General features: G+C 63.5%; 51 protein-coding genes (1 of these 51 cut by a window edge). 23 read left to right on the top strand and 28 right to left on the bottom strand.

Features of this window, described 5'->3' with window-relative positions; genetic code table 11:
- Positions 1–671, top strand: partial view of a universal stress protein gene (locus PVE35_RS02330; protein WP_277373643.1) — the 3' portion only. It extends 127 nt beyond the left edge of the window; only the last 671 of its 798 coding nucleotides appear in the window; its start codon lies beyond the left edge, outside the window; the stop codon is at positions 669–671.
- A 65-nt stretch (positions 672–736) separates the two neighbouring features.
- Here the strand turns inward: PVE35_RS02330 and PVE35_RS02325 are convergent, their stop codons facing one another.
- Entirely contained in the window at positions 737–1,507 is a 771-nt protein-coding gene (locus tag PVE35_RS02325; RefSeq protein WP_277373642.1) for a ParA family protein, read from the bottom strand.
- Positions 1,508–1,670: 163 nt separating this feature from the next.
- Between PVE35_RS02325 and PVE35_RS02320 the strand changes: the two genes are divergently transcribed.
- Entirely contained in the window at positions 1,671–2,102 is a 432-nt protein-coding gene (locus tag PVE35_RS02320) for a hypothetical protein (protein WP_268180940.1), read from the top strand.
- 34 nt (positions 2,103–2,136) lie between these two features.
- On the opposite strand, the gene hemE is transcribed toward PVE35_RS02320, so the two are convergent.
- The 11 genes from hemE to PVE35_RS02265 all read right to left on the bottom strand — a co-directional run bounded on the left by hemE (position 2,137) and on the right by PVE35_RS02265 (position 17,927).
- Positions 2,137–3,201 (bottom strand): uroporphyrinogen decarboxylase, encoded by a 1,065-nt coding sequence (hemE, locus tag PVE35_RS02315; protein ID WP_277373641.1) that lies wholly within the window; start codon positions 3,199–3,201, stop codon positions 2,137–2,139.
- Positions 3,202–3,320: 119 nt separating this feature from the next.
- The gene (locus PVE35_RS02310; RefSeq protein ID WP_268180936.1) at positions 3,321–4,739 is read right to left on the bottom strand and encodes an FAD-dependent oxidoreductase; all 1,419 of its coding nucleotides are present in this window, start codon (positions 4,737–4,739) and stop codon (positions 3,321–3,323) included.
- Positions 4,740–4,857: 118 nt separating this feature from the next.
- Complete coding sequence (gene gltB, locus PVE35_RS02305; RefSeq protein WP_277373640.1) at positions 4,858–9,306, bottom strand: glutamate synthase large subunit; 4,449 nt, start codon at positions 9,304–9,306, stop codon at positions 4,858–4,860.
- Positions 9,307–9,665: 359 nt separating this feature from the next.
- Positions 9,666–11,258: an AAA family ATPase gene (locus PVE35_RS02300; RefSeq protein ID WP_277373639.1), complete on the bottom strand. Its 1,593-nt coding sequence runs from the start codon at positions 11,256–11,258 to the stop codon at positions 9,666–9,668.
- Positions 11,259–11,268: 10 nt separating this feature from the next.
- Positions 11,269–12,372: a 3-dehydroquinate synthase gene (gene aroB, locus PVE35_RS02295; RefSeq protein WP_268180930.1), complete on the bottom strand. Its 1,104-nt coding sequence runs from the start codon at positions 12,370–12,372 to the stop codon at positions 11,269–11,271.
- Between the two features lie 51 nt (positions 12,373–12,423).
- Positions 12,424–12,942, bottom strand: coding sequence for a shikimate kinase AroK (aroK, locus tag PVE35_RS02290; protein ID WP_277373638.1), 519 nt, complete (start codon positions 12,940–12,942; stop codon positions 12,424–12,426).
- A gap of 5 nt (positions 12,943–12,947) precedes the next feature.
- Positions 12,948–15,092 (bottom strand): type IV pilus secretin PilQ, encoded by a 2,145-nt coding sequence (pilQ, locus tag PVE35_RS02285; RefSeq protein ID WP_277373637.1) that lies wholly within the window; start codon positions 15,090–15,092, stop codon positions 12,948–12,950.
- Positions 15,093–15,149: 57 nt separating this feature from the next.
- Entirely contained in the window at positions 15,150–15,674 is a 525-nt protein-coding gene (gene pilP / locus PVE35_RS02280) for a type 4a pilus biogenesis lipoprotein PilP (protein WP_277373636.1), read from the bottom strand.
- Entirely contained in the window at positions 15,674–16,294 is a 621-nt protein-coding gene (gene pilO, locus PVE35_RS02275; protein WP_277373635.1) for a type 4a pilus biogenesis protein PilO, read from the bottom strand. Before pilO ends, pilP begins: the two co-directional genes overlap by 1 nt.
- Positions 16,291–16,863 carry a type 4a pilus biogenesis protein PilN gene (gene pilN / locus PVE35_RS02270; protein ID WP_268180921.1) on the bottom strand — a complete coding sequence of 191 codons (573 nt, stop codon included), beginning with the start codon at positions 16,861–16,863 and terminating at the stop codon, positions 16,291–16,293. Before pilN ends, pilO begins: the two co-directional genes overlap by 4 nt.
- Positions 16,863–17,927: a pilus assembly protein PilM gene (locus tag PVE35_RS02265; RefSeq protein WP_268180919.1), complete on the bottom strand. Its 1,065-nt coding sequence runs from the start codon at positions 17,925–17,927 to the stop codon at positions 16,863–16,865. Before PVE35_RS02265 ends, pilN begins: the two co-directional genes overlap by 1 nt.
- Before the next feature lie 181 nt (positions 17,928–18,108).
- On the opposite strand from PVE35_RS02265, the gene PVE35_RS02260 reads away from it, so the two are divergent.
- Positions 18,109–20,520 (top strand): penicillin-binding protein 1A, encoded by a 2,412-nt coding sequence (locus PVE35_RS02260; protein ID WP_268180917.1) that lies wholly within the window; start codon positions 18,109–18,111, stop codon positions 20,518–20,520.
- Positions 20,521–20,698: 178 nt separating this feature from the next.
- Here PVE35_RS02260 and PVE35_RS02255 read toward each other — a convergent pair whose 3' ends face one another.
- The 4 genes from PVE35_RS02255 to rpmE form a co-directional block, all read right to left on the bottom strand.
- On the bottom strand, positions 20,699–21,967 hold the full coding sequence (locus tag PVE35_RS02255; RefSeq protein WP_268180915.1) for a malic enzyme-like NAD(P)-binding protein: 1,269 nt from the start codon (positions 21,965–21,967) through the stop codon (positions 20,699–20,701).
- A gap of 102 nt (positions 21,968–22,069) precedes the next feature.
- Positions 22,070–23,506, bottom strand: a complete 1,437-nt coding sequence (locus tag PVE35_RS02250) for a M48 family metalloprotease (RefSeq protein WP_277373634.1) — start codon at positions 23,504–23,506, stop codon at positions 22,070–22,072.
- Positions 23,503–24,303: a thermonuclease family protein gene (locus tag PVE35_RS02245; RefSeq protein ID WP_277373633.1), complete on the bottom strand. Its 801-nt coding sequence runs from the start codon at positions 24,301–24,303 to the stop codon at positions 23,503–23,505. Before PVE35_RS02245 ends, PVE35_RS02250 begins: the two co-directional genes overlap by 4 nt.
- Positions 24,304–24,329: 26 nt before the next feature.
- A complete protein-coding gene (gene rpmE / locus PVE35_RS02240) occupies positions 24,330–24,542 on the bottom strand; it encodes a 50S ribosomal protein L31 (RefSeq protein ID WP_003459015.1) in 213 nt (70 codons plus the stop codon).
- Positions 24,543–24,702: 160 nt separating this feature from the next.
- On the opposite strand from rpmE, the gene PVE35_RS02235 reads away from it, so the two are divergent.
- The 10 genes from PVE35_RS02235 (at position 24,703) to PVE35_RS02190 (ending at position 37,804) form a co-directional block, all read left to right on the top strand.
- On the top strand, positions 24,703–26,922 hold the full coding sequence (locus PVE35_RS02235) for a primosomal protein N' (protein ID WP_277373632.1): 2,220 nt from the start codon (positions 24,703–24,705) through the stop codon (positions 26,920–26,922).
- Positions 26,923–27,040: 118 nt separating this feature from the next.
- Positions 27,041–28,780: an arginine--tRNA ligase gene (argS, locus tag PVE35_RS02230; protein ID WP_277373631.1), complete on the top strand. Its 1,740-nt coding sequence runs from the start codon at positions 27,041–27,043 to the stop codon at positions 28,778–28,780.
- Positions 28,781–28,786: 6 nt separating this feature from the next.
- A complete protein-coding gene (locus tag PVE35_RS02225) occupies positions 28,787–29,467 on the top strand; it encodes an SPOR domain-containing protein (RefSeq protein ID WP_268180903.1) in 681 nt (226 codons plus the stop codon).
- Between the two features lie 395 nt (positions 29,468–29,862).
- Complete coding sequence (hslV, locus tag PVE35_RS02220) at positions 29,863–30,393, top strand: ATP-dependent protease subunit HslV (protein WP_024306625.1); 531 nt, start codon at positions 29,863–29,865, stop codon at positions 30,391–30,393.
- A 48-nt stretch (positions 30,394–30,441) separates the two neighbouring features.
- A complete protein-coding gene (gene hslU, locus PVE35_RS02215) occupies positions 30,442–31,782 on the top strand; it encodes an HslU--HslV peptidase ATPase subunit (RefSeq protein WP_268180901.1) in 1,341 nt (446 codons plus the stop codon).
- Between the two features lie 83 nt (positions 31,783–31,865).
- Positions 31,866–32,237 carry a DUF971 domain-containing protein gene (locus tag PVE35_RS02210; RefSeq protein ID WP_277373630.1) on the top strand — a complete coding sequence of 124 codons (372 nt, stop codon included), beginning with the start codon at positions 31,866–31,868 and terminating at the stop codon, positions 32,235–32,237.
- A 292-nt stretch (positions 32,238–32,529) separates the two neighbouring features.
- A complete protein-coding gene (gene phaC / locus PVE35_RS02205) occupies positions 32,530–34,209 on the top strand; it encodes a class II poly(R)-hydroxyalkanoic acid synthase (protein WP_277373629.1) in 1,680 nt (559 codons plus the stop codon).
- 153 nt (positions 34,210–34,362) lie between these two features.
- Entirely contained in the window at positions 34,363–35,217 is an 855-nt protein-coding gene (gene phaZ / locus PVE35_RS02200) for a poly(3-hydroxyalkanoate) depolymerase (RefSeq protein ID WP_268180896.1), read from the top strand.
- 220 nt (positions 35,218–35,437) lie between these two features.
- Positions 35,438–37,120, top strand: coding sequence for a class II poly(R)-hydroxyalkanoic acid synthase (gene phaC / locus PVE35_RS02195; protein WP_277373628.1), 1,683 nt, complete (start codon positions 35,438–35,440; stop codon positions 37,118–37,120).
- A 69-nt stretch (positions 37,121–37,189) separates the two neighbouring features.
- Positions 37,190–37,804: a TetR/AcrR family transcriptional regulator gene (locus tag PVE35_RS02190; RefSeq protein ID WP_268180892.1), complete on the top strand. Its 615-nt coding sequence runs from the start codon at positions 37,190–37,192 to the stop codon at positions 37,802–37,804.
- 89 nt (positions 37,805–37,893) lie between these two features.
- Here the strand turns inward: PVE35_RS02190 and PVE35_RS02185 are convergent, their stop codons facing one another.
- The 3 genes from PVE35_RS02185 to PVE35_RS02175 all read right to left on the bottom strand — a co-directional run bounded on the left by PVE35_RS02185 (position 37,894) and on the right by PVE35_RS02175 (position 39,709).
- Positions 37,894–38,748 carry a phasin family protein gene (locus PVE35_RS02185; protein ID WP_277373627.1) on the bottom strand — a complete coding sequence of 285 codons (855 nt, stop codon included), beginning with the start codon at positions 38,746–38,748 and terminating at the stop codon, positions 37,894–37,896.
- Positions 38,749–38,758: 10 nt separating this feature from the next.
- Positions 38,759–39,205: a phasin family protein gene (locus PVE35_RS02180; protein WP_268180889.1), complete on the bottom strand. Its 447-nt coding sequence runs from the start codon at positions 39,203–39,205 to the stop codon at positions 38,759–38,761.
- A gap of 228 nt (positions 39,206–39,433) precedes the next feature.
- The gene (locus PVE35_RS02175; protein WP_268180888.1) at positions 39,434–39,709 is read right to left on the bottom strand and encodes a polyhydroxyalkanoic acid system family protein; all 276 of its coding nucleotides are present in this window, start codon (positions 39,707–39,709) and stop codon (positions 39,434–39,436) included.
- Between the two features lie 147 nt (positions 39,710–39,856).
- Between PVE35_RS02175 and ubiE the strand changes: the two genes are divergently transcribed.
- The 9 genes from ubiE (at position 39,857) to PVE35_RS02130 (ending at position 45,717) form a co-directional block, all read left to right on the top strand.
- Complete coding sequence (gene ubiE / locus PVE35_RS02170) at positions 39,857–40,627, top strand: bifunctional demethylmenaquinone methyltransferase/2-methoxy-6-polyprenyl-1,4-benzoquinol methylase UbiE (protein WP_268180887.1); 771 nt, start codon at positions 39,857–39,859, stop codon at positions 40,625–40,627.
- Positions 40,627–41,244 (top strand): SCP2 sterol-binding domain-containing protein, encoded by a 618-nt coding sequence (locus PVE35_RS02165; protein WP_277373626.1) that lies wholly within the window; start codon positions 40,627–40,629, stop codon positions 41,242–41,244. The genes ubiE and PVE35_RS02165 overlap by 1 nt, the downstream gene beginning before the upstream one ends.
- Positions 41,241–42,824 carry a ubiquinone biosynthesis regulatory protein kinase UbiB gene (gene ubiB, locus PVE35_RS02160; protein WP_277373625.1) on the top strand — a complete coding sequence of 528 codons (1,584 nt, stop codon included), beginning with the start codon at positions 41,241–41,243 and terminating at the stop codon, positions 42,822–42,824. The genes PVE35_RS02165 and ubiB overlap by 4 nt, the downstream gene beginning before the upstream one ends.
- A 70-nt stretch (positions 42,825–42,894) precedes the next feature.
- Positions 42,895–43,293, top strand: a complete 399-nt coding sequence (gene hisI / locus PVE35_RS02155; RefSeq protein WP_268180881.1) for a phosphoribosyl-AMP cyclohydrolase — start codon at positions 42,895–42,897, stop codon at positions 43,291–43,293.
- Positions 43,286–43,621: a phosphoribosyl-ATP diphosphatase gene (locus tag PVE35_RS02150; RefSeq protein WP_268180880.1), complete on the top strand. Its 336-nt coding sequence runs from the start codon at positions 43,286–43,288 to the stop codon at positions 43,619–43,621. Before hisI ends, PVE35_RS02150 begins: the two co-directional genes overlap by 8 nt.
- Positions 43,622–43,643: 22 nt before the next feature.
- The gene (gene tatA / locus PVE35_RS02145) at positions 43,644–43,877 is read left to right on the top strand and encodes a twin-arginine translocase TatA/TatE family subunit (protein WP_268180879.1); all 234 of its coding nucleotides are present in this window, start codon (positions 43,644–43,646) and stop codon (positions 43,875–43,877) included.
- 3 nt (positions 43,878–43,880) lie between these two features.
- The gene (gene tatB, locus PVE35_RS02140; protein WP_277373624.1) at positions 43,881–44,219 is read left to right on the top strand and encodes a Sec-independent protein translocase protein TatB; all 339 of its coding nucleotides are present in this window, start codon (positions 43,881–43,883) and stop codon (positions 44,217–44,219) included.
- Positions 44,216–45,010, top strand: coding sequence for a twin-arginine translocase subunit TatC (gene tatC / locus PVE35_RS02135; protein WP_268180877.1), 795 nt, complete (start codon positions 44,216–44,218; stop codon positions 45,008–45,010). Before tatB ends, tatC begins: the two co-directional genes overlap by 4 nt.
- Positions 45,007–45,717 (top strand): 16S rRNA (uracil(1498)-N(3))-methyltransferase, encoded by a 711-nt coding sequence (locus PVE35_RS02130; RefSeq protein WP_268180876.1) that lies wholly within the window; start codon positions 45,007–45,009, stop codon positions 45,715–45,717. The genes tatC and PVE35_RS02130 overlap by 4 nt, the downstream gene beginning before the upstream one ends.
- Before the next feature lie 6 nt (positions 45,718–45,723).
- Here the strand turns inward: PVE35_RS02130 and dtd are convergent, their stop codons facing one another.
- Both dtd and pip read right to left on the bottom strand, forming a co-directional pair.
- On the bottom strand, positions 45,724–46,161 hold the full coding sequence (gene dtd, locus PVE35_RS02125) for a D-aminoacyl-tRNA deacylase (RefSeq protein WP_277373623.1): 438 nt from the start codon (positions 46,159–46,161) through the stop codon (positions 45,724–45,726).
- Positions 46,158–47,129 (bottom strand): prolyl aminopeptidase, encoded by a 972-nt coding sequence (gene pip, locus PVE35_RS02120; RefSeq protein ID WP_277373622.1) that lies wholly within the window; start codon positions 47,127–47,129, stop codon positions 46,158–46,160. Before pip ends, dtd begins: the two co-directional genes overlap by 4 nt.
- 79 nt (positions 47,130–47,208) lie before the next feature.
- Between pip and PVE35_RS02115 the strand changes: the two genes are divergently transcribed.
- Positions 47,209–47,646, top strand: a complete 438-nt coding sequence (locus PVE35_RS02115; RefSeq protein WP_277373621.1) for a hypothetical protein — start codon at positions 47,209–47,211, stop codon at positions 47,644–47,646.
- Between the two features lie 60 nt (positions 47,647–47,706).
- On the opposite strand, the gene PVE35_RS02110 is transcribed toward PVE35_RS02115, so the two are convergent.
- From PVE35_RS02110 to PVE35_RS02080, 7 genes are all read right to left on the bottom strand, one after another.
- Positions 47,707–48,249: a lipocalin family protein gene (locus PVE35_RS02110; protein WP_277373620.1), complete on the bottom strand. Its 543-nt coding sequence runs from the start codon at positions 48,247–48,249 to the stop codon at positions 47,707–47,709.
- Positions 48,250–48,260: 11 nt separating this feature from the next.
- Positions 48,261–48,512: an outer membrane protein assembly factor BamE gene (gene bamE, locus PVE35_RS02105; protein WP_277373619.1), complete on the bottom strand. Its 252-nt coding sequence runs from the start codon at positions 48,510–48,512 to the stop codon at positions 48,261–48,263.
- 68 nt (positions 48,513–48,580) lie between these two features.
- Positions 48,581–49,183, bottom strand: coding sequence for a DUF924 family protein (locus PVE35_RS02100; RefSeq protein ID WP_277373618.1), 603 nt, complete (start codon positions 49,181–49,183; stop codon positions 48,581–48,583).
- On the bottom strand, positions 49,183–50,193 hold the full coding sequence (locus tag PVE35_RS02095; protein WP_268180869.1) for a class 1 fructose-bisphosphatase: 1,011 nt from the start codon (positions 50,191–50,193) through the stop codon (positions 49,183–49,185). Before PVE35_RS02095 ends, PVE35_RS02100 begins: the two co-directional genes overlap by 1 nt.
- Before the next feature lie 34 nt (positions 50,194–50,227).
- Positions 50,228–51,928, bottom strand: a complete 1,701-nt coding sequence (locus PVE35_RS02090) for a histidine kinase N-terminal 7TM domain-containing protein (protein ID WP_268180868.1) — start codon at positions 51,926–51,928, stop codon at positions 50,228–50,230.
- 217 nt (positions 51,929–52,145) lie between these two features.
- Complete coding sequence (locus PVE35_RS02085; protein ID WP_277373617.1) at positions 52,146–53,495, bottom strand: DUF3999 domain-containing protein; 1,350 nt, start codon at positions 53,493–53,495, stop codon at positions 52,146–52,148.
- Positions 53,492–57,100 (bottom strand): DUF2339 domain-containing protein, encoded by a 3,609-nt coding sequence (locus PVE35_RS02080; RefSeq protein WP_277373616.1) that lies wholly within the window; start codon positions 57,098–57,100, stop codon positions 53,492–53,494. Before PVE35_RS02080 ends, PVE35_RS02085 begins: the two co-directional genes overlap by 4 nt.
- Positions 57,101–57,237 lie beyond the last annotated feature (137 nt).

Genomic DNA, 57,237 nt, shown 5'->3' with positions numbered 1-57,237 from the left:
AGAACAGCGAACAGCACGAGAAAGCCCGCCTGGCATTGGATCGCAGCCTGACCCAATACGCACCGCCCGGTACCGAGCTGCGCATGCTCAGCGGCAAACCTTCGGAGGTGGTGCTGCAGCAAGTGCAGGAGACAGGTTGTGATCTGCTGGTGCTCGGCAGCCATCAACAGCGCCATGATTTTTTCTCCGGCACCAGCCTGGATCGTATCGCGCGGCGTTGCAGCGTGCCGCTGCTACTGGTGGCCCGCAACGACTCAGCCCCCTACCAACGCGCCGTGGCTGCCCTGGATTTTTCTCTGTGCGCCTGCAGCGCTCTGGGTCAGGCTTACCGGCTGCTGCCCGGCAGCGCCGAGCTGCATGCCCTGCATGTATTCGAGCCGGACAAGGGCACGCCCAAGCAGATCGCCGAGCAGCTCGAAACCCAGCGGGCGCTGATCAGCCAGTTGCTGCACGACGAAGCGCTGATGCTGCCCCCGGGCGGCCCAACGCTGAGCCATGAAGTGCTGCAAGGTGGCATCCTGCGCAGCCTGCAGGAACAGATCAAAGCTCGCCGTAGCGAATTGCTGGTGCTCGGCAGTCACGGTCGTAGCGCCTTTTCCCAGGCCTTGCTGGGCAGCCTGGCGCAACACTTCCTGCACAAGGCGCCGTGCGACGTGTTCGTGGTGCGCTGAACGCCTGAAATGCAAACGCCGTGGTACGCCTGAGGCAGCCACGGCGTTTTTGCAGGCTCAGCTGTTCAACCGGCGTTGAGCAGATCGTGCAGCTCGACGAACTGCTGGGTCAGCTTGTGCCGTGCATCCAGATGGATCAGCGGCGTGCACGCCTGGTGCGATTCGCGCATCCTCACCGAGCTCATCAGGTTCACCGGCAGCACCGGCAGCCCTTCTGCGATCAGCTCGTCGAGCAGTTGCTGAGGCAGCACGGCACGCGGCTGAAACTGGTTGACCACGATGCCTTCCACTTCCAGCTTCTCGTTGTGGTCTTCCTTGAGCTCTTCGAGCTCGGCCAGCAGCCCGTACAGGGCATTGCGCGAAAAGCTGTCGCAGTCGAAGGGAATCAGCACGCGGTCAGCCGCGATCAGCGCCGATACGGTGTAGAAATTCAGCGCCGGCGGCGTGTCCAGATAGATGTGGTCGTAGTCTTCGCTCAACTCGTCGAGCAGTTTGCGCAGCTTGTTGATCTTGTGCTTCTGTTCCAGCTTGGGCTGCAGCTCTGCCAGTTCGGCCGTGGCCGTGATCACGTGCAGGTTGTCGAAGGGCGTCTCGTAGATATCCACCTTGCCCTTCTTGGCGAAGGGGCCGGATGACAGCGTCTGCTTGAAGAAGTCGGCGATGCCCACCGGAATCTCGTCGCCGGTCAAACCAGTGAGGTAATGGGTCGAGTTGGCCTGGGCGTCCAGGTCGACCAGCAAGGTGCGATAGCCCTGCGCCGCACTCACCGCCGCGAGATTGCAGGCGATGCTGGACTTGCCCACGCCACCCTTCTGGTTGAATACCACACGTCGCATCACGAGCCTCCCCCGATATTGGTTTTCCAAATTCTATGCAAAGGCCATGACAATCAAAGCTTTCAAAAAGTCATGCCAAGCAATAGCTCAAAGCCATCATGCATGCTAGTTTGCGCCCGCGCCAAATGGCGCATCAGGACAACACGCAAAACAAGGAAATGCAATGCAGTACCTACGCACACTCCTGCTCGGTAGCCTTCTGGTCATTACCACTGGCTGCGCCAGCGGGCTCAACTCCGTACAGAAAGCTGAACTCGATGCCTATGAGGCCCGTGGTCTGGCCATTCAGGAAAAAAGCCCTGGTGCTGGCGCAGCACTGGGGCTCTTGCCTGGCGGCGGTTCCTTCTACGGACGTGAATACGGATTTGGAGTAGCCAATCTGCTGCTCTGGCCTTTGTCTATCCTATGGGACCCTATCAGCGGCTACGATGCAGCACGCGCCATCAACTACAACGTAACCAAGGCGCATGTTGCCAAGCTTCATGAACGCGACATGCAAGAGCTGGATGATCAGCTAGGCAGTGGTCAACTCGATATTGCTCAATACACGCTGGAAAAGCGCAAGGTCGATACCAAGTACCGAGCAGGCTTCTAACAAAAAGCCCGGCAGTGCCGGGCTTTTTGTTGCGTCAGTGATACTGTGCCGAAAGCTCATGCACCGCCTCGAAGAAAGCCCCTGCGTTGGCCGGGTCGACCTCCGGGGTGATGCCGTGGCCCAGATTGAACACATGGCCGCTGCCGGCACCGTAGGCCGCCAGGATACGCGCCACCTCAGCACGAATCGCTTCCGGCTTGGCGTAGAGCACCGCCGGATCCATGTTGCCCTGCAGGGCGACCTTGTCACCGACACGGGTGCGAGCGCTGCCGATGTCGCAGGTCCAGTCCAGGCCCAACGCTTCTGCGCCACTATCGGCCAGGGATTCCAGCCACAGACCGCCGCCCTTGGTGAACAGGATCACCGGAACGCGACGCCCGTCATGCTCGCGAATCAGGCCGTCGACGATCTGCTTCATGTAGCGCAGGGAGAACTCTTGGTAGGCCGCCGCCGACAGCGCGCCACCCCAGGAATCGAAGATCTGTACCGCCTGCGCCCCGGCCAGGATCTGCCCGTTCAGATACGCCGTGACCGACTGCGCCAGCTTGTCGAGCAGCGCGTGCAAGGCCTGGGGATTGTCGTAGAGCATCGCCTTGGTCTTGCGGAAGTCTTTCGACGAGCCGCCTTCGACCATGTAGGTGGCCAGTGTCCAGGGGCTGCCGGAGAAACCGATCAGCGGCACACAACCATTGAGCTCGCGGCGGATGGTGCGCACGGCGTCCATCACGTAGCCCAGATCCTTCTCGGCATCCGTCACCGGTAGCGCCTCGATATCGGCCAGGCTGCTGATCACCTTCTTGAAGCGCGGGCCCTCACCCGTCTCGAAGTACAGGCCCTGACCCATGGCATCGGGGATGGTGAGGATGTCGGAGAAGAGGATCGCGGCATCCAGTTGCGGGTAGCGATCCAGCGGCTGGATGGTGACCTCGCAGGCAAGCGCGGGATTCTTCATCAGGCTCACGAAGTCGCCGGCCTTGGCCCGGGTCGCGCGGTATTCCGGCAGATATCGGCCAGCCTGGCGCATCATCCAGACAGGCGTGACATCCACGGGTTGCTTGAGCAGGGCACGAAGGAAACGGTCGTTCTTCAGGGCGGTCATGGCAGCATCCAGCGAAAAAAGTGCGGGCATTTTCGCAGAGCACAAAACAAAAGGCACGGCGGGTGCCATGCCTTTTGTCCATCGCGACGATTTGTCTCGCCTTTACTTGCCCTGCGTCATCAAACGCCCAGGTAGTCGAGGATGCCTTCGGCGGCGTTCCTGCCCTCGAAGATCGCCGTCACCACCAGGTCGGAACCACGCACCATGTCGCCACCGGCGAAGATCTTCGGGTTGCTAGTCTGGTGCTTGAAGGTGTTTTTCTCCGGCGCCACGACGCGACCCTGGCTGTCGGTCTGGATCTCGAACTGCTCGAACCAGGGCGCCGGGCTCGGACGGAAACCGAAGGCGATCAGCACAGCTTCCGCCGGGATGACTTCCTCGGAGCCCGGAATCGGCTCGGGGCTGCGGCGGCCACGGGCATCCGGCTCGCCGAGACGGGTCTCGACCACCTTGATGCCTTCCACCTTGCCGTCGCCGACGATGGCGATGGGCTGGCGGTTGAAGAGGAACTTCACGCCCTCTTCCTTGGCGTTCTTCACTTCCTTGCGCGAGCCGGGCATGTTCTCTTCGTCACGGCGGTAGGCACAGGTCACGGCCTTGGCGCCCTGACGGATCGAGGTGCGGTTACAGTCCATCGCGGTGTCCCCACCGCCCAGCACCACGACGCGCTTGCCCTTCATGTCGATGAAGTCTTCCGGCGACTTCTCGAAACCGAGGTTGCGATTGACGTTGGCGATCAGGAAATCCAGCGCGTCGTACACGCCCGGCAGGTCCTCGCCCGGGAAACCACCCTTCATGTAGGTGTAGGTGCCCATGCCCATGAAGACGGCATCGTACTCATCCAGCAGTTGCTGCATGGTCACGTCCTTGCCGATCTCGGTATTCAGGCGGAACTCGATGCCCATGCCGGTGAAGACTTCACGGCGACGGCTGAGCACGGTTTTTTCCAGCTTGAACTCGGGAATGCCGAAGGTCAGCAGACCGCCGATTTCCGGGTTCTTGTCGAACACCACCGGGGTCACGCCGTTGCGCACCAGCACGTCGGCGCAGCCCAGGCCGGCCGGGCCGGCACCGATTACCGCAACGCGCTTGCCGGTCGGTTTGACCTTGGACATGTCCGGGCGCCAGCCCATGGCGAAGGCGGTGTCGGTGATGTACTTCTCCACCGAGCCGATGGTCACCGCGCCGAAGCCGTCATTGAGGGTGCAGGCACCCTCGCACAGACGATCCTGCGGGCACACGCGGCCGCAGACTTCCGGCAGGGTGTTGGTCTGGTGCGAGAGTTCGGCGGCGGCCAGGATGTTGCCTTCCGACACCAGCTTGAGCCAGTTCGGAATGAAGTTGTGCACCGGGCACTTCCACTCGCAATAAGGGTTGCCGCAGCCCAGGCAGCGGTGCGCCTGGTCTGCAGCTTGCGCCGGCTTGAAGTTGTCGTAGATCTCGACAAACTCCTTCTTGCGCTGACGCAGCAGTTTCTTCTTCGGGTCTTTGCGCCCGACTTCGATGAACTGGAAGTCGTTATTCAGACGTTCAGTCATTGCATTACCTCATAACAGCAGCGGCAAGCATCAAGCTGCAAGCTGCAAGACAATCACGTTGGATCGGCAAGCCCGGAGCTGCTTATGACTTGCAGCCTGGGGCTTGCCGCTTGCGGCTTTACTGTGGGTTGGCACGGGTGCTGGACAGCAGCGACTTCAGACTGGCCGCTTTCGGTTTCACCAGCCAGAACTTGCGCAGGTAATCGTCCAGGTTTTCCAGCAGATTCTGCCCCCACTCGCTGCCGGTCTCTTCGACGTATTCGGCGAGCACGCTTTCCAGGTGGCTGCGGTAGGCCTCCATCGCTTCATTGTTGATGCGTTGGATTTCCACCAGCTCGTGGTTGACGCGGTCGTAGAAGCCGTTGTCCAGGTCGAGCACGTAGGCGAAACCGCCAGTCATGCCCGAGCCGAAGTTGTAGCCGGTCTTGCCCAGCACACAGACGAAACCGCCGGTCATGTACTCGCAGCAGTGGTCGCCAGTGCCCTCCACCACGGCGTGGGCGCCGGAGTTGCGCACGGCGAAACGCTCACCCGCAGTGCCGGTGGCGAACAGCTTGCCGCCAGTGGCGCCGTACAGGCAGGTGTTGCCGATGATGGCACTGTCCTCGGTGGCGAACGGGCTGCCAGCAGGCGGAGTGATAACGATCTTGCCGCCAGTCATGCCCTTGCCCACGTAGTCGTTGGCATCGCCTTCCAGACGCAGGTGCAGACCACCGGCGTTCCACACGCCGAAGCTCTGCCCGGCAGTGCCCTTGAAGCGGAAGGTGATAGGCGCGTCGTTCATGCCCTGGTTGCCATGCACGCGGGCGATCTCACCGGAAATGCGCGCACCGATGGAACGGTCGCAGTTGCCGATGTTCAGCTCGAACTCACCACCGGTTTTGTTGGCGATGGCGTCCTTGGCCATGTCCACCATCTTCTCGGCCAGCAGACCTTCGTCGAACGGCGGGTTCTTCGGCACCTGGCAGAACTGCGGCTTGTCGGCCGGGATATGCGCGCTGGCCAGCAGTGGCGACAGATCCAGGTTGCCCTGCTTGGCAGTTTCGCCCGGCAGCACTTCGAGCAGGTCGGTGCGGCCGATCAGCTCTTCCAGGCTGCGCACGCCCAGCTTGGCCAGCCACTCGCGGGTTTCCTCGGCGACGTAGGTGAAGAAGTTCATCACCATCTCGACGGTGCCGATGAAGTGATCCTTGCGCAGCTTGTCGTTCTGCGTGGCCACCCCGGTGGCGCAGTTGTTCAGGTGGCAGATGCGCAGATATTTGCAGCCCAGGGCCACCATCGGCGCAGTACCGAAGCCGAAGCTCTCGGCGCCGAGGATGGCGGCCTTGATCACGTCCAGGCCGGTTTTCAGACCACCGTCGGTCTGTACCCGCACCTTGCCGCGCAGGTCGTTGCCGCGCAGGGTCTGGTGGGTTTCGGCCAGGCCCAGTTCCCAGGGCGCACCGGCGTAGCGGATGGAGGTCAGCGGCGATGCGCCGGTACCGCCGTCGTAGCCGGAAATGGTGATCAGGTCGGCATAGGCCTTGGCCACACCGGCAGCGATGGTACCGACGCCGGCCTCGGCCACCAGCTTGACCGACACCAGTGCCTTCGGGTTGACCTGCTTGAGGTCATAGATCAGCTGCGCCAGGTCTTCGATCGAGTAGATGTCGTGGTGCGGCGGCGGCGAGATCAGGGTCACGCCCGGCACCGCGTAGCGCAGCTTGGCGATAAGGCCGTTGACCTTGCCCCCCGGCAACTGGCCGCCCTCACCGGGCTTCGCGCCCTGGGCCACCTTGATCTGCAGCACTTCGGCGTTGACCAGGTATTCCGGGGTCACGCCAAAGCGGCCGGTGGCCACCTGCTTGATCTTCGAGCTCTTGATGGTGCCGTAACGGGCCGGGTCTTCGCCGCCCTCACCGGAGTTGGAGCGACCACCCAGGCGGTTCATCGCCTCGGCCAGCGCCTCGTGCGCCTCCGGCGACAACGCGCCGAGGGAGATACCGGCGGCGTCGAAGCGCTTGAAGATCGACTGCAGCGGCTCGACTTCGTCGAGGCTGATCGGCGTGGCGGACTCCTTGACCTTGAGCAGGTCACGGATCATCGACACCGGACGGGTGTCGACCAGCGTCGAGTATTCCTTGTACTTGGCGTAGTTGCCCTGCTGCACGGCTTCCTGCAGGGTGCGCACCACGTCCGGGTTGTAGGCGTGGTATTCGCCGCCGTAGACGAACTTGAGCAGGCCGCCCTGCTGGATCGACTTGCGGTTGTTCCAGGCCTCCTGGGACAGCAGCTTCTGCTCGCTTTCGATGTCGACGAAACGCGCACCCTGGATACGGCTGGCCACGCCACGGAAGCACAGCTCGGTGACTTCGTCGGCCAGGCCGACCGCCTCGAACAGTTGCGCACCGCGATAGGAGGCGATCGTGGAGATGCCCATCTTCGACAGGATCTTCAGCAGGCCCTTGGAGATGCCCTTGCGGTAGTACTTGAATACTTCGTACAGATCGCCCAGCACTTCGCCGGTGCGGATCAGGTCGCCCAGCACTTCGTAGGCCAGGAACGGATACACCGCCGAGGCGCCGAAGCCCAGCAGCACGGCATAGTGGTGCGGGTCACGCGCGGTGGCGGTTTCCACCAGGATGTTGCAGTCGCAGCGCAGGCCTTTCTCGGTCAGGCGGTGATGCACGGCGCCGGTGACCAGCGCGGCATGCGCCGGCAGCTTGCCCGGAGCGATGTGACGGTCGGTCAGTACCAGCAGCACCTTGCCGGCACGCACGGCTTCCTCGGCCTGGTCAGCCATGTTGCGCACGGCAGCTTCCAGACCCAGCGACTCGTCGTAGTTCATGTCGATGACATGACGGTCGAAGCCCGGGCGATCCAGATTCATCAGCGCACGCCACTTGGCTGGCGAAATCACCGGGCTGCTGAGGATCACGCGGGTAGCGTGCTCCGGCGACTCACTGAAGATGTTGCGTTCGGCGCCCAGGCAGATTTCCAGGGACATGACGATCGCTTCGCGCAGCGGGTCGATCGGCGGGTTGGTAACCTGCGCGAACTGCTGACGGAAATAATCGTACGGCGAACGCACGCGCTGGCTGAGCACGGCCATCGGCGTGTCGTCACCCATGGAGCCGACGGCTTCCTGGCCCTGCTCGCCGAGCGGACGCAGCACTTGGTCACGCTCCTCGAAGGTGACCTGGAACATCTTCATGTACTGCTTGAGCTGATCCGGGTCGTAGAAGGCCGAACCATGGTCGCGGTCTTCCAAAGTCGCTTTGATACGCTGGGCATGCTTGCGCAGCCACAGCTTGTAGGGGTGGCGTGACTTCAGGCGGCTGTCGATGGACTCGGTGTCCAATACCTGGCCGGTCTCGGTGTCGACGGCGAGGATCTGCCCCGGGCCGACACGGCCCTTGGCGATGACGTCTTCGGGCTGGTAGTCCCACACGCCGATTTCCGACGCCAGGGTGATGTAGCCGTTCTTGGTGGTGACCCAACGTGCCGGGCGCAGACCGTTACGGTCGAGCAGGCATACGGCATGGCGACCATCGGTCAGCACCACGCCGGCCGGGCCATCCCAGGGCTCCATGTGCATGGAGTTGTATTCGTAGAACGCGCGCAGGTCGGCGTCCATGGTCTCGACGTTCTGCCAGGCCGGCGGAATGATCATGCGCAGGCCGCGGAACAGGTCGATGCCGCCGGTGACCATCAGCTCGAGCATGTTGTCCATGCTCGAGGAGTCGGAGCCAACACGGTTGACCAGCGGGCCCAGCTCGTCGAGATCGGGGATCAGCTCGTTGGCGAACTTGGTGCGACGGGCCTGCGCCCAGTTGCGGTTGCCGGTGATGGTGTTGATCTCGCCGTTGTGCGCGAGGAAGCGGAAGGGCTGCGCCAGCGGCCACTTCGGCAGGGTGTTGGTGGAGAAACGCTGGTGGAAGACCGCGATGGCGGTCTGCAGGCGCTCGTCACCCAGATCCGGGTAGAACTGCTGCAGGTCCGCCGGCATCATCAGGCCTTTGTAGATGATGGTCTTGTGCGAGAAGCTGCAGATGTAGTGATCGCTGTCGTCGGCATTGGCCACCGACGAGCGCCGGCGGGCGCTGAACAGCTTGATGGCGAATTCCTGGTCGGACAGGCCATCACCGCCGATGAACACCTGCTCGATCTGCGGCAGGCGTTCCAGCGCCAGTTGGCCGAGCACGCTAGTGTCGATCGGCACCTTGCGCCAGCCCACCAGTTGCAGGCCTGCCGCAAGGATTTCGCGGTTCATGTTCTCGCGCGCGACCTCGGCCTTGGCCGGGTCCTGATTGAAGAACACCATGCCCACGGCATATTGCGCAGGCAGTTCGACGCCGAACTGCTCCTGGGCGATGGCGCGCAGGAATCGATCGGGCTTCTGGATCAGCAGGCCGCAGCCATCACCGGTCTTGCCGTCGGCGTTGATACCGCCGCGGTGAGTCATGCAGGTGAGGGCCTCAATGGCGGTCTTGAGCAGGTGATGGCTAGCCTCACCTTGCATATGGGCGATCAAGCCGAAGCCGCAGTTATCCTTGAACTCATCAGGACGGTACAAACCTGCTTTCATAGGGGAAACTCTCACCAGGCTGCCTGTATTCCAGGCAAATTACTTTCTAATTCAATGTCTTAAACCCGAAAAGCGGGCACGGGCCAGCTTTGCGCAGGCAAAAGGGAGGTCATTGTACATATCCACCCACCCCGTCACAAATTTTCGTGACGAAGGGGTGAAAAATTATGTCGCAAAAACGAAGGATATGAACATCCAGCCATGATAGCGACCAACGAGTCACGACATGGAACACGCTTGCACACAGCGACGCCACAGGTAGGCGCCCCCCCCTGTAGCCCATCAGATTGAAAGCGTTATGAAGACATCCTGCAAGCGGGACGCACAGGCACCCCGCCGAGCAGCTACCAGGTATTCACCTAGCGACTCATTTCCTGCTGAATACTGCCAATCGTGCGCGGCCAGGGCTTACCAGCCTGCAGCTTGGCCGGTAAGGTTTTCACTGCCGCCTGGGCGGCCGCCCGGCTGGCGAAGCTGCCATAGGTCAGCACGTACAGCGGCTGGCCCTGATGGATTTTCTTGAAGTAGCGGTACTCACTGCCCCCTTCGCGCACCATGGCCTGAATATTCGCCTCGGAACGCGACCCCACCACTTGCAGCGCATAGCGTGATGCCGGCTGCTGAGCATACCAATTACCACCTGCCGGGCTGGGTGTTGCCGGCTTGGCGGTTGCTGGCGAAGGAGCTGGAGCCGGCTTGGCTGCAACGGCGGGCTCCGCCTGTTTGGTCTCTGTCTGCTTCAGTTGCTGCTGCGTAGCAGGCTTTGGCGCTGCAGGTGCAGGTGCAGGTGCAGGTGCAGGTGCAGGTGCAGGTGCAGGTGCAGCAGCGATTGGCGCAGGCGGTACGGTGACGGTCGAGGGATCTGGCGCAGCAGGCGGCTCGAAGTTGTCCAGTTCCTCGCCCGCGGCTTCGGCCAGGGGCTGACGGATCACGGCTTGCGGTTGACCGACCAAGGGCAAGGGCAGCGGCTGGCTGCTGCCCGCGAACTCGATGGCAGGCGCGCCACTGGCAGCCTGCGGCTCTGGCGCCTTTCCGTCGGCAGGCGCTGCAGAAGGCTGCAGGGGCAGCGAGGCACTAAGCTCAGGCTCGCTGGCAGGCTGGCTGTCGCGACCCTGCATCACCCAGGCAGCCGCCACCCCCACCAGCACCACGGCCAGCGCCAACAGATGTTTCTTCGGCAGGGAGAAGGAGAAACCGCCTCGACGCGCGCCGGAACGCTGCGCCAGCATCTGCTCGATCAGCAACTCGCGCGCCTCGCCGTTAATTGCACCCGGCCAGCCGCCGGAGCGCTGGTGAATCTCCTCGACCTGCTCCTCGCTCAATACCTCGATACCCTGCCCCGCCCCTTCCAGGCGCTGAGCGAGGTAGTCACGAGTCTCCTCCTCGGTATAAGGCTGCAGCTCGATGGCGTGATAGCACTCCTCACCGTTGGCCAATGCTTCGAGGCGCTCCAGCAGTGCCTGCTCGGCGAACAGGAAGACATGCGGGCGCCCCTCGCCATCGCCGGCCGCCAGGGTCAGCACCACCTGCAACGCCGCATCGTCAAGCTGATCGGCATCGTCGATCAACAGGTAGACTTCCTGTCCGGTCAAGGCCAGTTGCGAAACCTGGTTGAGAATCGAGCGGGTATCGGCCGTCGCCAGCGACAGCCCCTGGGCCACCTGGCGCAGCAGTGCCTCACCCCCGGTGATGCCCTGGGCAATGACCACGCTCTGCACAGCCTGTTTGTTGGTGCTGGCAACCAGCGCCTGGCGCAGCAGCGTTTTGCCACTACCCTCAGGCCCGGTTACCACCAGCAACAATTGGCTGTATCGCGCCAGATGATGCAATTGCCCCAGCACGGGCTTGCGCTGTGCAGGGAAGAACTTGAAGCCCGGCACCCTGGGCGCGAAGGGGTCGTGACTGAACTGGTAGTGCGCCAGAAACGCTTCGTCAGCATGCAAACTGGTCATGAATCACTCTTCAAGCGTTGATCGAGCGAGCCAGCGCTGCATAGTCGCAACGCAGCGTGGCCTCGAGAATTTCACGCGGATAGTCGGCCGTCACAACGGCCTCGCCCAGGCGCTTGAGCAGCACCAGGCGCAACTGACCATCCAGCACCTTCTTGTCTACCGCCATGTGCTGCAGGAACTGCTCCGGAGTCATGTTCTGCGGCGGTACTACCGGCAACCCGGCAGCCTGCAGCAGGCGCACGCCTCGATCACGATCGGCCGCCGACAGCCAGCCAAGGCGATGGGACATTTCCAGCGCCATCACCGTGCCAGCCGCGACCGCCTCGCCATGCAGCCAGACGCCATAGCCCTGCTCGGTCTCGATGGCATGGCCGAAGGTATGACCGAGATTCAGGGTGGCGCGCACCCCCGACTCACGCTCATCGGCACCGACCACGCGCGCCTTGGCTGCACAGGAGCGCTCGATAGCCTCGGTCAGCACCTGCTGATCGAGCGCACGCAAGGCCGGCATGTTCTGCTCCAGCCAGGCCAGGAAGGGCTCATCGCAGATCAGGCCATACTTGATCACCTCGGCCAGCCCCGCCGACAACTCGCGCACGGGCAGGGTATTCAGGCTGCAGGTATCGATCACCACGGCCTTGGGCTGGTAGAACGCCCCGACCATGTTCTTGCCCAACGGGTGATTGATGCCGGTCTTGCCGCCCACCGAGGAATCCACCTGGGAGAGCAAGGTCGTCGGCACCTGGATGAAATCGACGCCACGCTGATAGCAAGCGGCGGCGAAGCCTGCCATGTCGCCGATCACGCCGCCGCCCAAGGCCACGACCGTGGTGCGACGATCATGCCGAGCGCTCAACAACCCATCGAAGATCAGTTGCAGGGTTTCCCAGTTCTTGAAGGCTTCGCCGTCCGGCAATACCACCGAGGCAACACTGTAACCCTCGAGCACCTGCAGCAGCGCTTGCAGGTACAAGGGTGCGACGGTCTCGTTGGTGACCACCGCCACCTGCCGCCCGGCGATATGCTGAGCCAGCAATTCGGGGCGAGACAGCAGCCCCTGACCGATGTAGATGGGATAGCTGCGCTCGCCGAGATCAACGTGAAGTGTCTGCATGACGCCCCCAGGATAAAAAGGCGACTAGGATAGCGCAGTTCGCCCTGGGCTTTAACGGGGCGGTAGCATATCCAGCCGAGCCAGAATCTCCTGCACAACCATCCGCGGTGGGCGCTCGTCCGTCTCGATGACGATATCGGCGAGTTCACGGTACAGCGGGTCACGCACCGCCATCAGATCACGCAGCACCTGTGCCGGATTAGCATTGCGCAACAGGGGGCGATTGCGGTCACGCGCCGTGCGCTCGATCTGCTGTTCAACCGAGGCATGCAGATAGACCACACGCCCCCCCGCATGCAACGCCTGGCGGTTCTCGGCACGCATCACCGCACCACCACCAGTGGCCAGCACCAGACCATCCTGCCGGGACAACTCGGCGATGACCGATTGCTCGCGCTCACGAAAACCCTGCTCGCCTTCCACATCGAAGATCCAGGGGATATTGGCACCGGTGCGCTGCTCGATCTCCTTGTCGGAGTCCTTGAAGGGCAAACGCAGTTCTTTGGCGAGCAAACGCCCGATGGTGCTCTTTCCAGCGCCCATCGGGCCAACAAGGATTACATTCCGCACTTAGGTCATCGATTCACGGCAATGGCTTGGTTGTTCATGATGCGCGGGGTAAGGAAGACAAGCAATTCCGATTTGGTATCGCGCACCACGTCGCGGCGGAAGACACGCCCCACGAAAGGCAGATCGCCCAGAAAAGGAACCTTATCCACAGCAGAGCTTCGGGTGTTGGAGAACACACCACCGATTACGATTGTTTCCCCATCATTGATAAGCACCTTCGCGTTAACTTCATTCTTCTTGATTGGCGGAACGCCCAAGACTGCATTGGGATAGTCTGGCTCATCCTTGTTCACTTTAACTTCCATGATAATACGGTTATCAGGAGTGATCTGCGGCGTGACCTCCAGAGCAAGAGCAGCTTCCTTGAAGGCGACAGTGGTCGCGCCACTGGAACTCGACTCCTGATAGGGCACCTCAGTACCCTTGAGTATCTTGGCGGTTTCCTTATCGGAGGTTACTACCTTTGGCTGGGAAACGATTTCACCGTTACCACTCTTCTCCATCGCAGAAAGTTGCAAATCCAGAATAGCGTTATCGGTAATGAAACCAATACCGATACCAGAGGAACTATTCACCACCCCCATATCCACGAAAGGTACAGGCACGTTAGTGGTACCCACTGTAGGACGAGTACAGTTTCCTCCGAAAGGACCGCAGGTTCCGGCACCTTGAGGATTAACACCAGTCGCACCATCCTTACCGTATGAGCGCCACTTGGAACCTGCACCGCCCAAGGTTCCTCCCCAGCGAACTCCGAGGCTCTTGTCATAATCAACATTGGCCTCAACGATTCTCGCCTCGATCATGACCTGACGCACTGCGATATCCAACTGCGCAACGATACGGCGCAACTCATCGAGGCGCTCCTGGGTCTGGTAGGCGATAATACTATTGGTACGCTCATCGACAGCCAGCGAACCACGCTCTTCAGACGCAGCCCCACTACCCCCTGCGTCCGCATTAGTACCAGTAACCGACTGGAACAACTTGGCTATATCAGCCGCCTTGGCATAGTTCACCTGAATCAACTCACGACGCAGCGGTGCCAGCTCGGCGATCTGCTTCTGCGATTCCAACTCCTGGCGCTCGCGCGCGGCGATTTCATCCGCCGGTGCAACCAACAACACGTTGCCGACCTGACGCTTGTCCAGTCCCTTGGTCTTGAGCACCAGATCCAGAGCCTGATCCCAGGGCACGTTCTGCAGACGCAGAGTGATATTGCCGGAAACGGTATCACTGGCAACCAGGTTCAAGTTGGTGAAGTCCGCGATCAACTGCAGCACGGAGCGCACGTCGATGTCCTGGAAGTTCAGCGACAGCTTCTCGCCCTTGTAGACGAAGCGCTCGGCACTGCGACGCTCGGCATCTTCCTGGGTCAGCGGCTTGACGCTCAGGGTGAGCTTGTCGTCCGTCTGATAGGCGAGATAATCGTACTGCCCCACCGGCTCGATCAGGATGCTGGTCTTGTCGGCCGCGCCGCTCGCACTGACGAACTGCACCGGCGTAGCGAAGTCCTTCACATCGAGCTTTACGCGCAGGGACTCGGGCAGTTCGGTCTTGGCGAAGTCCAGACGAATCTTGCCACCCTGCTCCTGAATATCAGGGCTGACGGAGGGATCGGAAAGCGTGATGACGACATTTCCCTCACCTTGCTCACCACGCTGGAAATCGATGTTCTTCACGGCCCTGGTCGGTGCGCCATAGACCTTCTTGCTCGGAGCTGGAGCGACCGGGGTGGCCGCCACGGCCGGTCGGCTGGCCGGCGCAGCAGTGGATTCACCGACCAGCACGTAGAGATCGTTACCCTCCACACGCGTGCTGTAGGGCGCCAGGGTGCCGAGATTGACGATCAATCGCGTGCGATCCTTGGCCTCAACTATGGTCACGCTACGGGCATTGCCAGCGCCAAGCTCCCGGTTCTTCGCGCCGAGCTTGTTGGCAACGCCTGGCAGATCCAGGGCGATACGCGCTGGCTGCTCGATGGTATAGCCACGCGGCACTGCCACAGGCTCGTCGAAGGACAATTTCAGCTCGACCCGATCACCCGGCAAGCTCGCGACATCCATACCTTGAAGATTAGCCGCCAAAGCCGAGGACGATAAGAACGCCATCAATAAGGCGGCACTCAAGCAAGAAAGAGAGCCATTCATGTTAGTACCCTGTTTGGCAGACCGATTAGTTATATTCATCTCTTCACTTCGCCCCTATCAGGAGCGCTCCTTCAAGGGAAGGCTGCGCGGCCGCTCAAGCCAGCCACCTTCGCCATCCGGAACAATTTCCATCACCTCGATCTTGGAATCGTCGATCGAGATTATCTTGCCGTTATTACGCCCCAGATAATCACCCACCTTCACCCGGTGAACGCCGCCCGCCCCACTGACCAGTGCGAAGAGCTCATGGTCATTACGCAGGGTTCCCACCATCTCGAAGGTTTCGATATTGAAACCTTCGAGGAACTGCTTGACCCGGCTCTCATCAGGTTTGATTTCCTTGGAGCCCTTCTGCCGGGCCACCACATCGATCTTGACCGGCGGCTGGAACGGGCTGCGCAGCGAAGCGGCTCGATAGGTGAAGCTTTCATAGGGCTGAAAGGTCGGCAACGGCTCAATGGAACCCTTGGGTCTGGCACGCACCTCATCCATATAGGCGCGTAGATCGGAGAAGTCGCTACTGGCACCGCAACCTGCGAGCACGGAGAAAACCACTAACAAAGCCAGGCGAGAGAATTTCATCACTGCGCCCCCTTGTCGTTGTAGCGATAGGTCTTGGCCATGATCTGCATGCTCAAGCGACTGGAGTTTCCAGCACTCGCTGGCGCTAGCTGAAAGTCATGCAAGGTGACAATGCGTGGCAAGCTCGCCACGCCACTGACGAAGGTGGCCAGATCGTGATAGCCACCGGTGACTTTTATCTGAATCGGCAACTCGACATAGAACTGCTGAGTCACCTCCGGCAGGAGCTTGATTTCCTCGAACTCCAGGCCACTGCCCAGGCCAGTGCGGGTGATATCCTCGAGCAATCCAGGCACCTCGGTATCACTGGGCAATTGCCGGAGCAGTTCGCCGAAGGAAACTTCCATCTCCTTCATCTGCTCCTTGTAGGCCTCCAGGTTCGCGGCCTGGAAGGCCTTGCTGGAGAACTGCTCCTTGAGCGTCACCTCCTCACCCTGCTTGCGCTCCAGTTCCGACTGCAGATCCTTCAGATGGAAGTTGTATCCCAGGGCCAGGACAGCGATAAGCAGCAACAGCCCCGCGATGAACTTGACGGGTGCCGGCCAGGACCCCAGGTTGTTAAGGTCGAGATCATTGAGGTCGACACTACGTAGACTTTCCAAAGATTCACGCAAACTCATTTCGCAGCCTCCACTTGATCCGCTTGAGGCTGGGTCTGCTGCACCGTCAACTGAAACACATTAGCCTGATCGACGGCACCTGCGGTAACCGCCTTGACCTCGGTCAGATTGGGTGCGGTCAGCCATTCAGAGGCGTCGAGATTACGCATCAGATTGGAGACGCGGTTGTTCGATTCGGCAGCACCGACTATGGCGATCTCCTTGCCCGTCATCTTAACGCTGGTGTAATACACGCCGTCGGGCAAGGTTCTCACTAGCTGATCGAAGATACGCCCGATGATCGGACGATTGCCCTGCAGATCCTGAATGATCTTCATCCGCTCCAACAATTGCTGGCGGCGAGTCTTCAACTCACTGATTTCCTTGATACGCGAATCGAGCACGGCAATTTCGCTCTTGATGAAATTGTTGCGCGCATTCTGAGTATCGATAGCCGCCGTCAGCATCTGATCGCCCAAGAAGACACAACCCGCGCCGATGACCAGAACACCAAGCAGGCTGACCAGAAAGCGCTGCTTGCGCTCTTCGCGCAATTGCTCGCGCCAGGGTAATAGGTTGATACGCGCCATCAGTCGAAACTCCTCAACGCCAGACCGCAGGCAATCATCAGTGCCGGCGCATCACTGGCCAACGCACCTGCGTTGACCTTGCTACCCAGAGCCATATCGGCAAAAGGGTTGGCCACTAGAGTTTGCGTACCGATTTTCTGCTGGATGAGACGGTCAAGGTCGGGAATGGAAGCCGTTCCGCCTGCCAGCAGGACGTAATCGACATCACTGAACTGACCAGCAGCGAAGAAGAACTGCAGCGAGCGCGACACCTGCTGCACCACGGCTTCCTTGAATGGCTGCAGGACTTCGGCATCGTAGTCGTCCGGCAGGCCACCCTGCTTCTTGGCCAGCCCGGCTTCCTCGACGGACAGCCCGTAGCGTCGCTGAATTTCTTCGGTGAGCTGCTTGCCACCGAACAACTGCTCGCGGGTATAGATGGTGCGACCGTTGTGCAGCACGCTCAGCGTAGTCATGGTGGCACCGATATCGACGATGGCCACGGTGAGCTCGTCATGACCGGCGCCCAACTGACTCTCCAGCAGCGCGTAAGCACGCTCGAGGGCATAGGCTTCGACATCCACTACCTTGGCGGTCAGTCCTGCCAGGGCGAGGGCGGCCTCACGCACTTCGACGTTCTCCTTGCGGCAGGCGGCCAGCAGCACTTCGACCCGTTCGGGATTACGTGCAGCCGGCCCCTGAACCTCGAAATCGATCGCCACTTCCTCGAGCGGATAAGGAATGTACTGGTCGGCTTCGATCTTGAGCTGGTTCTCCAGCTCGTCGTCCGACAGCCCGGCCTCCATCTCGATGCTCTTGGTGATCACGGCGGAGCCGGCAACGGCCACTGCGGCTGATTTGACGCTCGTCTTGGCCTTGCTCAACACTCGAGACAGCGCCTGCCCCACCCCCTCCAGCTCGGCGATGTTCTTTTCCACGACAGCATTTGGCGGGAGCGGCTCGACTGCGTAAGCCTCTACCTTGTAGCGGCTTCCCGAGCGACTCAGTTCGAGGAGCTTGACCGAGGTCGAGCTGATATCGATCCCCAGCAGCGTATTCGCTTTCTTAGTGAAGAGCCCTAGCACGACCGTTTTCCTATTGGCATCCGCGACTTACGGACTATTTATGTTTTTCCACATTAAATATCAGTCTTGACAGAAGCGCAAATGGCTACCCCGAGGAAAAAACGCTTATAATGTGATCGATTTTTCCCTTTTAGCCTCGGCTACTGCTTAACTCATTCTTTTACTTGGAATTCCGAACATTTTGATGCGCCTGCTGAAGTTCTTGTGCTGGTCTTGCCTTGCCGTATTTTGTGGACTGTTGCTCAGTTTCAGCGGCGCATACCTTTATCTTAGCCCGACCCTTCCCTCCGTCGAATCATTGCGCCAGGTGCAGCTACAGATCCCGCTGCGGGTCTATAGCAGCGACGCCAAGCTGATCGCCGAATTCGGCGAAATGCGCCGCTCCCCCATTCGCTTCGACGAAATCCCCAAGGATTTCATCAGCGCCCTCCTGGCGGCGGAAGACGATAATTTCGCGAACCATTATGGCGTCGATGTGACGAGCCTGATGCGCGCTGCCACGCAATTATTGAAAACCGGTCAGATTCAGAGTGGCGGCAGCACCATTACCATGCAGGTGGCGAAGAACTTCTTCCTCACCAACGAGCGCAGTTTTTCGCGCAAGGCCACCGAAATTCTCTTGGCCTTGCAGATCGAACGCGAGCTGAGCAAGGACGAGATCCTCGAGCTCTACGTGAACAAGATCTATCTGGGCAACCGCGCCTATGGCATCGAAGCGGCAGCCCAGGTCTACTACGGCAAATCCATCCGCGACCTGACCCTGGCACAGATGGCCATGATCGCCGGCTTGCCGAAAGCGCCTTCGCGCTACAACCCCCTGGTCAATCCAACCCGCGCCAAGGAACGCCGCGACTGGATCCTTGGTCGCCTCTACCGCCTCGGGCGTATCGACCAGGCGCGCTACGAAGCGGCCCTGGCCGAAGAAGTGGACGCGCGCTACCACGTACCCACTCCCGAACTGAACGCCCCTTACATCGCCGAAATGGCCCGTGCCGAAATGGTCGGGCGCTATGGTAGCGAGGCCTACACCGAGGGCTACAACGTCACCACCACCGTGCCCAGCCATCTGCAGGAAATCGCCAACGACGCATTGCGCCAGGGCCTGATCAGCTATGACCAGCGCCATGGCTACCGAGGCCCGGAAAGCCGCCTGCCCGGCATGACGCGTGAAGCCTGGCAGGCCGAGTTGAGCAAGTACCGCAGCATCGGCGGCCTGGAGCCGGCGATCGTCACCCAAGTGGAAAAGAGCGGCATTCTGGTGCTCAGACGCAACGGCGAGGAACAAGCCGTGCCCTGGGACAGCATGAAATGGGCGCGCCCCTTCCTCAATACCAACAGCCTCGGCCCACGCCCACAGCAACCAGCGGATGTCACAGCGGTTGGCGACGTGGTGCGCGTGCAGCAACAGCAAGATGGCAGCCTGAGCTTCGTGCAGATCCCGGCCGCCCAGAGCGCGCTGGTATCCCTCGACCCCAACAGCGGCGCCATCGAGGCATTGGTGGGCGGCTTCTCCTTCGAGCAGAGCAATTACAACCGCGCCGTGCAAGCCAAGCGCCAGCCCGGCTCTAGCTTCAAACCCTTCATCTATAGCGCGGCCCTGGATAGTGGCTACACCGCCGCCACCCTGGTTAACGACGCACCGATCATCCTCTCGGACGACTACCTCTCGCAGAAATGGCGACCGAAGAACGACAACAACACCTTCCTCGGCCCGATTCGCCTGCGCGAAGCGCTGTATAGGTCGCGCAACCTGGTGTCGATCCGCCTGCTGCAGGACATGGGCGTGCCGCGAACCCTGGACTACATCCAACGCTTCGGTTTCGATGAACAGGACCTGCCGCGCAACCTGTCCCTGGCGCTGGGCACCGCCAGCCTGACCCCCATGGAAATCGCCGAAGGCTGGGCAACCTTCGCCAACGGCGGCTACAAGATCGAGCCCTACCTGATCCAGCGCGTCGAGGATCGCAACGGCAAGACCCTGTTCCGCGCCAATCCGGCGCGGGTGCCGGGCAGCGAGCCGAACCAGGAAAATGCGAATCTGGCCGTGAACGCGACGGACGACCTGCCGCCACAGGAGCCCAAGGTCGCGGAACGGATCATCGACGAACGCACCGCCTACATCATGACCAGCATGCTGCAGGACGTGATCAAGCGCGGTACTGGCCGCCGCGCTCTGGCCCTTGGCCGCAACGACCTGGCAGGCAAGACCGGTACCACCAACGAGTCCAAGGACAGTTGGTTCTCCGGCTACAACGCCGACTACGTGACCACCGTATGGGCTGGTTTCGACCAGCCGGAAAGCCTCGGTCGCAACGAATACGGCGGCACCGTCGCCCTGCCGATATGGATGAACTACATGGGCCCCGCCCTCAAGGATCGTCCGAGCCACGCCCCCAAGGAACCCAAGGGCATCCTCACCCTGCGCGTCGACCCGGTCAGCGGCCGCGCCGCCTCGCCCGGCACGCCGGATGCCTACTTCGAGGTATTCAAGAGCGAAGACTCGCCGCCGCCGATGAACGAGTTCGAGCCGGGCATGGGCGCCCCTGGCAGCCCGCTGCCGGCCGACGAGATGGCACCGATCGATCTGTTCTAGAGGAGCAGCTACAAGCTGCAAGCCTCAAGCGGTAAGTAGAAGCGGCGCGGGGAGCATTTGATATACCGGAGCTACGATCATGCTCCGGGAGCGGTTTTTCTCTTACTTGCAGCTTGTGGCTTGCAGCTTGAGGCTCAATAAAAAACCCGCCGAAGCGGGTTTTTTATTGAGCGGCAGCTTAGCCGTTGAACACTTCGTCCACCGACTTCAGCGGATAGTGCTTCGGATAGGGCAAGGTCGCCACGCCGGTCTCGATGGCGGCTTTGGCCACGGCATCGGAGACCATGGTGATCAGGCGCTTGTCCATCGGCTTCGGAATGATGTACTCACGGCCGAACTCGAGCGACTGCACACCATAGGCATCACAGACGTCCTGCGGCACTGGCTGCTTGGCCAGGTCGCGCAGGGCGAGGGCGGCAGCGATCTTCATCTCTTCGTTGATGCGAGTGGCACGCACGTCCAGAGCACCACGGAAGATGAAGGGGAAGCCCAGCACATTGTTCACCTGGTTCGGGTAATCGGAACGGCCGGTGGCCATGATCACGTCGTTACGGGTGGCGTGCGCCAGTTCAGGCTTGATTTCCGGGTCCGGGTTGGAGCAGGCGAACACGATGGGGTTGGGTGCCATGCGGGCCAGATCCTCTGCGCTGAGCAGGTTGGCACCGGACAGGCCGACGAACACATCCGCGCCATCGAGTGCCTCGGACAGGGTGCGCTTGGCGGTTTCGGTGGCGAACACGGCCTTGTACTGGTTCAGGTCGTCACGACCGGCGTGGATCACGCCTTTGCGGTCGATCATGAAGATGTTCTCGACCTTGGCGCCCATGCTCACCAGCAGCTTCATGCAGGAGATGGCCGCAGCACCGGCGCCCAGGCAGACGATCTTCGCTTCGGGCAGAGTCTTGCCGGCGATTTCCAGGGCGTTGAGCATGCCGGCGGCGGTGACGATGGCGGTGCCATGCTGGTCATCATGGAATACGGGGATGTCGCACTGTTCGATCAGCGCGCGCTCGATCTCGAAGCATTCGGGGGCCTTGATATCTTCCAAGTTGATGCCGCCGAAGGTGATGGAGATGCGCTTCACGGTGTCGATGAAAGCCTGCGGGCTCTCGGCATCGACTTCGATGTCGAACACATCGACGCCGGCGAAACGCTTGAACAGCACGCCCTTGCCTTCCATGACCGGCTTGGAGGCCAGCGGGCCGAGATCACCCAGACCGAGGATCGCGGTGCCATCGGAAATGACTGCTACCAGGTTGCCTTTACCGGTGTAGCGGTAGGCAAGCTCCGGATCGCGCGCGATCTCGCGCACCGGCTCGGCGACACCCGGGCTGTAGGCCAGCGACAGGTCACGGGCAGTGGCAGTGGGCTTGGTGAGCTCGACGCTCAGCTTACCCGGACGGGGCTTCTCATGGTATTCGAGAGCGGCAGTTTTCAGATCAGACATAGTGGCGTTCCGCTTTTGTTGCTGTTGAATGGGCAGGCGGCCGAGGATACGCAAGTTGTATACAGCTCGACAAGACTGTTCGGTCGCACTGCAACCGCCGCTTCACCGAAGCGTCTTCACCCAGTCACCAGCACGCGGCTCGCCGCTTGGATAAAGGTTGTTGAGCAGGCGCAGACGCGCCTCGCCTCCTTCACCCGCTGGCCCCTGCCTGGCCAGCGCGGCCATGCTCTGCCCCGCCTTGATGCGCACCAGCTTGAGCCGTACCGGCTCGGCCAACTTGCGCTCCTTGGCCGTCAGGGCACGGAAACTGCGGATGACGCCGAGAAAGCGCGCATCCTCGGTTTCCAGCGATGCCCGCCCCTTGACTGCCGCCACGAACAGAAAGGCATTGGCACCGCGATAGAGCACAGCGACGCGGCGCGCCGACTGCCCGGGCAGCACGGCGGTATAACCTTGCAGCGACCCGACTCGTAGCTCTTCGCCGGCCAAAAGGCGCTGGCCGCCCACCCGCTGACGCAGGAACTCGGCGGGCGTCAGGCGTTTGTCCGCCGGCTCGAGGGTCATGGCGATGAATGCCTGCTCGTCCGGGGCATGCCCGATCAACACGTCCGGGCGATTGACCAGTTGCCAGCCCTGCGGATAGCTCAGGGTGAAGTCGAGTTCACCATGATAGAACTGCTGGCCGCGACGAATGCCATTGGCCGCCGAGTCGCCGAATACCAGACCGTCGAGCATCTGCAGGAAGGTATCGCGACCGACTTCCTGATTGCTGCCAGCCAGGGCACGGGCCGGGCCGAGCACTTGCTGCAGGCGGCGGTCGTTGTCGGGATGGGTGTCGAACAGGCCGTGGTAGCCACCGACAGCAGGTGCCTCACCACGCTTGGCGGCCTCATCGCGGGCGAAGGTTTCCTGGTTCTTCAGCACCTTGACCACCTCGATCATGGCCTGCGGATCGTAGCCACTGCGCGCCAGGTACTGCGCACCGAGGCCATCGGCCTCCAGCTCCATGTCACGGCCGTAGCCCCGCACGAAGGCATTGCCCATGACATTGGTCAGATCCCCCACCGCACCGATGCCCGTACCGATGGCCGCCGCCTGACCGAGCAGCCCCCAGGCTGTGGACTGGCTCTGCTGGCGCACGCTGTGGCGCGCCGTCACGTGCCCGACCTCATGCCCCAGTACGGCCGCCAGCTCCGCCTCGGAATTGAGGTAGGCGAGCAAACCACGGTGGATATAGATGTAGCCCCCCGGCAGGGCGAAGGCGTTGACGTCCGGGCTGTCGACCAGGGTGAACACGTACTTGAGCTGGCTGCGGTGGCTGTTGCGTGCCACCCGCTCGCCGACGCGCTGGATATAGGACTGCAGTTTGGCGTCGTCGTAGCGCGGGTATTGCTTGAGGATTTCCTGGTTGTAGCGCGCACCCATGTCCAGCTCCTGGCGCTCGCTCATCATCACGAAATCGTTGCGTCCGGTGGCCGGGTTCACCGCACAGCCGGCGAGCCAGACACACAGCAGGCACACCCCCAGAGTACGCATCATGGCAACACCTCCAACATCGCCGGGTGGGTCAGTGGCAACATCCAGCGCGCCTGCCCGGATTTCAAACCACCGCGGCTCTGCCGGTCGATCACCCAGCCACGAGCCTCGACATTTCGCCCTTGCAGACGCATCAGGGCGCGATCGTCGAACGCAGCGAGCAACTCGGGGGCCACGCGCAATACACGGTTGCCGTCCAGCTCCAGCCATAGACCACCACGATTGCGCTGCACATCGGCGACGCGCCCGGTTATCAGGGCAAAACCGCCGCTACGCAACTGGCCGGCCTGCTTCGCCTGCACCTGCCGCCACAACCCCAGACGCTGCTGGCGCGCTTCGCGCTCGGCCTCGCCCTGGCAACGCACCAGTTGCGTATTGGGCGCGACGGCGACCATGAAACCCAACCCCTCGCTGAGCAGTTGCGCCTCGATATTGCGCCCGTCACGCCCATACAGGTGCGCCAGGGTGCGCCCATAATGATCCTTGCCCTGCTTGCCGATCTGCACACCCAGCTTGCCGCCACTAGCCTCGACCAGTGCCTGCAGACGGCGCCTGGCCTGCACGGCATAGGGCTCGTCACTGCGGCCCTTGCGCCCCAGCTCCGGGGTATTGATGCCGATAAGACGCACGCTGCGCCCGTCGACCAGGCGCAGGGTATCGCCATCCACCACCTGGCGCACGGCCACCTGCTGCAGGTCGGCGCGCAACGGGCAGAAGGCCTGGGCGAACTCCAGCCACAACAGAGAAACGAAAAAGGCGCCCACCAGGGACGCCTTTTTCAGATTCACGGAGAGGTGCATGGCACGTTCCGTTACCGCTCGGCCGCTTACTTGGCGCCGAACACGCCGAAGCGCTGCTTGAAGCGGTCGATACGACCACCGGTATCCAGCACCTTCTGCTTGCCGGTGTAGAACGGGTGGCACTCGGAGCAAACGTCGAGGCTCAGGTTCTTGCCCAGGGTGGAGCGAGTCTTGATCACGTTGCCGCAGGAGCAGGTAGCGTCGATCTCGACGTAGTTCGGATGGATATCGGCTTTCATGGTGCTTTCCTCGGGGTAGTCGTGCCGCCACCCGACCCAACGTCAGGCACCGCACGGAAATAGGCCGCGCATCTTACCAGACGCGCTGAGCGATGCAAGCGCGCGCAGCGCGCCGGCCGTCGCGTGCTAAGATCGCCGGCCTGTCCATGGAGCTTATGGCTTGCCCGACCTGATCCTGCGCCTCGCCCTACCCTCGCCGCTGCGCCGCCTGTTCGACTACCTTGCCCCCGCTGGCGTGTCGCGCAGCGCCTTGCAGCCAGGTGTACGCCTGCGCGTGCCGTTCGGCCGACGCGAACTGGTCGGCATCCTGGTGGAAGTCGACAGCCAGAGCGAGGTACCCGCCGACAAGCTCAAGCCCGCGCTGGAGCTGCTCGATGCGCGCCCACCGCTGCCCGCATCACTGTTCAAGCTGTGCCTGTGGACGGCGCAGTATTACCAGCACAGCCTTGGCGACACCCTGAGCTGGGCGCTGCCGGTGCTGCTGCGCCAGGGTGAGCCGGCGCAGGTGCGCCAGGAACGCTACTGGCTGGCCAAAACGGGCGCCAGCGTCGACGACCCGCGTCTGGCCCGTGCGCCGCGCCAGCAGGAGGCACTCAAGGCCCTGGCGCAGCACCCGCATGGCGTCGCTCACAGCCTGCTCAGCCAGTTGCAGCTCAACCGCGACAGCCTGCAACTGCTGCATGAGAAGGGCCTGGCCACGGTCGAACTGCGGCGCAACCTGCCGCATGCCAAGCCCGGACATTGGCTGGCGCAACCGGAACTGCCGCTCAATGCCGAGCAGCGCGCCGCCGTCAATGCCGTGGCCTCGGGCTGGAACCAGTTCAACGCCTATCTGCTGGCTGGCGTGACCGGCAGCGGCAAGACCGAGGTCTATCTGCAACTGATCCACCAGTGCCTGCAAGCCGGCAAACAGGCCCTGGTGCTGATCCCGGAGATCAACCTCGGCCCGCAGACCTTCGACCGCTTCGCCCGGCGCTTCAACGCGCGCATCGCCCTGTTGCACTCGGCGGTGAACGACCGTGACCGCCTCGATGCCTGGTTGGCGGCGCGCGATGGCGAGGCCGACATCATCATCGGCACCCGCTCGGCGCTGTTCACGCCGATGAAGCACCCAGGGCTGATCATCGTCGACGAAGAACACGACGCCTCCTATAAACAGCAGGAAGGCCTGCGCTACCACGCTCGCGACCTGGCGCTGGTGCGCGCCCATCAGGAAGAGGTGCCCATCGTCCTCGGCTCGGCCACACCTTCGCTGGAAAGCCTGCACAACGCCCATAGCGGCCGCTACGCCCTGCTCAAGCTGACCCAGCGCGCCGGCGGCGCCAGCCAGCCACGTTTCCTGCGCCTGGACGTGAAGAGCCGGCCGCTGGACTCGGGCATCTCCGGGCCGATGCAGCAGGCCATCGCCCAGACCCTGGCGGCTGGCCAACAGGTGCTGGTGTTCCTCAACCGCCGCGGCTTCGCCCCGACCCTGCTCTGTCACGACTGCGGCTGGCTGTCGGAATGCCCTCGCTGCGATGCGCGCATGACCGTGCATCAGCGCTACCAGGAACTGCGGTGCCATCACTGCGGCCATGTCGAGCGCCAGCCGAGCCACTGCCCCAAGTGCCAGCACGTCGACCTGCGCCCGGTAGGAGCCGGCACCGAGCGAGCCGAAGAGCGCCTGGCCGTGCTGTTCCCCGATCATCCGGTGCTGCGCATCGACCGCGACAGCACCTCGCGAAAAGGCGCGATGGATCGCCTGTTCAGCACCATCAACAAGGGCGAACCGTGCATCCTGGTCGGCACCCAGATGCTCGCCAAGGGCCACCACTTCCCGCGCGTCACCCTGGTGGCCATTCTCGATGCCGACGGAGGCTTGTTCTCCGCCGACTTCCGCGCCAGCGAGCGCATGGCCCAGTTGATCGTGCAGGTGGCTGGCCGCGCCGGGCGCGCCGAAGAGCCCGGCAAGGTGATCATCCAGAGCCACCTGGCCGACCATCCGCTGCTGGTGCAGCTCACCGAACAGGGCTACTTCGCCTTCGCCGAACAGGCCCTGAGCGAGCGCCGCGCGGCCGGCCTGCCACCCTTCTGCCACCTGGCGCTGCTGCGCGCAGAAGCGCATAAACCCGGCCAGGCCGAGAGCTTTCTCGATGAAGCCTGCTGCGAAGCCGAACACCTGCTGGGCGAGCTGGGCCTGACCGGCATCGAACTGCTCGGCCCGGTGCCTGCGCCGATGGAGCGCCGCGCCGGGCGCTTCCGCGCGCAACTGCTGCTGCAAGGCAATGCCCGCGCGCCCCTGCACCGCCTGCTCACCCCCTGGTCTCTGGCACTGGAGCAGATGCCCAGCGGCCGCGCGGTGCGCTGGTCGCTGGACGTCGACCCGATCGATCTTTTCTAAGCTGCAAGCTTCAAGCAAGAGCGGCGGCGTGCTTTTCCTTGTCGCTTGTGGCTTGCAGCTTGTCGCTGCTCTTATAATGCGCAGTTTTCGACCAAACCCAAGGCAACCCGAGCCGACCATGAAAGACAGCATTCGCCACCTGATCCAGCAAGCCCTTGACCGCCTCACCGCCGATGGCGTGCTGCCAGCGGGCCTGACGCCGGCCATCCAGGTGGAGAACACCAAGGACAAGAGCCACGGCGACTTCGCCAGCAATATCGCCATGATGCTGGCCAAACCGGCCGGCATGAAACCGCGTGACCTGGCCGAAAAGCTGATCGCAGCGCTGCCGGCCGATGAACAGATCGCCAAGGTGGAAATCGCCGGCCCGGGCTTCCTCAACTTCTTCCAGAACAGCGATGCCCTGGCGCAGCGCCTGGAAGCGGCGCTGGCCGATGCCAAGCTCGGCGTGCGCAAGAACGGCCCGACGCAGCGCGTGGTGGTCGACCTGTCGGCCCCCAACCTGGCCAAGGAAATGCACGTAGGCCACCTGCGCTCGACCATCATCGGCGACGGCGTGGCCCGTGTGCTGGAGTTCCTCGGTGACAGCGTGATCCGCCAGAACCACGTTGGCGACTGGGGCACCCAGTTCGGCATGCTGCTGGCCTACATGCAGGAAAACCCGGCGGCGGCCGAGAGTGAGCTGGCCGACCTGGAAGGCTTCTACCGTGCCGCCAAGAAGCGCTTCGACGAATCCCCCGAGTTCGCCGACCGCGCCCGCGAGCTGGTGGTCAAGCTGCAGGCCGGTGACGCCGAATGCCTGCGCCTGTGGAATCGGTTCAACGACATCTCCCTGAGCCACTGCCAGGCGCTGTACGACCGCCTCGGCGTCAAGCTGAGCATGGCAGACGTCAAGGGCGAGAGCGCCTACAACGACGACCTGCCGCAGGTGGTCGCCGACCTCGCCGCCAAGGGCCTGCTCACCGAAGACAACGGCGCGAAGTGCGTGTTCATGGAGGAATTCAAGAACGCCGAAGGCAACCCGCTGCCGCTGATCGTACAGAAGGCCGGCGGCGGCTACCTGTACGCCACCACCGACCTGGCCGCCACCCGCTACCGCTCGGGCACGCTCAAGGCCGACCGCGTGCTGTACTTCGTCGACCAGCGCCAGGCCCTGCACTTCCAGATGGTCTTCGCCTGCGCGCGCCTGGCCGACTTCGTGCCGGCCAGCATGGAAATGGAGCACATGGGCTTCGGCACCATGAACGGCCCGGATGGTCGCCCATTCAAGACCCGCGACGGCGGCACCGTGAAACTGGTGCACCTGCTCGATGAGGCCGAGCAGCGGGCCTATGAACTGGTCAAGAGCAAGAACCCGGAGCTGGGCGACGACGAGTTGCGCCAGATTGCCCGCGTGGTGGGCATCGCCTCGGTGAAATACGCCGACCTGTCCAAGCATCGCACCAGCGACTACAGCTTCAACTTCGACCTGATGCTCAGCTTCGAGGGCAACACTGCGCCCTACCTGCTGTATGCCTACACCCGCGTGGCCGGCGTTTTCCGTAAGCTGGGCAAGGGTGCGGACGAGATCGGCGGGCAGATCACCCTGGTCGCCGAGCAGGAGCAGGCCCTGGCCGCCAAGCTGGCGCAGTTCAATGAGTTGCTGGGCAGCGTCGCCGAAAAGGGTACGCCGCACATGCTCTGCGCCTACCTGTATGACCTTGCCGGCCTGTTCTCCAGCTTCTACGAGAACTGCCCGATACTGAATGCCGAAGACGAGGCCACTCGCAACAGCCGCCTGCGCCTGACCGCCCTCACCGGACGCACCCTCAAGCAGGGCCTGGAACTGCTCGGCCTGGAAACCCTGGAGCGCATGTAACCCGCCATGGCGAAGAAGAAACCCGCACCCAAGCGCGGCGCGAGCCGCTACCAGGCACCCGCCAAGAAGCCGGTACCTGGCTGGATCTGGCTGGCCTGCGGCCTGGTGGTCGGCGGCTTCTTCATGTTCCTGTTCAGCCTCGAACCGGGGCGTGACGAAGTGCGCCGCGACAAGGGCGAGCAGACTGCCAAGAGCAACAAGCCCGAGCCCAGGCCGCAGGCGAGCGAACCTGCCAGGCCCAAGTACGACTTCTATACCCTGTTGCCGGAATCCGAGGTGATCCTGCCGCAGGCGCTGGAGGAGACCCCACCGCCCACGCCGACACCAGAGCAAAAGCCGGTAACCCCGGAAGAAGCGGCGAAGATCGACACCGCCCGCGCCGAAGCCGCGCTCAAGGGCGAAGTACCGCCACCGCCGCCGCAGGTGATCGCCAGCGCCCCCGTCACCACCCAGTTCTTCCTCCAGGCTGGCTCCTTCCGCCGTCGCGAGGACGCCGACGCCCTGCGCGCGCAGATCATCCTCCTCGGGCAGAACGTCAAGGTGGAAACCGGCAAGGTACGCGAGGAAACCTGGCATCGCGTACTGGTCGGCCCCTACGCCACCCGCGAACAACTGGCCGGTGCGCAGAAATCTCTCGCCGCCAGCGGTTTCAGCAACCTGCTGTTACAACAACGCCAAGTCCGTTGAAGCGGCTGCAAGCTGCAAAAGGATGGATCGGTACGCTGATCGCCCAACAGGCCGTTGAAAAACGTAGGCGACGACTGCATGGATGCAGGAGATAGAGCGAAGCAGGAAGCCCGAGCCGAGGCAGGCTGGCCGAGGCGAAAACAGCCGAAAAAAGCACTGGGCCCGCACTCGGGGTTACGTGCTGTAAATGAGCATTTGATTCGCTTCGCTCACCCCTGCGGGGCCGCGCTAAAGCGCGTTCAATCTTCGATTGTGAGGCTGTTTTTAACAACGGCCAGACAACGCAGGTAGTTTTTCAACAGCCTGTTAAGCCCGTCGCTGGTTGAAAAGCCGCGACTAGCACCCCATCTGATTCTTCATCCGGGCAATTGGCCCCGCAGCGTGGAGATTCACCCTTGACCACCATCGTTTCAGTACGCCGCCACGGCAAGGTCGTGATGGCTGGCGACGGCCAGGTATCCCTGGGCAACACCGTGATGAAAGGCAACGCCAAGAAGGTGCGTCGCCTCTACCACGGTCAGGTGCTGGCCGGCTTCGCCGGAGCCACCGCCGATGCCTTCACCCTGTTCGAGCGTTTCGAGGGCCAGTTGGAAAAGCACCAGGGTCACCTGGTACGCGCCGCCGTCGAACTGGCCAAGGACTGGCGTACCGACCGCAGCCTGAGCCGCCTGGAAGCCATGCTGGCGGTGGCCAACAAGGACGCCTCCCTGATCATCACCGGCAACGGCGACGTGGTCGAGCCCGAGGAAGGTCTGATCGCCATGGGTTCCGGCGGCAACTTCGCCCAGGCCGCCGCGCGCGCCCTGCTGATGAAGACCGATCTGTCCGCCCGCGAGGTGGCCGAGACTGCGCTAGGTATCGCCGGCGACATCTGTGTCTTCACCAATCATCACCAGACCATCGAGGAACTGGACGCGCCCGAGTGAGGCCCAAGCGTCCAATTCTTTCATAGATTCGATAGCGAGCCCGATTCCATGTCCATGACGCCCCGCGAGATCGTCCACGAACTCAACCGCCACATCATCGGCCAGGACGACGCCAAGCGCGCCGTGGCCATTGCCCTGCGCAACCGCTGGCGGCGCATGCAACTGCCGGCCGACCTGCGCCAGGAGGTCACGCCGAAGAACATCCTGATGATCGGCCCCACTGGCGTGGGCAAGACCGAAATCGCCCGGCGCCTGGCCAAGCTGGCAGGGGCACCCTTCATCAAGGTCGAGGCGACCAAGTTCACCGAGGTCGGCTATGTCGGCCGCGATGTCGAATCGATCATCCGCGACCTGGCCGATGCCGCCGTGAAGATGCTGCGCGAGCAGGAAATCACCAAGGTGCGCCACCGCGCCGAGGACGCCGCCGAGGAACGCATCCTCGACGCTTTGCTGCCGCCCGCGCGCCAGGGTTTCGGTGACGAGCCGGCGCGCAACGAGGATTCCAATACCCGTCAGCTATTCCGCAAGCGCCTGCGCGAAGGCCAGCTCGACGACAAGGAAATCGACATCGAGGTGGCCGAGTCCCCCATGGGCGTGGAGATCATGACCCCACCGGGCATGGAGGAAATGACCAGCCAGTTGCAGAACCTCTTCTCCGGCCTCGGCAAGGGCAAGAAGAAGAACCGCAAGCTCAAGGTCGCCGACGCCCTCAAGCTGGTACGTGACGAAGAAGCCGCGCGCCTGGTCAACGAGGAAGAACTCAAGGCCCGCGCCCTAGAAGCCGTCGAACAACACGGCATCGTCTTCATCGACGAGATCGACAAGGTGGCCAAGCGCGCCAATGCCGGCGGTGCCGACGTCTCCCGTGAAGGCGTACAGCGCGACCTGCTGCCGCTGATCGAGGGCTGCACGGTCAACACCAAGCTGGGCATGGTCAAGACTGACCATATCCTGTTCATCGCCAGTGGCGCGTTTCACCTGAGCAAGCCGAGTGATCTGGTGCCGGAACTGCAAGGCCGCCTGCCGATCCGCGTCGAGCTCAAGGCGCTGAGCCCGCAGGATTTCGAGCGCATCCTCAGCGAACCGCACGCCTCGCTCACCGAGCAGTACAGCGCGCTGCTGAAGACCGAGGGGCTGGACATCGAGTTCGCCGAGGACGGCATCAAGCGCTTGGCCGAGATCGCCTGGCAGGTCAACGAAAAGACCGAGAACATCGGCGCGCGGCGCCTGCACACCCTGCTCGAACGCCTGCTCGAAGAGGTATCCTTCACCGCCTCCGACCTGGCCGCGCAGCACGATGGTCAAGCCATTCGCATCGACGCCGCCTACGTCAACGGCCATCTCGGCGAGCTGGCGCAGGACGAAGACCTGTCGCGTTATATCCTCTGAAAACAGCCGCAAGCTGCAAGCTACAAGCCGCAAGCCCATCCGCTTGAACTTGTAGCTTGAGGCTTGCAGCTTGGAGCTGCCCCATGCCCATCCCCAGCGCAATCAAACTGCACAAGGCATCGAAGACCCTGGAGCTGCGTTACGGCGAGCAGAGCTATTCGCTCAGCGCCGAGTTCCTCCGCGTGCACTCCCCCTCGGCCGAGGTGCAGGGGCATGGCAAGCCGATCCTGCAGACCGGCAAGCTCAAGGTCGGCCTCGAGCGTATCGAGCCGGCCGGCAACTATGCACTGAAACTGTGCTTCGACGATGGCCATGACAGCGGCCTGTTCACCTGGGACTACCTCTACGAGCTGGCCACCCGCCAGGATCAGCTCTGGGCCGACTACCTGGCGCAACTGGCCGCCACCGGCCAGTCGCGCGACCCTGACGAATCCGTCGTCCGCCTGATGCTTTGAACGCCCACCGCAAAGCCCCGCCACAGAGCCTTCGCGCCCGCAGGCGACGAACTGATCGTGCGAGTTAGGGCGCATTTTCTAATCCATCGCGGCACACTTCCGCTCCATTGACCGGCTTGCCTAACGGCACAAACTCGGGTAACCAAGGAACTGGCAGGTTCCCTGCATTTGGCCCAACCAGATGCAACGAATGACGCGGACTCGATCCGCCCCCGGCAACCCGAGCAGTACCTGGCCATTGCTTCGCCGAGCGCACGGCCAGTACGCGCCTCAGGACATTGGAGCGTCGTAGATGAGTGAGAAGAACAACGAAGACCTGAAGCGCCAGGCTTCGGAAAACACACTGGGACTCAACCCGGTGATCGGTATTCGCGGTAAGGATCTTCTGACCTCTGCCCGCATGGTACTCGCCCAAGCACTCAAGCAACCCTTCCACAGCGTCAAGCATGTCGCCCATTTCGGCCTCGAACTGAAGAACGTGCTGCTCGGCCAGTCCGAACTCACACCCGAGGAAGGCGACCGCCGTTTCAGTGATCCGGCCTGGAGCCAGAACCCCCTGTACCGCCGCTACCTGCAGACCTACCTGGCCTGGCGCAAGGAGCTGCACGACTGGATCGAGCACAGCTCGCTGTCGGAGCAGGACGCCAGCCGCGGCCACTTCGTCATCAACCTGATGACCGAAGCCATGGCGCCCTCCAACAGCATGGCCAACCCGGCGGCGGTCAAGCGCTTCTTCGAGACCGGCGGCAAGAGCCTACTCGACGGCCTCTCGCACCTGGCCAAGGATCTGGTGCACAACGGCGGCATGCCCAGCCAGGTGAACATGGCGGCCTTCGAGGTCGGCAAGAACCTGGCCACCACCGACGGCGCAGTGGTGTTTCGCAACGACGTGCTGGAACTGATCCAGTACCAGCCAATCACCGAGAGCGTGCATGAACGCCCGTTGCTGGTGGTACCACCGCAGATCAACAAGTTCTATGTCTTCGACCTGTCGCCGGAGAAGAGCCTGGCGCGCTTTCTCCTGCGCAGCCAGGTGCAGACCTTCATCGTCAGTTGGCGCAACCCGACCAAGGCGCAGCGCGAATGGGGCCTGTCCACCTACATCGAGGCCCTCAAGGAGGTCATCGACGTGGTCTGCGCCATCACCGGCAGCAAGGACGTCAACATGCTCGGTGCCTGCTCCGGTGGCCTGACCACCGCCTCCCTGCTCGGCCATTACGCCGCCCTCGGCGAGCAGAAGGTCAATGCTCTGACCCTGCTGGTCAGCGTGCTCGACACCCAACTCGACACTCAGGTCGCGCTGTTCGCCGACGAGAAGACCCTGGAAGTCGCCAAGCGCCGCTCCTATCAAAGCGGCGTGCTGGAAGGCAGCGACATGGCCAAGGTGTTCGCCTGGATGCGCCCCAACGACCTGATCTGGAACTACTGGGTCAACAACTACCTGCTCGGCAACGAACCGCCGGTGTTCGATATCCTCTACTGGAACAACGACACCACGCGCCTGCCCGCCGCCCTGCACGGCGAATTCATCGAGATGTTCCAGACCAACCCGTTGACCCGCAGCGGCGCCCTGGAGGTCTGCGGCACGCCCATCGACCTCAAGCAGGTCACCTGCGATTTCTTCTGCGTAGCCGGCACCAGCGACCACATCACGCCGTGGAAGTCCTGCTACAAGTCGGCACTGCTGTTCGGTGGCAAGTGCGAGTTCGTCCTGTCCAACAGCGGCCATATCCAGAGCATCCTCAACCCGCCCGGCAACCCCAAGGCGCGCTACCTGACCAACAGTGAAATGCCTTACGACCCGGCAGCCTGGCAGGAGAACGCGACCAAGAATGCCGACTCCTGGTGGCTGCATTGGCAGAAGTGGCTGGCCGAGCGCTCGGGCAAGATCAAGGGCAGCCCCACCAGCCTGGGCAACAAGAAATACCCGGCCGGCGAAGCCTCGCCGGGTACCTACGTGCACGAGCGCTGATCGCTCGCGCCCGGTGCAACCTTGCACGCAGCACAGGGGAGTGCTGCACGCCACGACGGCCTGGCCGGGCGCGGCGAACCAGGCCTGGCCTGGTCATTCTGGAAGCGGCCAGGACGGTCGGCTCCAGCGCTCAACTCGATAGGGGCTGCGCCCATGCCGCAACCATTCGTCTTCCGCACCATCGACCTCGATGGGCAGACCATCCGCACCGCGGTACGCCCCGGTAACGGGCAACTGGTGCCGCTGCTGATCTTCAACGGCATCGGCGCCAACCTGGAGCTGGTCATGCCCTTCGTCCGGGCACTCGACCCGGACATGGAAGTGATTGCCTTCGATGTGCCCGGTGTCGGTGGCTCCTCTACGCCGGCCACACCCTATCGCTTCCCGGGGCTGGCCAAGCTGGCGGCGCGCATGCTCGATTACCTCGACTATGGCCAGGTCAACGCCATCGGCGTGTCCTGGGGCGGAGCCCTGGCACAGCAGTTCGCTCACGACTACCCGGAGCGTTGCAAGAAGCTGATCCTCGCGGCCACTTCGGCCGGCGCGGTGATGGTGCCGGGCAAACCCAAGGTGCTCTGGCGCATGGCCAGTCCACGGCGCTACGTACAGCCCTCTTACGGTGTGCGCATCGCCCCGGACATCTACGGCGGTGCCTTCCGTCGTGACCCCAAGCTGGCCATGGCGCATGCCAGCAAGGTGCGCTCGGGCGGCAAGATGGGCTACTACTGGCAACTGTTCGCCGGCCTCGGCTGGACCAGCATCCACTGGCTGCACAAGATTCGCCAACCCACCCTGGTGATGGCCGGCGACGACGACCCCTTGATCCCGCTGATCAACATGCGCCTGCTGGCCTGGCGCATCCCCAACGCCGAGCTGCACATCATTGACGACGGCCACCTGTTCCTGGTGACGCGCGCCGAAGCCGTGGCACCGATCATCATGAAATTCCTCGAGGAGGAACGGCATCGCGCGGTGATGCACCCGCAGCCAACGCCCATCCGCCATTGAGCGCTGGGCGCAGCGGGATGACTTGACCGCACCACGGGAGTGCGCGATGGTCTGACAGCTCGACGCAAAGGCCGCCAGCGGCCTTTTGCATTTTCGACGCGGCCGTCTGGAATGCACTTCCTGCGCGTCTGGTACAAGGCTTGCTGGGCAAGCTGGTGAGCGTTCGGCGCCCCCGGCACCCTGAAGGTCTCTAGACGGTTTGACGACGGAGTGTTGCCCCATGCGAGACAAAAACAATACTGGTGGTCTGCCCGCCCCCGCCAGTTTCATCAACGCCCAGAGTGCAGTGGTCGGCATCCGCGGCCGCGACCTGCTCTCCACCGTGCGCCTGCTGGCCGGCCACAGCCTGCGCAACCCGTTGCACAACGCCCGCCACCTACTGGCCTTCGGCAGTCAACTGGGTCGTGTTCTACTCGGCGATACCCTGCACAAGCCCAATCCGCACGATGCCCGTTTCGCCGACCCCACCTGGCACCTCAACCCCTTCTACAAGCGCGGCCTACAGGCCTACCTGGCCTGGCAGAAGCAGCTCAATGCCTGGATCGAGGAGAGCGACCTACCCGCCGATGACCGCGCCCGTGCGCGCTTTCTCGCCGCTCTGCTCAGCGACGCCCTGTCACCGTCCAATAGCCTGCTCAACCCGCTGGCACTCAAGGAGTTGTTCAACACTGGCGGTAGCAGCCTGTTCAGCGGCCTGCGCCACCTGGTCGAGGATCTGCTGCACAACGACGGCCTGCCCAGCCAGGTCAGCAAGCATGCCTTCGAGGTGGGCCGCAACCTGGCCGCCACGCCGGGCGCCGTGGTATTTCGCAACGAACTGCTGGAGCTGATCCAGTACAAGCCGATGAGCGAGAAGCAGTACCTGCGCCCGCTGCTGATCGTGCCGCCACAGATCAACAAGTACTACATATTCGACCTTTCCAGCGACAAGAGCTTCGTCCAGTACGCCCTGAAGAACGGCCTGCAAACCTTCATGATCAGTTGGCGCAACCCCGACCCGCGCCACCGCGAGTGGGGGCTGTCGAGTTACGTGCAGGCCGTCGAGGAGGCCATCGACGCCTGCCGCGCCATCACCGGCAGCAAGGACGTCAACCTGCTCGGCGCCTGTGCCGGCGGCCTGACCATCGCCGCCCTGCAAGGGCATCTGCAGGCACGCCGGCAACTGCGCAAGGTCAGCAGCGCCACCTACATGGTCAGCCTGATGGACAGCCAGATCGACAGCCCGGCCATGCTCTTCGCTGACGAGGAAACCCTGGAATCGGCCAAGCGCCGCTCCTACCAGAACGGCGTGCTAGACGGCCGCGACATGGCCCGCGTGTTCGCCTGGATGCGCCCCAACGACCTGATCTGGAACTACTGGATCAACAACTACCTGCTCGGCAAGCAGCCGCCGGCCTTCGACATCCTCTACTGGAACAACGACAGCACCCGCCTGCCGGCGGCCCTGCACGGCGACCTGATCGACTTCTTCAAGCACAACCCGCTGACCCGCGCCGGTGCCCTGGAGGTGTGCGGCACGCCGGTAGATCTGAGCAAGGTCAACCTCGACAGCTTCAGCGTGGCCGGCATCAACGATCACATCACGCCCTGGGACGCCGTGTACCGCTCCACCCTGCTACTGGGTGGCAATCGCCGCTTCATCCTCTCCAACAGCGGCCATATCCAGAGCATTCTCAACCCGCCGGGCAATCCCAAGGCCAATTACTACGAAAACCCCAAGCTCAGTTCGGATCCGCGTGCCTGGCTCCATGAGGCCCTGCACCAGCAAGGCAGTTGGTGGCCGCAGTGGCTGGAATGGATCCAGGCGCGCTCCGGCGAACAGCGCGATACCCTGCTGATACTGGGCGGCGCCAAGCACCCCCCCATGGAAGCGGCCCCTGGCAACTACGTGCATATCCGCTGAAACTCAGGGTCGGCCTCAGGCCGACCAGGCTAGCGTCAGCCCCCAGACGTACAGAACAAGAAGAGACGGATGAAAACCCGCGAGCGCATCCTGCACACCGCCCTGCAGTTGTTCAACGAGCAGGGCGAGCCCAATGTCTCCACGCTGGAAATCGCCAACGAACTGGAGATCAGCCCCGGTAACCTCTACTACCACTTCCATGGCAAGGAGCCGCTGGTGCTGGAGCTGTTCGAGCGCTTCCAAGCCGAGATGGCGCCGCTGCTCGACCCGCCGGCCGATGCCCGCCTGGATGTGGAGGAGTACTGGCTGTTCCTGCACCTGATCGTCGAGCGCCTGGCGCAGTACCGCTTTCTTTTCCAGGATCTGTCCAACCTGGCCGGGCGCCTGCCAAAACTGGCGCGCGGCATTCGTCACTGGTTGAACGCCCTCAAGCGTACCCTGGCGGCGCTGCTGGCGCGGTTGATGGCCGAAGGGCAATTAGCCAGCGACACCCGCGCCCTCGGGCAACTGGTGGAGCAGATCACCCTGACCCTGCTGTTCTCGCTGGATTACCAACGCATTCTCGGCCAGGAAGGTGAAGTGCGCCTGGTGGTCTACCAGATCATGATGCTGGTCGCCCCCCACCTCATGCAGCCTGCACGCGGCACCGTCGAGCAACTGGCACAGCGTTATCTGGAAGCCTGAGACGCCTTGCCGGCTGGTGCGCATGGCGCACCCTGCAAATAGAAACGCAAACGCCCGGCACTAGGCCGGGCGTTTCAGTCCCGAGAAACTCAGGACGGCGTGGCTGGAGTGGCTGGAGTGGCCGGAGAAGCAGCCGGAGCCGGTGCTGCTGCCGGGGTAGCAGCAGCCGGGGCTGCCGGTTTCGGCGCGGCAGCCTTGGGCGCGGCAGGTTTTTTCGCTGCTGGCTTCTTCGCAGCCGGTTTGGCCGCAGGCTTGGCTGCTGTGGTCGCCGGCTTGGCGGCAGCGGCTGGCTTGGCAGCGGGTTTCGCTGCGGCCTTGGCGGCCGGCTTCGCAGCAGGCTTGGCCGCAGCCGCTTTGGCCGGAGCCTTGGCCGCGGGTTTGGCGGCGGCGGTCTTGGCCGGTGCCTTCGCCGCAGGCTTGGCTGCCGCCTTCGGAGCAGCCTTGGCAGTGGTTTTCGGGGCCGCTTTGGCAGCCGGTTTGGCGGCAGCTTTCGGCGCAGGCTTGGCCACCGACTTGGCGGAAACGCCGGTCAGCTTCTCCAGTTGCTTGGTCAGGCTGTCGACCTTGTCATTGAGCGCCTTCACTTCGTTACGGCTGGGCACGCCCAAACGCGAGATGGCATTGTTCAGACGCTTGTCGAACGCCTCTTCCAGCTCGCTCCACTTGCCGAAGGCCTTGCCCTTGACCTCGTCGACCTTGGATCTGGCAGTGTCGACACGGGAGCCGACGCTGGTTTTCACCGCATCCACCTGCTTATCGACTTCGGTCTTGGCCTGTTTCTCGGCCTTCTCGCCGTCCTTGACTAGCGTATCGAACAGCTTGGTGCCGTCCTTGCTGATCTTGGAATAGGCGCCCAGGCCTGCCAACCAGATCTGGCGCGAGTATTTCTCGACCTCGCCGATCCAGGAGCTGGTCTGCTTTTCGGTTTTCTTCTTAACAGCCATCCTGATCTCCTTACTTGGTACGCGCGACGTGTTCGAGCAACGCACTCAGCTCGTCCAACTTAGCAGAGAGCAGCTCGACATCCTGCTTGGAGGGAATGCCGATGCGATTGAGCGCAGCAGCCACCCGAGTATCGAAAGCCTTCTCGATCTTGTCGAGCTGAACTTCGACCTTACCCTTGACGCTGGTCACGTTACTGTTGACCGACTGCTTGACCGACTCGATCTGGCTGTTGGCCGCTTCGACCTGATCGTCAACCAGTTTCTTGCCCTTGGTCTCGACGCTTTCGCCGGCCTTCACCAGCTCCTTGAAGTACTCGGCGCCTTCACTACCCGCCTTGGCGTAGGCCCCCAGGCCCGCGAGGTAGATCTTGCGGGCATAGCCCTTCACGTCGTCGAACAGACCCGGCTTGTCTTCGACCACGGCTTGGGTTTTTTTCTTCACGGCAACTTTCGACATGGTGCACCTCACGCGCTGTGACAGTTAGCGGAAACGCCCACGGAGTGCAGGCTTGAGCACAGCCTATGAAGAAAAATTAGAAATCGCATACTAAGAGCAACGGCAAGCTTCAAGCCGCAAGTTTCAAGTTAAAAGCCAAAATAGCTGCAAGCCGCCCGAAGCCTATCAACAACTCCGTATCGCTTTTGCTCTTACTTGAAACTTGTGGCTTGCAGCTTGTAGCTGCTGCTAAGCCAGTGATTTGTCCAATGCCTGTTCGATCTCGCGCTGGATCATCCCGCCCATGGCCGACAGCAACAGGCCGAGCTTGACCTCGACACGCACGCTGTCTTCGCCCACCTCGATCTGGCCATCGGCGCCACTGCGTTTGAACTCCAGGGTGTCGCCATTCCAGCGGTAGCGCACGTCGTACTCGCTGGCCAGGCGCTCGGCCAGGCGCTCGGCCTTTTCGCGGGCGGCCTCGCGACCGAGGGTATGGGATCGTTCGACACGAATGCGGGACATGACAACTCCTTGAAACAGGCAGGCGCCGCAACGCTGCGGCATGAAGTCACAGCACTCTACCAGCCCGCCAACCCACCTGGCACCCAGGCAAGACAAAGGCGGCAGGCGGCTTTAGAATGGGACGGTTTTCTACCCGGTGAGAGCGACATGAGCGATCCACGCAAGGCCCAGGAGCATGAACCCACCACCCACTTCGGCTTCCAGGACGTGCCGGAAAGCCAGAAGGCGGAGAAGGTGGCCGAAGTCTTCCACTCGGTGGCGGCCAAGTACGACCTGATGAACGACGTGCTCTCCGGCGGCCTGCATCGCCTGTGGAAGCGCTTCACCATCGAACTCTCCGGTGTGCGTCCAGGCAATCGCGTGCTGGATATCGCCGGCGGCACGGGCGACCTGACCCGCAAGTTCTCCAGCATCGTCGGCCCGACCGGGCAAGTGGTGCTGGCCGATATCAACGACTCCATGCTCAAGGTTGGTCGTGATCGCCTGCTGGACAAGGGTGTGGCCGGCAACGTGCAGTTCGTCCAGGCCGATGCCGAGAAGCTGCCGTTCCCCGACAACCACTTCGATGTGGTCACCATCGCCTTCGGCCTGCGCAATGTCACCCACAAGGAAGACGCCCTGCGCTCCATGCTGCGCGTGCTCAAGCCCGGCGGCCGCCTGCTGGTGCTGGAGTTCTCCAAGCCCGGCAACCCGCTGCTGGCCAAGGTCTATGACACCTACTCGTTCAGCTTCATGCCGCTGGCTGGCAAGTTGATCACCAACGATGCCGACAGCTACCGCTACCTCGCCGAGTCGATCCGCATGCATCCGGATCAGGAAACCCTCAAGGCGATGATGGTCGACGCCGGCTTCGAGCGCGTCACCTACCACAACATGACCGGCGGCATCGTCGCCCTGCACCGCGGCATCAAACCCTGATGCTGATGACGGGCTTGCTGGCCGGCGTCGAAATGGGGCTAAACCGCGTCCTGCGCCTCGACGGCACGGCGTTGCCACGCCTGCACGCACTGGCCGGCAAGGTCATCGCCGTGCAGTGCCAGAGCCCGACACTGGAGCTGTTCATCCTGCCCAGCGGCGAAGGTCTGCAACTGGCATCCCAGTGGCACGCACCCGCCGACTGCACGCTCACGGCGCCAGCCGCCAGCCTGGCTCGCCTGGCCCTCAGCCGCGACAAGACCGCCGTGCTGCACGCCCCCGAAGTCTCGCTCGATGGCGACAGTGGCGTGCTCATGCAACTGGCTGGCATCCTTCAGGATCTGGAACTGGACTGGGAATACGAAGTCTCGCGCTGGCTCGGCCCGCTGGCCACCACCCTGCTCGCCGGCCACCTGCGCAGCCGCGTGAACCTGGCCACGAACGGCGCCGCCAGCCTCAAGCAGGATCTGGCCGACTACCTGGCCGAAGAATCGCGCACCCTGGTCGGCCAGCGTGAGGCCGATGTGCGCTTCGCCGAGCTGGATCAACTCAAACTCGCCCTCGACCGCCTGGAAGCACGCATCGAGCGCCTCACTTCTGCCCATAAGCCCGACGCATGAAGCTGCTCGCCGTTCGCCGCCTGCTCCGTATCCAACGTGTAGTCATCCGCTACCAACTGGATGAATTGCTCCTCGAACTGCCGTTGCCGGTGTGGCTCCGCGCGCTGTCCTGGCTGCTGCCCTGGCGCTGGCTGCCGCGCAAGCCACTCGCCCTCTCACGCGGTGCACGCCTGCGCCTGGCGCTGGAGGATCTGGGGCCGATCTTCATCAAGTTCGGCCAGTTGCTCTCTACCCGTCGTGACCTGCTGCCGCCGGATATCGCCGACGAGTTGGCGCATCTGCAGGATCGTGTGCCGCCCTTCCCCGAAGATCAGGCCATCGCCCTGATCGAGCGTCAGCTCGGCGCGCCGGTCAGCGAAGTCTTCGCCCGCTTCGACAGCCAGCCGCTGGCCTCGGCCTCGGTGGCCCAGGTGCACGCTGCACGGCTGAAAAGCGGCGAAGAAGTGGTGGTCAAGGTGGTACGTCCCGGCCTCAAGCCGGTGATCCGCCAGGATCTGGCCTGGCTGTTCCTGCTCGCCCGCATCGCTGAGAAGGTGTCGGCCGACGCCCGCCGCTTGCGCCCGGTGGAAGTGGTCAGCGACTACGAGAAGACCATCTACGACGAACTCGACCTGCTGCGCGAGGCGGCCAACGCCAGCCAGTTGCGGCGCAACTTCGAGGGCTCGCCCCTGCTCTACGTGCCTCAGGTGTACTGGGATCTGTGCCGCCACCAGGTGCTGGTGATGGAGCGCATCTACGGCATCCCGGTCACCGACCTGGCCACCCTGGCCGACCAGCGCACCGACATGAAGCTGCTGGCCGAGCGCGGCGTGGAGATCTTCTTCACCCAGGTGTTCCGCGACAGCTTCTTCCATGCCGACATGCACCCCGGCAACATCTTCGTCAGCACCCGCACGCCCTGGAGCCCGCAGTACATCGCCATCGACTGCGGCATCGTCGGCAGCCTCACCGACGAGGATCAGGACTACCTGGCGCGCAACCTGATCGCCTTCTTCAAGCGCGACTACCGCAAGGTGGCGCAACTGCATATCGACTCGGGCTGGGTGCCGGCGGAAACCAAGGTCAACGAGTTCGAGGCGGCGATTCGTACCGTGTGCGAGCCGATCTTCGAGAAGCCGTTGAAGGACATCTCCTTCGGCCAGTTGCTGCTGCGTCTGTTCCAGACCGCGCGACGCTTCAACATGGAAGTGCAGCCGCAACTCGTGCTGCTGCAGAAGACCCTGCTCAATATCGAAGGCCTCGGTCGCCAGCTCTACCCGGATCTCGACCTGTGGAGCACCGCGCAGCCCTTCCTCGAACGCTGGATGCGCGAGCGCGTCAGCCCCCTGCACCTGCTGCGCAACCTGCAGCAACAGGCCGAACAGGTGCCCCATCTGTCGCAGATCGCCCGCGATACCCTGGAGCGTCTGCAACAGCCCCCCACTGTCCAGGCGCCGGCGCAGAGCGCACAATGGCCACTGCGCCTGCTCGGCGCCGCGCTGATCGGTGCCGGCGCCGTGCAAGGCCTGGCGCCACTGCTGGCCGCCTGGCCTGCCTGGTTGATGCTCGGCGGCGGTCTCTATCTGGTACTGCGCCGATAGCCAGTAGGTCGTAGCACTGGCACACTTGGCGAATCGACAGCCCGGCAACGCCGGCAGAATTGGAACACCGATGAACGATTGGCTCGACGAAATCCACTGGAACGAAGACGGCCTGGTGCCGGCCATCGCCCAGGATCACCAGACCGGCCGCATCCTGATGATGGCCTGGATGAACCGTGAATCCCTCGCCCTCACCGTCAACGAACAGCGTGCCATCTACTGGTCACGTTCGCGTGGCAAGCTGTGGCGCAAGGGCGAGGAGTCCGGCCATGTGCAGAAACTGCACGAACTGCGCCTGGACTGCGACGCCGATGTCATCGTGCTGTTGGTCGAGCAACTGGGCGGCATCGCCTGCCACACCGGGCGCGAGAGCTGCTTCTACCGGGTATACGAGAACGGTGCCTGGAAGACCGTCGACGCCGTACTCAAAGACCCGCACGCCATCTATGCAGGACACAGCCATGAGTGACACCCTGAGCCGCCTGGCCGACGTGCTGGAGGCGCGCAAGGGCGCAGCCCCCGACAGCTCCTATGTCGCCAGCCTCTATCACAAGGGCCTGAACAAGATTCTGGAAAAGGTCGGCGAGGAGTCGGTGGAAACCATCCTCGCCGCCAAGGACGCCGCCACCAGCGGTGACTGCAAGGATCTGATCTACGAAACCGCCGACCTGTGGTTCCATAGCCTGGTCATGCTCGCCGCCCTCGGCCAGCACCCGCAGGCCGTGCTGGACGAACTGGATCGCCGTTTCGGCCTCTCCGGTCACGCGGAAAAAGCCGCGCGCCCGCAATCCGAATAACTTTCACAACGGAGAACTCATCATGGGTTTCGGCGGTATCAGCATCTGGCAACTCCTGATCATCCTGCTTATCGTGGTCATGCTGTTCGGCACCAAGCGCCTGAAGAATCTAGGCTCGGATCTGGGTGATGCGATCAAGGGCTTCCGCAAGTCGATGGACAACGCCGAGGCCGACAAGCCGGGTGTGGAAGACGCCAAGGGCCAGACCATCGACGCCCAGGCACGCAAGGTCGAAGAGCCAGCGAAGAAAGACTGAGCCATGTTCGACATCGGTTTCACCGAACTGCTGCTGGTCGGCCTGGTTGCTCTGGTGGTACTGGGCCCCGAGCGTTTACCAGGGGCCGTGCGCACGGCCGGCCTATGGGTGGGGCGAATCAAGCGCAGCTTCCACTCGATCAAGGCCGAAGTGGAACGGGAGATCGGCGCCGACGAGATTCGCCGTCAGTTGCACAACGAGCGGATTCTCGAACTGGAGCGGGAGATGCAGGCAATGAAACAGGGGTTGACCGGCTCGCTGGTCGACAAGCCTGATCAACAGGCCAGCCAGCCCCCTGCCGACACGCCTCAGCCGCCCCAGGACAAGACGCCCCAGCCATGAGCCGACATACGGACGCCGACCAGGAAATGCCCCTGGTCTCCCACCTGACCGAACTGCGCACGCGCCTGTTGCGCTGCGTGGTGATCATCCTGCTGATCTTCGCCGGCCTGTTCTACTTCGCCCAGGACATCTACGCCCTGGTGGCGGCGCCGCTACGCGCCTACCTGCCGGCAGGCGCGACGATGATCGCCACGGGCGTCGCCTCACCCTTCCTCACGCCCTTCAAACTGACGCTGATGTGCGCACTGTTCCTCGGCATGCCGGTAATCCTGCACCAGGCCTGGGGCTTCATCGCGCCGGGGCTGTACACCCATGAAAAGCGCATCGCCGTGCCGCTGCTGATCTCCAGCATTTTCCTGTTCTACGCCGGCATGGCCTTCGCCTATTTCGTGGTGTTCCCGATCATGTTCGGCTTCTTCGCCAGCGTGACCCCGGAAGGGGTGGCGATGATGACCGACATCGGTCAGTACCTGGATTTCGTCCTCACCCTATTCTTCGCCTTCGGCGTGGCCTTCGAGATTCCCATTGCCACCTTCCTGGTGATCTGGATCGGCCTGGTCGACGTGGCCACCCTGCGCAAGAGCCGTCCCTACGTGATCGTCGGCTGCTTCGTGGTCGGCATGCTGCTGACACCGCCGGACGTGTTCTCGCAGACGCTGCTGGCCGTACCCATGTGGTTGCTGTTCGAGAGCGGCCTGCTGGCTGGCGCGCTGGTCAAACGCAAGCGCGATGAGCAAGAGGCCGAGGAAGAAGCCAAGCCCGAAGACCAGCCACCCGCGCCGCTATCGTGAACCTGCTGCTGCTGGAAGACGCCGACTTCATCGGCGTCGATCGCGTGCGTCTCAGTGGCCGGCGCCTCAAGCATCTGCATGAGGTGCATCGGGCCGAGGCCGGCGACCGCCTGCGGGTCGGTCGCCTTGGTGGCCTGATGGGCGAAGGGCACTTGCTCAGCCTGGATGCCGACAGCGCCGAACTGGCGGTCGAACTGACCCAGGCGCCGCCGGCCAAGCTGCCGCTGACCCTGATCCTCGCCCTGCCCCGCCCGAAGATGCTCAAGCGCACCCTGCAGACCATCGCCAGCATGGGCGTGCCGCGCCTCGTACTGGTCAACAGTTACCGGGTGGAGAAAAGCTTCTGGCAGACGCCCTTCCTGCACCCCGAGGAAATCCGCGAGCAGTTGATCCTCGGCCTGGAGCAGGCGCGCGATACCGTTCTGCCCGAAGTGAGCATCGAGAAACGCTTCAAGCCCTTCGTCGAGGATCGCCTGCCGGCGCTGGCGGCGGGCACCCTCGGCCTGGTCGGCCACCCCGGCGACTACCCGGCCTGCCCGCGCGCGCTCGAGGAGCCCGTGACCCTGGCCATCGGCCCGGAAGGTGGCTGGATTCCCTATGAAGTCGAACTGCTGCGCGAAGCCGCAGGCCTGCAGCCGGTGCAACTCGGTGAACGCATTCTAAGAGTGGAAACCGCCGTGCCGGTGTTGCTGGCCAGGTTGTTCTAAACGCTCCTACACCTCCAGCAGGAAGGTTACCGGCCCGTCATTGACCAGATGCACCTGCATATTGGCGCCAAAGCGCCCGGTCGCAACCTGCGGGTGCTGAGCGCGCGCCAGCTCGACCAACCCGTCGAACAGCGCCGCCCCCTGCGCCGGTGACGCGGCACTGGAGAAGCTGGGGCGCATGCCGCTTTTGGTATCCGCCGCGAGGGTGAACTGCGAGACCAGCAGCAGGCCGCCGCCAACATCCTTGAGCGAAAGGTTCATCTTGCCCGCTTCGTCACTGAACACCCGGTAGTTGAGCAGCTTGTGCAGAGCGCGCGTCAGGCTGGCCTGATCGTCCTGTGGCTCGATGCCGACCAGCGCCAGCAGGCCCTGGTCGATGCTGCCCACCACCTCCTCTTCGACTTCAACCCTGGCAGCACTGACGCGCTGGATCAGCAGCTTCATGCATCCTCCGGCGGCAGGTCGAGCAGGCGTCTGGCCATTTGTTCGGCGGCGCGCACCAGGGCATCGGTGATGCCCGGTTCGGCCGCCGAGTGGCCGGCATCGCGGATGATCTGCAGCTCGCTGTTGGGCCAGGCCTGGTGCAGCGCCCAGGCATTGTCCAGGGGGCAGATCACGTCGTAACGGCCATGCACGATGATGCCCGGCAGATGGGCAATCTTAGGCATATCGCGGAGCAACTGGTCGGGTTCGAGGAAGGCGTCGTTGACGAAGTAGTGACACTCGATCCGGGCGATGGACAGCGCCCGGTGCGCCTCGCTGAAACGGTCGACCACCTGCGGGTTGGGGCGTAGGGTGGCCGTGCGGCCTTCCCAGGTCGACCAGGCCTTGGCCGCGTGCATCTGGGCAATCTGGTCGGCGCCGGTCAGGCGCTTGTAGAAAGCCTGCATCAGGTCGCCGCGCTCCTCCGCCGGAATGGGCGCCACATAGTCCTCCCAGTAATCGGGAAACAGGCGGCTGGCGCCCTCCTGGTAGAACCAGTGAAACTCCTGCGGCCGGCACAGAAAGATGCCACGCAGGATCAAGCCAAGTACGCGCTGCGGGTGCGCCTGGGCGTAGGCCAGCGCCAGGGTCGAACCCCAGGAGCCGCCGAACAGCACGAAGCGGTCTATCCCCAGGTGCTCGCGGATGCGCTCGATATCGGCGATCAGCGCCTGGGTGGTGTTGTTCTCCAGGCTGGCGTGTGGCGTGGAGCGACCACAACCGCGCTGGTCGAAGGTGACGATGCGGTAGAGATTGGGGTCGAAATAACGCCGGCTGGCGGCATCGCAACCAGCGCCCGGGCCACCATGGATGAACAGCACCGGCAACCCGTCCGCCGAGCCGCTCTCGTCGACGTAGAGCACATGGGGCGGCTCGACCGCCAACTCGTGGCGGGCATAGGGTTTGATCTCCGGATACAAAGTCTGCATGGTTAGGCTCCTGGCAGGTGGGCGGCGACAACCGTATTGCACTCTGCCAGGCATCATAACCATGAAAAGGACGTTCAGCATGTCAGCCAGACTTCTACTCGCCCCTCTGCTGCTTTTCTGCACATTTTTGCTTGTCGCCTGCGGCGCCAAGGACGACCCACAGGCCGCCCTGGAAGCAGCCGTTCAACAGCTCCAGGACAACCTCGAAGCCAAGCGCAACGGGGCGGTGCTGGAGCAGTTGCACCCTGACTTCAAGGCCCAGCAGGAACTCGATCGCGACTGGGCCAAACGCACCATGACCTTGCTCTTCCTGCGCCACAAGAACGTCAAGGTGATCGCCCTGGGCAAGAATAGCTGGATCGACCCGGCCATCAGCAACAAGGGCTACACCGAAGCGCAGGTCGGCCTGACCGGTGCGGAAGGTTTGATCCCCGACAGCGCGCGGCACTACTCGGTGAAGCTGGAGTGGTGGCTCGATGACGGCGAATGGAAGCTCGCGCGCCTGAATTGGCAGTGACCACCTAGCCCGGATGCAATCCGCAGATCGTTCCCGGATTGCATCCGGGCTACCCAGCTCTCAATCGGCCTTGCGCCAGATCAGCTCGGAGGTGTCGTAGCCCTGCTCGCGGGACACGCTGAGCAGTTTGTCGCGAGTCGCCTGATCCACTTCGGGGGTGCGTGACAGCAACCACAGGTACTTGCGCTCAGGGTGGCCGACCAGCGCCACGCGGTAGTCATCGTCGTGGTACAGCACCCAGTAGTCACCCTTGATCGGCAGAATCTTGCTGACCCAGTTGTCGAAACGCACCCAGAGCTTGTCGGTACGGCCCGGAACCTGCGGCTCGGCCGTGCCCTTGGCCTCGATCCACTCGCCGTCCGCGTCGCGGCAGCGGTTGGTGACATCGATGCGGCCATCCTCGCGCAGGTCGTAGTGGGCCTCGGATTGCACGCAATTGCGCTGGAAGAACATTGGCAGTCGCGCCAGCTCGTACCAGGTGCCCTGGTAGCGCTGCAGGTCGACCTGCACGGTTTCGGGTGGCTCGACGGCCGCCGGGCCGGTGCCGGAATTGGCGCAGCCGACGAGGGCCAGCATGGCGCCGGCAATGAGGATGGAACGCATGAGATCTCCTGTTACTTGAGCCCCTTGCCGGAGAACATCATCACCTTGTCTCCGGCGTACTGGACGCTGATATAGGCCTTGTCGTCGCCCCAAGTGCAACTGGTCATCCCCAGTGCGCCTGCGCATTCTTCCGGTGCGCCGAGCAGGTGCTCCACCTCGGCCTTGCTCATGCCGGCCTCGAGCTTGGCGTAGTTTTCCTGGTTGACCTTGTTGCAGGCAGCGAGCAGACAGCAGGTAAGCAAGACGAAAGCGCGCTTGGACATGGGTGAAACTCCTGATGGGAAGATGCCAGCAAGCTTGGCATAGCCTGCGGCGACTTGCCCGCTTGGAGTTAGAAACTCGAACCGGGTTCCCGCAGGAAGGCCAGTTCCGCGTCCGTGGAAGCGCGACCGAGGATGACGTTGCGATGGGGGAAGCGGGTAAAGCGCTCGATCACGCGCAGATGGCGTTCGGCATAATCGAGAAAATCCGCGAAGGTGGCCCGCTCCGCTCCCTCGGCCTGCTCCAGCAGCGCGCGAAACAGCGCCACCGCGCGCTGCTGCAGATGCAGGTCTTCGGCATGCTCGAACACCAGATAGGCGAACACCCGCTGGATCGGTGCCAGCTCGCCATCCCAGCCTCGCGCCAGCCCGGCCTCCAGCAAGGGACGAGCCAGGGCGTCGCCGGCAAAGGCCCGCGGCGTGTCGCGAAAGATCATACGCGGAAGCTGGTCGAGCAGGATCAACTGCGCCAGCCAGCCCTGCGGATTCTCGTCCCAGCCGTGCAGCTCACCGGCCAGTGCCTGCTCGACCCAGGCGCCAAAGCGCTCGCTGGCCTCACGATCCTGGCTGTCGCGCTTGCCGAACCACAGGCCTCGGCGCGCTGCCGCCACCTCGCTGGCCGGGGCATCAGCAGCACCGAACCACCAGTCGAGCAGCGGCTGCCAAGCGTTCATTAGCTGCGATGGTAGGCAGTGATGCGCAGCACTTCTTCCTTGGAGCCGAGGAAAACCGGCACCCGCTGGTGCAGGGAAGTGGGCTGAATATCGAGGATGCGCTGGCTGCCATCGGTGGCGGCACCACCGGCCTGTTCGATGATCATCGACATCGGGTTGGCCTCGTACATCAGGCGCAGCTTGCCCGGTTTGTCCGGCTCACGGGCATCCCACGGGTACATGAAGATGCCGCCACGGGTGAGGATACGGTGCACGTCAGCCACCATCGAGGCGATCCAGCGCATGTTGTAGTTGCGCCCCAGCGGGCCGGTTTCGCCGGCCAGCAGTTCGGAGACGTAACGCTGCACTGGCGCTTCCCAGTGGCGCTGGTTGGACATGTTGATGGCGAATTCCTTGGTGGATTCCGGCACCTTGATGTTGTCGTGGGTGAGCACGAAGCTGCCCAACTCGCGATCCAGGGTAAAGCCTTTGACACCATTACCCAGGGTCAGCATCAGCATGGTCTGCGGGCCGTAGATGGCATAACCGGCACAGACCTGCTCGGTGCCCGGCTGCAGGAAGGCTTCTTCGCCCAGGTCGCCGCTTTCGCCTTGCAGGTTATCCGGGCAGCGCAGCACGGAGAAGATGGTACCCACCGAGACGTTGACGTCGATGTTGCTGGAGCCGTCCAGCGGGTCAAACACCAGCAGGTAGGCACCTTTCGGATACTTGCCGGGAATCTGGTAGGCGTTGTCCATTTCCTCGGAGGCCATGCCGGCCAGGTGGCCGCCCCACTCGTTGGCTTCGAGGAGGATCTCGTTGGAGATCACGTCGAGCTTCTTCTGCACCTCACCCTGCACGTTCTCGCTGTCCAGGCTGCCCAGTACGCCGCCGAGGGCCCCCTTGGAAACCTGGTGGCTGATCGCCTTGCAGGCCCGCGCCACGACTTCGATAAGGAAACGCAGGTCGGCCGGGGTGTTGTGGCTGCGAGTCTGCTCGATCAGGTAGCGGCTGAGGGTGACACGGGACATGGATGGCTCCGGAAAGGGAAAAAACCCGCGCAGTTTAACCCGAGTCGCCGGGCAATGCTGCCTGCTGGGATGGATGGTGGGATTCGCTGCTCGACAACTGGCAGCAGACCCGGTTGCGCCCGCTGCGCTTGGCCTCGTACAAGGCCGCATCGGCCACCTGCAACAGCTCGTCCAGACGCTGCCCCTGCAATGGCCAGTGCGCCAGGCCGGCAGACAAGGTGACACGCTGATCGCCGCCCCGGGTGGGCAGCGCTCGGCTGGCTAGCTGCGCGCAGAGCGCCTGCAGACGCGAGCGGGCCTCGCTGCTATCGACCCCAGGCATGATCAGCAGGAACTCCTCGCCGCCAATGCGAAAGACCGCGTCGGTGCTGCGCAGGTTCTCCAGCAGATGCTGGGCGACAGCCTTGAGTACGTCGTCACCAACCAGGTGACCACATTCGTCATTGAGCCGCTTGAAGTGATCGAGGTCGATCAGCGCCAGGGCCAGGGGCAGGTTCTCGCGCTGCACCCGGGCGTGTTCACGGTCGAAGAACTCGTCCAGGTAGCGGCGGTTGTAGAGGCCGGTCAGGGGGTCGCACAGCGCCTGCTCGCGCAGTTGTTCGTGCAGCAGCGAGATGGTGCGCAGGCGTTCCTCGCTCAGCGCCAGTGCCTCGGCCAGCTTGAGCTTGGCCAGGTGGCGCTGGGTCACATCGCGCACGTAGAGCATGCGCCCCAGCAGCACGGGGCCATGGCGGGTGATGCGCTCGATGCCGCGCACCCGCACTTCGTAATAGCGCGCGGCGCTGGTCAAGGTCAGCATCTGCTCGCCGGCCTCGTTGCCCTGCGCTTGCAGCAGATGATGCAGGTCACTGCCGAACACGGGCCAGTCGGCCAGAGACCGGCCCTGCCAACCCTGTGTCAGGCTAGCCAGTTTCAGCGCGGCCGGGTTGGCCTCGATTACCCGCCCGCGCGGGTCGATCACCAGCACCGGGTCGATCAGCGCCTCCAGCAGCAGATGGCGTGCCACCGGCAATAGATCGAACAGGCGCGCACCGACGATCAGCCAGGCGAAGGCGACCAGGGTGAAGGCGAAGCAGAACGAGGTGGGGTCGATGCCGAAGACCGTCCAGCCGAACACCACGTAGGCGATATTGGCCGCCCAAGGCGCGGCGGTGACCAGCACGAAGCCCAGATAATGACGGCGATGCAGGCCCTTGCTGAGTAGCGCCGCGCGCACCACCACGCCCATGCAGAAGGCCATCAGCAGGTAGACGTAGGCGGCGGTGGCATAGAACAGCGGGCCGTGCACGTAGCGCACCGGCGCGCCTGGCGTATCGTCGATGGGGGCGCTGTCGGCGAGGTAGAACAGGCCATGCCAGGGGTTGCTCAATGCCGCGCCCCATACCAGCAGCGGCACCAGGCTCAGCGCCAGCATGCCCAGGCGCGGCATCGGCCGGCGCACGCTGTTGACGTACTGCCAGAGGAACACCGCCCAGAAGGTGGGCGTGAAGAGAATCCCCAGCCAGGCAACAGAGGCCCAGAACATCTTGCAATCGGCGGCCATCATGCTCAGTTCCAGCGATGCGCAGGCCATCCACCAGAGGCTGGAAAGGTGCAGCAGGATGAAACTGTCGCGCCCAGGAAAATCGCGCTGGCGACTCATCCAGTGCGCCAGCAGGATGACGCCGAAGCACACCAGCGAGGTGACCAGAACGGGGGGTGAAGGCGACCAGCCCGAGGTCATGCAGGCGTACATCAGCGCACCTCTGCGAAATGGCAGCGGCCAGCGGTGCGAGCGACGGTGCGAATCAACGTGGACAAGCTGGCTTTCCAGACCGAAGGATAAGGGGCGCGATGCCCGGAACGGGTTCCCGGATCAGCGCCTGTAGCGACGACCTGCAAGCATGATCGCGAACGCCGCCTAAGATACTGCAAAAGCGCCGGCCAGGCAGGTGCTGTTTGCCATCGACAGCTCAGCTATCGGGCGCACGCCTGAGCAGACTGAAGGCCATGCCCGCCAGCAGAGCGACCCCTGCCAGGAGCAGACCCCAAAGCCCCCAGCGGCGCAGGTCGCCCGCGTGGCCATCGGCCTGGCTGGTCGCCTCCGATACGGCTGCTTGGCTGTCGTCGGCCTCGGCCGTGCCCAGCGTCGCCAGGCGCTCGGGGCGGTAACCCGGAATAAGCGTGGTCAGCGGCAGGGCGGCCGAGCTGGCCCCGGCGTTACCCACAGCCAGGGTAAACGGCGGCTCGCCACGGGCCAGGAACACCAACTCGCTGGCGCGCAGGGCAATCTGCAACCTTGGTGGCTGCTGGCCCAGCCCACCGCCACGGGCATCCACCTGCAAGCGCAACTGGCTGACCGGCCAGCCTGGCAATGCCAGCTCGTCCTGGCGTAGCTCACGGGCACCATCGCTCAAGCGATAGAACAGCCCGGTGGCCAGGGGCTGCCAGCCCGCCTGCTCACTGGCACGCCCCTCGAAACGCACTGGCGCCAGGGTATTGGGGGCATCCAGGGTCATTCGCAAGCGCTCCAATGGCATGGCCTGGGGCAATTGCCACTGGTACTGATCCTTGCCCAGGGCCCGTGCCGGCAGCACCGGTGACCATGACAATGGCGCAGCCTGATTGGCCTGCTGGCGGCTGCGCAGGGTCACCACGTCCAGCGTGGGCGCCTGCCGCGGGCTCTGCCAGAGCATACGCAGATAGCGGGCGCGTTGCCCCGGCAGCTCGACCTGGCGCTGGTCGATGCGCTCGCCGGCAAAGCTCAGCCGTGCCACCTGCCCTTCCCCCCAACTGCGCCAGTGCTGCAGATCATCGCTGGCCTCGATGCTGAAGCGCTGAAAACCTTCTTCGGCACCACTCCAGCTCAAACTCAAGCGTACCAAGGGCGCCTCGATGCTGCTGGCGTCGAGCAGCCAGCCACGCAGTTGCCGCTCGGCCGCTGTCGGTGCCTGATCGCTCAGCTCGATCAATGTACCGTCGCTGCTGCGCTGCACCCGTAACCGCGGCGCGACGCCGGGCTCATCCTCGGCATACAGGGGGAACCAGCGCACGCCATGTTCCTGCAATCGCTCCTGCGTGTGCGCCTGCCCAGGCAGCAAGGCGTAGGCCTGCGCCTGCCCCTGGCCATCGAACACGCGTACATCGCGTAGGTCGGCATGGCGGGCGGCGAAATAAACGCTGATAGGTAATTGCAGCCGATACCAGGGGCCTTCACCGCTCAGGCTCAACGGCAGCCTCTGCCGATAATCCTCCTGACGCTCCTGGGCCTGTCCTGCGCCGGTCATGGCCAGCAGGGTCAACAGGGCGATGACGACTCTCACGATAGCGACTCCTCGTTCCGGGTGGTTTGCTCATGACCACGTGGCGGCAGCGGCGCGAAATAGCCCACCACCAGCAGCAGTACGCCAACACCGATGAACGACACGATGCGCTCCAGGCCACCGCGATTGCCCAGCTCGACGAAGAACAGCTTGGCCACCACCAGGGCGATCAGCGCTGCACCGACCAGCCACATCTCGCGGCGTGCACGCAGGTGGCCGAAGAGCATCAGCGCCAGGGCGATCAGCGTCCAGACGATGGACAACCCGGCCTGCACCAGCATCGAGTCGAACAGTGCGGAACGCTGCCAGGGCACGCCGCCCCAATGGTGGGCGGTACGCATCACCATCACCGTAAGCAGGGCGAACAGCGACGCCCCGGCCACGACCTGCACCGCCTGCAGCGCGCGACTCGGCTGCAGACCAAAATGTGGCAGGGCGAAGCGGCCCCAGGCCAGCAGCGCACCAAGGCACAGTAACAGGCCGAGTTCCAGTGGATTGAACAGCGGCAGGTAAGGCAGCGGATCGCTGTCACCGGCGCTGTTGGCATTGGCCAGCCAGAACCAGGCGAGCATCAGCGCCGCCGGCGGTGCCGCCGCCCACAGCCGGTATTCACGCTCGAAGCTGGCCACCGGCCAAGGTAGCCGGCGGGCCTGCGCCATCGTCCACAGATAGGCGGTCGGCAGCAGCGCCCAACCCAACCAGCGCCAGGCGTTGTAGTGTTCGGCCAGGCTCAGCAGCAGATAGCGCAGCTCCAGCGCCAGCACGCCAATCAGCAACCAGCAGCCAAGCACATGGGCGACACTGGCCGCGGTGCTCGGCAGCACATCAGTGAGTCGCTTCAATACCAGCAGGTGCACGGCCAGCACGGCAGCCCAACCCAGCCAGCCAAGGTTCGCCAGCGGGTGGTAGTACAGATGCCAGGCATAGGCCAGAATCGCCCCTGCCACGGGCGCCAGCAGGCTGCACAGCACTGCCAGCTCGCGCCAGCGGCTGCGCAGGGCCAGCAGCATCCAGATCAGAGCCGACACTGCCGCCAGCAGTAGCAACGCGCTGGCCTGCAGCTCCGGCGCCACGAAGCGCAGCACTTCGCTGCTCACAGCCAACGCCCACCAACTGGCGCCCCAAGCCAACAGCAACTGGCCCAGGCGCTGCAGGCTGACGCCATCGATCCCCGTCTCGCGCCCGCTGCGCGCCAGGCGGTGCAGGCGCCAGGCGCCAATCTGCGCGGCCAGACCAAGCACCGCGGGCGTCCAGAAGCCGGTATGCGCCAACGGCGACAGCCCCTCGCCACTGATACCCGCCAGCAGTAATGGCCCGGCCGTAAGGAAGGCCAGCCCGGCGAAAACCTGCAGCACCAGGCTGAACAGGAAAGCCGCACGCTGCTGCAGGTAAAGCGCCAGCCAGAGAATCAGCAGGCCCGTACCGCCCCACACGGCGGCAGCCGCCACCCAGGGCAGCACGAACAACACCGCCAGGTTGATGAACACCAGGCCCACCAGCATCACCATCGACAAGGCGCCGAGCAGGCGGCGATTCTGGCGAATCTGCGGATCACGCGCCGCCAGCAGCATGCCGGCGATCAGCGCCAGGCCAACCATCGACGCCGCCAGCAGGCCGAACCAGCCGGCGCTGAAACCACCACGGCCGAACAGCGAATCCAGCGCCATCTGGCCGAGAAACAGCAGCCCGCCCAGGAGCTGGATGGCGAAGGCGCAATAGACGAAGCTCGGCGCGGCCAGGCGCAACCCGACGAACAGTGTCGCCAACCCGGCCAGCGCCCAGGCAATCGTGGTACCGGGCGCCTGGAACAGCAGCGGAGCGATCAGATAGAGAAACGCCAACCCGACCAGCCCCAGCCAGGGCAGCAATCGGTTTTCCCAGGCGCTGGCGAACTGCGGCGCCTGACGCAGTTGCCAGTAGCTGAACAGCAAGGCCATACCGAGCATCAGTGCGCCCAGCGGCGAGCCGTCGAACAGGCTGTCGTAGCCGAAATCCAGACCAACCATGAAAGCCAGCGCCGCCCCCACCTGCAGCAACAGGGCGAACGCACGCGCCAGCGGCCGCCCCTGGCGCAGGCCAAGCCAGAAGATGCCGGCGCCTTCCACGGCCCAGGCGGCACTGGTCCAGCGCGCATCGAGGCCGAGCGGGATGGCCAGGCTGGCGAATACCACGCCGAGTGCCAGGCAGGTTTCCACCAGCAACAGCGCGCGTTCGCCTGCGCGTGCCTTGAGCACTCGCGCCAGCAGCAGATAGAACAACCCGAGACCCAGAGCACTGAAGGCAGCGGCGAACTCGACATGCCGCACCAACGCGACCTGCAGGCCGAAGCCCACCAGCGGTGGGCCGAACAGCGTGGTGGCATCGACGTAATCACCCCGTCGCACAGACCAGCGCAGCAACTCGTCACGCGCCTCGGGTGCATCCGCCGCGTCGCGCAGGGTGCGGCGGGCGAACAGCAGGCCGATGGCCACGTACATCAGCAAGAACAACAGCAGGAACGGCTCGGTGCTCCACAGCAGCTCCGGCGTGTAGGAGCGCAGCCCCCAGGCAAAGCCGATGCCGAAGGTACCGACGAAACCGATCAGGTTGAGCAAGCGCCAGGCCTTGAACCAGGCGATGGCAAAGATGCCGGCGTTGAGCAGGGCGAAGTAGGAAAACAGCGCGACATGGTTGCCGCTGCCGGTGGAGGTGAGGATCGGCGCGGCGAAACCGCCCAACGCCGCCGCAGCGGCCAGGCCGAGGGCATTCTGCTGCACGGCGAGAATGGCCGAGAACGCCGTCACAGCCACCAGCAGGCCGAGGGCCATGCCGGGATCGAGCAACGGATGCAGACGCATGGCGGCGAATACCGTCAGGTACAGCACGGCAATGCCGGTACCCTGCAGCACCAGGGCATAACCGCGGTTGCGCAGACGCAGCCACCAGCCCAGACCGAGCAACGCCAGGGCACTGGCGGCAACGCCCATATAGCGGAGCTCCACCGGCACTTCGACCCCTTCGGTGGCGTAACGCAGGAGGAAGGCCAGGCCGAGAAACAGCAGCACCACGCCGACCCGCAGCACGGTGTTGCCACCCAGCAGCCAGGCCTTGGCCGCCGCGATACCGCGCTCGATAAGATTCGGTTCTCGTGGCACTTGCTCGCGCCAGGGGCTCTGTTGTGGGGCGGGCTGGGGCTGATGTGCAACCTGGGCAGCCAGCGGTTCCGGCTCATCGGCAGGCGCTGGGGTCTCGACTTCCGGCAACGGCTCCAGCGTCCAATCCAACTCCGGCACGGGCTCTTCGGTAACGACGGGTTCGGACTGCGATTCGGCGGCCAGATCGACGGCGGGCTCGGCAGGCGCAGCAACCGGTTCGGGTTCAGGCTCACGGCGCTCGCCCTGCTCCACCTTGAGCAGGCGCTCGTGAATGGCCTGGGTGCCGCGCTCGAAGCGCTCGGCGAAGCCCTTGAGCTGCGCGGCCAGTTGCGCGTTCTGAGCTTCCAGCCCTTGCAGGCGTAGCGCCTGGCCCAGAACGAGGCCGAGCAAACCGCCGAGCAGCGCGCCGGTGATCGATTCACCGGCACCCGCCCCGAGCACCAAACCGACCAGCATGAAGATCCATTGCATGCGTTATGTCCCTACCCTGAGAAAGAGGTCGCCTCGCGTTCCTAGCAGGCCGAGACGGGCACCCAGTATAGGAGTCGCACCGACCAACACCCAGAGAGACGACTGCCAAGCCGTTCACAGGCACAACGCAAAGTGGT

The sequence above is a fragment of the Pseudomonas sp. AA-38 genome (assembly GCF_029457475.1).
In the GTDB taxonomy this organism is placed as follows: domain Bacteria; phylum Pseudomonadota; class Gammaproteobacteria; order Pseudomonadales; family Pseudomonadaceae; genus Aquipseudomonas.
Note: the sequence above shows the minus strand (reverse complement) of the source record. Positions and strands in the feature narration are given on the sequence as shown.

What these genes read in the sequence shown, in the direction of transcription:
- PVE35_RS02320 (WP_268180940.1), top strand. Translation starts at nt 1,671, where the DNA reads ATGCAGTACCTACGCACACTCCTGCTCGGTAGCCTTCTGGTCATTACC.
- gltB (WP_277373640.1), bottom strand. Translation starts at nt 9,306, where the DNA reads ATGAAAGCAGGTTTGTACCGTCCTGATGAGTTCAAGGATAACTGCGGC.
- dtd (WP_277373623.1), bottom strand. Translation starts at nt 46,161, where the DNA reads ATGAAGCTGCTGATCCAGCGCGTCAGTGCTGCCAGGGTTGAAGTCGAA.
- PVE35_RS02190 (WP_268180892.1), top strand. Translation starts at nt 37,190, where the DNA reads ATGAAAACCCGCGAGCGCATCCTGCACACCGCCCTGCAGTTGTTCAAC.
- PVE35_RS02150 (WP_268180880.1), top strand. Translation starts at nt 43,286, where the DNA reads ATGAGTGACACCCTGAGCCGCCTGGCCGACGTGCTGGAGGCGCGCAAG.
- ubiB (WP_277373625.1), top strand. Translation starts at nt 41,241, where the DNA reads ATGAAGCTGCTCGCCGTTCGCCGCCTGCTCCGTATCCAACGTGTAGTC.
- PVE35_RS02300 (WP_277373639.1), bottom strand. Translation starts at nt 11,258, where the DNA reads ATGACCAGTTTGCATGCTGACGAAGCGTTTCTGGCGCACTACCAGTTC.
- rpmE (WP_003459015.1), bottom strand. Translation starts at nt 24,542, where the DNA reads ATGAAAGCCGATATCCATCCGAACTACGTCGAGATCGACGCTACCTGC.
- hemE (WP_277373641.1), bottom strand. Translation starts at nt 3,201, where the DNA reads ATGACCGCCCTGAAGAACGACCGTTTCCTTCGTGCCCTGCTCAAGCAA.
- PVE35_RS02325 (WP_277373642.1), bottom strand. Translation starts at nt 1,507, where the DNA reads ATGCGACGTGTGGTATTCAACCAGAAGGGTGGCGTGGGCAAGTCCAGC.
- PVE35_RS02310 (WP_268180936.1), bottom strand. Translation starts at nt 4,739, where the DNA reads ATGACTGAACGTCTGAATAACGACTTCCAGTTCATCGAAGTCGGGCGC.
- PVE35_RS02225 (WP_268180903.1), top strand. Translation starts at nt 28,787, where the DNA reads ATGGCGAAGAAGAAACCCGCACCCAAGCGCGGCGCGAGCCGCTACCAG.
- ubiE (WP_268180887.1), top strand. Translation starts at nt 39,857, where the DNA reads ATGAGCGATCCACGCAAGGCCCAGGAGCATGAACCCACCACCCACTTC.
- PVE35_RS02255 (WP_268180915.1), bottom strand. Translation starts at nt 21,967, where the DNA reads ATGTCTGATCTGAAAACTGCCGCTCTCGAATACCATGAGAAGCCCCGT.
- phaC (WP_277373629.1), top strand. Translation starts at nt 32,530, where the DNA reads ATGAGTGAGAAGAACAACGAAGACCTGAAGCGCCAGGCTTCGGAAAAC.
- pilN (WP_268180921.1), bottom strand. Translation starts at nt 16,863, where the DNA reads ATGGCGCGTATCAACCTATTACCCTGGCGCGAGCAATTGCGCGAAGAG.
- aroB (WP_268180930.1), bottom strand. Translation starts at nt 12,372, where the DNA reads ATGCAGACACTTCACGTTGATCTCGGCGAGCGCAGCTATCCCATCTAC.
- pip (WP_277373622.1), bottom strand. Translation starts at nt 47,129, where the DNA reads ATGCAGACTTTGTATCCGGAGATCAAACCCTATGCCCGCCACGAGTTG.
- tatC (WP_268180877.1), top strand. Translation starts at nt 44,216, where the DNA reads ATGAGCCGACATACGGACGCCGACCAGGAAATGCCCCTGGTCTCCCAC.
- PVE35_RS02115 (WP_277373621.1), top strand. Translation starts at nt 47,209, where the DNA reads ATGTCAGCCAGACTTCTACTCGCCCCTCTGCTGCTTTTCTGCACATTT.
- argS (WP_277373631.1), top strand. Translation starts at nt 27,041, where the DNA reads ATGAAAGACAGCATTCGCCACCTGATCCAGCAAGCCCTTGACCGCCTC.
- phaZ (WP_268180896.1), top strand. Translation starts at nt 34,363, where the DNA reads ATGCCGCAACCATTCGTCTTCCGCACCATCGACCTCGATGGGCAGACC.
- tatB (WP_277373624.1), top strand. Translation starts at nt 43,881, where the DNA reads ATGTTCGACATCGGTTTCACCGAACTGCTGCTGGTCGGCCTGGTTGCT.
- pilP (WP_277373636.1), bottom strand. Translation starts at nt 15,674, where the DNA reads ATGAAATTCTCTCGCCTGGCTTTGTTAGTGGTTTTCTCCGTGCTCGCA.
- PVE35_RS02165 (WP_277373626.1), top strand. Translation starts at nt 40,627, where the DNA reads ATGCTGATGACGGGCTTGCTGGCCGGCGTCGAAATGGGGCTAAACCGC.
- PVE35_RS02180 (WP_268180889.1), bottom strand. Translation starts at nt 39,205, where the DNA reads ATGTCGAAAGTTGCCGTGAAGAAAAAAACCCAAGCCGTGGTCGAAGAC.
- PVE35_RS02185 (WP_277373627.1), bottom strand. Translation starts at nt 38,748, where the DNA reads ATGGCTGTTAAGAAGAAAACCGAAAAGCAGACCAGCTCCTGGATCGGC.
- hisI (WP_268180881.1), top strand. Translation starts at nt 42,895, where the DNA reads ATGAACGATTGGCTCGACGAAATCCACTGGAACGAAGACGGCCTGGTG.
- PVE35_RS02210 (WP_277373630.1), top strand. Translation starts at nt 31,866, where the DNA reads ATGCCCATCCCCAGCGCAATCAAACTGCACAAGGCATCGAAGACCCTG.
- PVE35_RS02080 (WP_277373616.1), bottom strand. Translation starts at nt 57,100, where the DNA reads ATGCAATGGATCTTCATGCTGGTCGGTTTGGTGCTCGGGGCGGGTGCC.
- PVE35_RS02245 (WP_277373633.1), bottom strand. Translation starts at nt 24,303, where the DNA reads ATGCACCTCTCCGTGAATCTGAAAAAGGCGTCCCTGGTGGGCGCCTTT.
- PVE35_RS02090 (WP_268180868.1), bottom strand. Translation starts at nt 51,928, where the DNA reads ATGTACGCCTGCATGACCTCGGGCTGGTCGCCTTCACCCCCCGTTCTG.
- PVE35_RS02110 (WP_277373620.1), bottom strand. Translation starts at nt 48,249, where the DNA reads ATGCGTTCCATCCTCATTGCCGGCGCCATGCTGGCCCTCGTCGGCTGC.
- PVE35_RS02100 (WP_277373618.1), bottom strand. Translation starts at nt 49,183, where the DNA reads ATGAACGCTTGGCAGCCGCTGCTCGACTGGTGGTTCGGTGCTGCTGAT.
- PVE35_RS02095 (WP_268180869.1), bottom strand. Translation starts at nt 50,193, where the DNA reads ATGTCCCGTGTCACCCTCAGCCGCTACCTGATCGAGCAGACTCGCAGC.
- pilQ (WP_277373637.1), bottom strand. Translation starts at nt 15,092, where the DNA reads ATGAATGGCTCTCTTTCTTGCTTGAGTGCCGCCTTATTGATGGCGTTC.
- PVE35_RS02175 (WP_268180888.1), bottom strand. Translation starts at nt 39,709, where the DNA reads ATGTCCCGCATTCGTGTCGAACGATCCCATACCCTCGGTCGCGAGGCC.
- tatA (WP_268180879.1), top strand. Translation starts at nt 43,644, where the DNA reads ATGGGTTTCGGCGGTATCAGCATCTGGCAACTCCTGATCATCCTGCTT.
- hslU (WP_268180901.1), top strand. Translation starts at nt 30,442, where the DNA reads ATGTCCATGACGCCCCGCGAGATCGTCCACGAACTCAACCGCCACATC.
- bamE (WP_277373619.1), bottom strand. Translation starts at nt 48,512, where the DNA reads ATGTCCAAGCGCGCTTTCGTCTTGCTTACCTGCTGTCTGCTCGCTGCC.
- pilO (WP_277373635.1), bottom strand. Translation starts at nt 16,294, where the DNA reads ATGAGTTTGCGTGAATCTTTGGAAAGTCTACGTAGTGTCGACCTCAAT.
- phaC (WP_277373628.1), top strand. Translation starts at nt 35,438, where the DNA reads ATGCGAGACAAAAACAATACTGGTGGTCTGCCCGCCCCCGCCAGTTTC.
- PVE35_RS02250 (WP_277373634.1), bottom strand. Translation starts at nt 23,506, where the DNA reads ATGATGCGTACTCTGGGGGTGTGCCTGCTGTGTGTCTGGCTCGCCGGC.